This is a genomic window from Leptothoe sp. PORK10 BA2 (genome assembly GCF_034932105.1).
Taxonomy (GTDB): Bacteria; Cyanobacteriota; Cyanobacteriia; order Phormidesmidales; family Phormidesmidaceae; genus Leptothoe.
This window is the reverse complement of record NZ_JAYGIG010000134.1, coordinates 1-40,977: the sequence shown is the minus strand read 5'-3', so window position 1 is coordinate 40,977 and position 40,977 is coordinate 1. Positions and strand designations below refer to the sequence as shown.

The window sequence follows — 40,977 nt, the reverse complement described above, 5'->3', positions numbered from 1 at the left end:
CCGAATCGACGCTTAAACTTTGAATTGCTAAGGGTTTGGGTGGCTTCGTAGTTCATCTGCCTAGGTGTAAAGCAATGAACCAAAACCTAAAAATCTACCATAGAAACTATTATGCAAGAGGTCTAATGCTTTCAAAAACTGGATTTCTCAGTTCTGGGGCATTTGGGAACAACTAGAGCATGCACGAGGATACGGACCAATCAACGATCTTCTAACTTCTCTGTTTGGTGAATATCCTACTAAAGAGGTTATTCGTGAAGATGAGCGACGCCTGAATGAGGCACGGCAAGCAGGTCAACTAGGAGTTGTTTCAAGTTCTGGTCTTTTGACAACCCAGTCGCCTGAGATTATCGTTCCGAGGAATACGTTCTATGGCCAATAGCCATTTTCGTGAACAGCCGATTTCATTAGCCGAGCAGATTGTCGTGATGAAGCGATATTTTCCAAAATTTATCGTTCACTGGCGTCGAAATATTGTTTGCTGGATCGGAGAGATTCAACCCGGAGCGATTAGCCAGCGATATCGGATAAAGATAGTTCATCAGCTTCACAAAGTCCCACAAATTTTTGTATTGAAGCCACAGCTTGTAGCTACAAGAGATGAAAGGGTTCCGCATACCTATCCGGGGAATCGCCTTTGTCTGTACCATCCTAAAAAGCGAGAGTGGGATCAGCAGATGCATATAGCAACAACCATTGTTCCTTGGACATCGCTATGGTTGACTTACTATGAGTTTTGGCAAGCAACGGGTGAATGGCTAGGCGGCGGCGAACATCCGGAGCTAAGCCGGTCTAGCAAAAAAACAATGCAGATCGTTGCTAGCCTTCGTTAGACAATCAGTTCTTGACTGAGATACCTTTAATGACAAGGATTTACCGAATACTTTCGATTGATGGTGGCGGCATAAAGGGCGTTTTCCCAGCCGCTTTTCTAGCTACGTTAGAGGATGCTATTGGTGATCACGTAGCTAACTACTTTGATCTAATCGTAGGTACCTCTACAGGCGGAATTGTGGCTCTGGGACTAGGATTAGGGCTCTCAGCCACAGAAATTCTAGGATTCTATGAACGGTATGGACCACAAATTTTCCAACAGCGGACGATCTTGAGTGGATTACGTCATTGGTTATTTGCTAAGTACAGTGATGCTACGTTGCGTCAAGCCTTAGAGGAGACGTTTGGAGACCGCAGGCTTGGGGAAAGTAATCAGAGGTTAGTTATTCCCTCACTCAATCTAGATACGGGAGAGGCTTATCTCTATAAAACTGCTCATCACCGTCGGTTCGAGAGAGATTATAAAGAATTAGTCGTAACGGTGGCTCTAGCGACGTCGGCTGCACCAACATTTTTCCCCACTCATTTGTCAGAAGGTGGAACGGCTTTTATCGATGGCGGAGTGTGGGCCAATAACCCTGCAGCAATTGCTATGATTGAAGCGGTGAAGACGCTGCAGTGGAATCCTGAGACAGTAAGGCTTTTAAGTTTAGGTTGCTCAACACCTCCGGTATCCGTGGGTTGGGAAAGATGGTTGCCTTTAGGAAAGGTCGGTTGGGCGAATAGAGTAGTCGAGATGGTTATGGCGGGGCAGTCTTCGTTCTCGCTAGGTGCCGCTCAGCTTTTTGCCGGGGAGGAAAACGTACTTAGAGTTGATCCTATTGTTCAGCGAAATCGCTTTGCAATGGATGGGGCTGAGAATATAGCGATATTAAAAGGGTTAGGACAAAGTGAGGCAAGAAAAGAATTGCCAAAGCTGCGTCAGTTATTTCTTACTGAACCAGCTCCTCATTTTGTCCCTGAGTGGCAGCTGGACCCCTAGCATGAATATAGATCCTCAGCTACCAAAGCTTAAGTTCAATTAGCAAAGAGTATCTTGGGTTATGGCTTTGACTATCTTAAGTTGGCTAGCGTGGCGACATCAATATGAAAATCTCTACGGCGGAATCCAAAACTACCTGTACTATTCAGCGGCAGGCATATCATCGCCATGGTCCATGCCACCGTGGTCCATGCCACCGTGGTCCATCATTAGCTCCATGCTGGTCGGTCCCGCCGCCTTAATACCCATAGACACCAGACCCGACGTTAATAGACCCATGGAGACTAGCCCCGTAGAAAGCACTCCCATAGAAATCACGCCGATAGAAACGATGCCATGGGCGACGATGCCGATAGCCACGACCCCATGGGCAGATATCCCAACAGCGACAACCCCACTTGAACAGATCCCCATGGAGAAGAACCGTTTCTTTTGAGGTGCACTTAGCGGTTGTGTACTGGGGGAGTGATCTATCACAAGTCGATGTCTGAAATAACCTAGTTATCCTAGTTCCCTAGGTTAACCCCTGTCAAAAGACGGGCTGTCATAGCCGCTTAATTAGCAGCTCAACCCTTGATTCATCAACCTTTGACGCCGCTGTTGATTTCGCTGGGAACGATGTAGCGCTGCATGACGACGAAAAATAGCAAAATGGGGGCGGTGGCGATGACGGAACCAGCGGCAATTAACCGCCAGTCGAGGGAGAAGCTGCCTGCTAGGCGAGCCACCCCCAAGGGGAGGGTGTAGTATTCAGGCCGGTTGAGCACCAGCAGCGGCCAGAGAAAGTCACTCCAGGAGCCGATGAAGACGAAGATGGCGAGGGTGATGAGGGACGGACGGACGGACGGAATCATAATGTGCCACCAAATGCCGAGTTCGGAGCAACCGTCGATGCGGGAAGCTTCTTCCAGTTCCTTGGGGACATTCTGAAAAGCTTGGCGCATGAGAAAAATGCCAAAGGCGGAGGCGATGGCGGGGAAGATCACCCCTAGGTAGCTGTTGGTGAGGCCCAGCTGGACGGTGAGGATATATAGGGGAATCATCACAATCTGGAAGGGAATGAGGATGGTGGCCACCACTAGGGAAAAGATGATCTCTCGACCCCGAAAGTTCAGGCGGGCCAGGGGATAGGCCGCTAGGGAACAGAATAGAAGATTTAAGGTGACGGTGATAATGGCGATCAGGGTGCTGTTGAAAAAGTAGCGGCCAAAGGGCTCGGCTTGCCACACTTTGACAAAGTTGCTAAAGGTGGGTTCCTGGGGCAAAAATCGGGGGGGAAACTCAAAGATGTTTTCGGTCCCAGATTTAAAAGCGGTGCTGACGAGCCAGAGGAGGGGGAGGAGCATTGCGATCGCAATTCCCCCCAACAGCGCATACATCAACCCAATTTCCCACCAGCGCTTCTGATTTAACATCGATGTCACCGCTCACTATACCTAGCTGTATCGAATCCACTACCCTTACCCAAACGTGCGCTTTTGCATCAGCCAGAAGCCAGCAAAAGATTCTGAGTCTGGGTTATCCTGCACCGCCACAAAATGCACCTGGTTAGCCTGCTCTTTGGCCGCCATAAACCGTTCGGCCTCCTGCTTCAGTTCGGGCCGATTCAGACTGGCCATAATCCACGTGTCATTGCTGCCCGTTTCCAGCAACAGCTGGGAGATTTGGCCTAATTGCACATCCAGATAGGCCAGCTCCAGGCCCGACATCCAGGCCGCCAGAGGCAGGGCTCGCTCAGAAAAAATTAGGATGCCAGGGACCAGGGTGTCCGGGGAAATGCTCGCCAGTTCCAAGGGAAAGGCCTCACCAAAGCCAATATCCCATTCGGGCATATCTGCCAGGCCCTTGGCGGGCAGGCTGACCATGGCCCAACGTTGGCCCATCAGGGCATCGGGTAGGGGCCGCGCCATTTCTAGGGGCTGGATCGTAGAGGCTGAGGTGCTTGCCTGGTAGCCCGGTTGCTCTGGGTAGAAATTTTTCTGCCGGTCGTCCAACCAGCTTTGGAGGGTGAGGGTGCGGCGACTGAGCCGAGCCGGTAGGCCCAGCTCATCGCAGGCCCGCTTGATCATGTTCTGCATCTGATAGCGAAAGAACCGAATCCGCAAAGGAGACTCTCCCACTTGGTCAATGGCTTCTTGCAGAGCGTCCCTCAGCTCGATGGAGTTAACCTGTTGATTAGACAGAAACTTGCTATAGCGTAGGTTGGGACCCTCCTCGGCAATGGACTGGGCTCCATTACAAATCAGCACTTCCCACTGTTTTTTCTGGTTGTCATCAAGGATGGGACGCGAGTAAAAATCCAATTCCCATACGCTACCCATTAATCCTCTTGCTCCGCCATTAGCTTGCTGGGGTCCGCCGCCCGCTCAGCGGCTTCGGCCATGAGCTTGTCGGGCTCCTTCATAATCTCGCCAGGATATTTTTCTAACACCTTGGTGGACAGGCTAATGCGGCCCCTCTCTTCATCGATGTTCAGCACCACGGCCTTCACCGCTTGCCCCACTTCGAACACATCCCCAATGGAGGAGACAAAACTCTTACTGATTTGCTTGACGTGGAGTAGCCCCCGGGCTCCGTCAAAATCAATGAATACGCCAAAGGGCTTAATGGCTCCCACCTTGCCATCCACCAGCTGCCCTGGGCGGAGCTGCCCCATGACGGCGGTCCGGGCCGCGTTGCGACCGGACATCACCAGCTTATTGTTCTCTTGGTTCACTTCTAGAAACGCCACGGAAATGGTTTGGCCCACTAGGGCCGACAGATCCTCGGGTGGGTTAACCAGGTGGGAGCGGGGGATAAATCCGCGCAAACCTGCCACATCGGCCGTCACACCGCCCTTATTGGTGCCGGTGACCGTGACATCCACGATGTCCTTATTGACTTCCCGTTGCTCTAGCTGGGCCCAGACTTCCTTGATTTCCAGCTGGCGGATGGACAAAATTACCTGACCGTTAGCATCCTGGCCGCGAATAATCATAAACTCCCGCTCACTGCCCAGGGGGACGGCTGTTTCGAGGGAGACACCGGAGTCTACGGATGCTTCACGAACGGGGAGAAAGGCCGCTGCTTTGCCACCAATATCGATGTAGGCACCATCATCCAGGTGGCTATCCACTTTGCCCTTAACGACTGCTCCTTTGTCAAAGTTGAAGTCGTGTTGGTCTAGGGCTTTGAGAAAATCGTCAGCAGAAAAGGTCAACGGTCTAAGGCCTGCCAGGGCAGGCTCCCATAAAAAGTCAGTTTTTCAAGTGTAAGTCAATTTTTGCTCAGCGAAATCTGAAGTTTTGGTGGAAGGGGGCAATAGTCGACCTATGGTTGATGTTTTGTTGGGCGGGCGGGTCAGGGGTTAGGGGAGAAAGGGGTCAGGGGCATTAGCCCAATTGTTCGGCCAATAGCTGCTGTACTTTTTCCCAGGCATCGGCGGCGGCATCGGCATTGTAGCTGCCGCGTCGGTCGCAGAAGAAGCCATGGCCTGCCCCTTCGTAGGCAAAGATTTGATGATTAATGTTGGCCTGCTGGAGGGCTGAGCGAATCTGGTCTACGGCTGCTGGCGGGATGGAGGCATCCTCGGTGCCAAAGAAGCAGTGGAGGGTGCCGGTGATTTGAGGGGTGCGGTCTAGGGCTACTGGGCCGGGGCCAAAGGCGGTGTCGGGAATGCCTGCGCCGTAGAAGGATGCGATCGCAACCGTATCGGCCAACGTGGCCGCTAAATAGGCCACATGGCCCCCAAAGCAAAAGCCGATGCAGCCGACACCGCCATCTTTCACCTGGGGCAGGGTTTTGGCATAGTCAATGGTGGCCTGGATATCGCTGAGCAGCTCATCTGCCTGGGTTTCCATCTTGTACTGGCGACCCACCTGAACATCCTCAGGGGTGTAGCCTGCTTCAAAGCCGGGGGCCTGTCGGTGGTAAAGCGCTGGGGCGAGGGCGACATAGCCCGCTCGGGCCAGCCGTTCGGTGATGTCACGAATGTGGCCATTCACCCCAAAAATTTCCTGCAGGACCACCACCGCGCCAAAGGGACCCTCACCGTTGGGCATGGCTACATATACCGGTAGGGCTACCGGTAGGGCATGATCGCCGCTTTTGACTTCAATGGTTTTAGTTTCAATCTGGGGTGTCACCATGCTCCGACCGCTCCATGCATCGCTCCTATTTTGCCGTTCCCTGGTGGCTTTTTAGGTAGCCAATTTTGGCGGGTGAACAACTGCGGTTTCTAAAGTTTTGTGTCCTATGCCAGTCAAATGACAATTGTCACATCGCAAAACCCGGTTTCGCGAGTACCCTCTAGGTAATATTGGGTAGTCTGGTTGTGGTTTGCTCTATTCCTAAGAACCCGAACCCATTCCCATTGTCCCGTTAGACGGCAACTGAGCGCGATCCATGGTGCAATTTCATATTCAAACTGATAGCGAGATTCCAGCCTCTACCCAGCTTTATGACCAGATTTGGTTTGCGATCGCATCCCGCCAATATCCCCCTGGCTATCGCTTACCCAGTACCCGTCAGCTCGCCATGCAGACGGGGCTGCACCGCAACACCATCAGTAAGGTGTACCGCCAGCTAGAAGACGCGGGCGTGGTTGAGGCCCAGCCCGGTTCTGGGATCTACGTCCGCACCCAGGGTAGTGTCGAAATCGACAAACCCCGGTCGCCGCTGCTGGCCCAGTTTCCCAAGGCCCAGGAACTGGTAGAAACTAGCCTAGATGAACTACTGCGCCAGGGCTGTTCCCTACACCAGGCCCGCGAGCTATTTCTCGGAGAAATCGACTGGCGCTTACGCTGCAGTGCCCGGGTATTAGTCACCACCCCCCGCCAAGACATTGGGGCCGGAGAACTCATGGTGCGAGAACTGGAACAAGCCCTACGCATTCCAGTCCAGCTAGTGCCCCTAGAGGAACTGGAAGATGTCCTATCCCAAACCCGTTCCGGCACCGTCGTCACCAGCCGTTACTTCATTAACGAAGCCGAAGCCATTGCCGCTCCCAAGTCCGTGCGCGTCATCCCCATCGATATCTATGACTATGCCGAAGAACTGGGCCTGCTAAAAGATTTGCCCAAGGACACCTGTCTTGGGTTAGTCAGTCTCAGCTCCGGTATTCTCCGTGCCGCCGAGGTGCTGTCCTACAGTCTGCGAGGGGATGAGATTTTGGTCATGACCGCCCAAGCCGAAGATGACCAAAAACTCTCCGCCGTGGTGCGCAGTGCCCAAACCATTGCCGCCCTAGATAAGGCCAGTTTCCCAGCGATTAAGGAAGCCCTACAAGCGGCCAGAGAGGACATTATCCGTCCACCCAAAGTGTTCTATTGCGAGAATTACATTGGCGAGAAATCCATCGAGGTGCTCAAACGAGAACTCGGTCTGGACTAGGGAGCATCCCCATCGAAAAAGACGCTAGATAGACAAAAGATAGACAAAAATTTAAGCCGGTGTGCGTTCCAACCAACCCCGCATCTTGCCAGGATTCAATAACCCATGGGGATCGACCTGGGCCTTGAAGGCGACTTGGGCTTCGTTAACTTCCTTACGACCGCCGTCTTCCAAAATGTACGTATGGGGATTAGCAATAAATGCCCCCTGGGTTTCGTGGTAGCGAATAATCTCATTCAGACGCTGTTCAGTGGTGTAGCGCACCAGCTGTAGCGCTGCTGGACAGACCTGACCATTCACCCGAAAGAATTCTAGATGCATCATGACTTCATCCCCAAAGTGTTGGTACATGTGCTCCACCAGCTTCAGTTCCGGGTCGTAGGGGAACAGGGTTTGTAAGTAGGTGAGGCTAGGGTCCACATTGCGCGCATGGAGCGTCGTGTGGTTCCAGGTAAACTCAGTCAAGGCCGCTCCTTTCTTGGCGGCTGCCGCTGTTTTTTCATAGGTAATCGTGCCGCCATGGGCTTTAACCAGTTCGCTAAAGGGTTCCAAGGAGGCCTCGGCAATCAGCAGCAGGGCGGCGGTTTTACCCTCTGGCAGGGCATCCTGCAGGGCCACAAAGTAGCTGGGAATGGGCCATGGATGGATGCTGATCAGCTTTTTAATGATGCCGTCGGCTTCGCCTAGGGCATAGCCAAAGTGAGCGGCGGTCATAAAGTCATTAAAGGTGACAATCACCTCGGCCCAAGGGTAGGCGGGGGCCAGCGGAATTTCAAGGGCGGTGATGATCCCGTTGGTGCCATAGGCGTGGTTGACCTTTTGCACGTCGTCACCTCTGAGTTCCAAGATGCGGGGGGTGTCTTCCATGGTGACTAAGCGGACCGCCTGGAGGTTACCCCGATCGGCCAGCTGACCGTAGGTGATCGACCCAATACCGCCGCTACCACCGCTAATAAATCCGCCGATGGTGGCCGTGCGATAGGTGGAGGGGGCCATGCGAATTTCCCAGCCCTGCTCGCGGGTGATTTTATCAATGGCGGCCAGTTTGGCCCCGGCTTCCACATAGGCGAGCCCCGGTTTGACCCATTTCACCTGGTTGAGCTTGCTCAGATCCAGGATTACTCCCCCTGCCAATGGAATGCACTGGCCGTAGTTACCGGTGCCCGCTCCTCTGACGGTGAGGGGGGTGTGGGTGGTGACGCAGGCTTGGGCCACCTGTAACACTTCAGCTTCGGTGGTGGGTCTCACCACCAGATCGGCGACCTTATCGTCCAGCTGGGCGGTGAGGACTGGGCTGAAGTGATAGTAGTCCTTGGAGAGCTTGGCAACCTGGGTAGGGTCTTGAATCACCTCCAGGTTGGCGAGGAGAGACAGCAGTGGGGGGGTGGTCATGGTGGAAAAACAGGTATAGAAAAAGGGGCAGTGGGGTAGGTTGGGGGCAATGGGGCAAACTCACCACAATTGAAATCAAGACTTGAAATCAAGCTACTGGGACCGTCAAGGAAAAATAAACTTCCAGCCGTCCTGGGAACCTTGCCATCGTAGGAGTAGTGTGACAAGAATTCTCATCTGGAGCAAGGTGAAGTCTGGTAGAGGCTTGGCAAACTGGCCTAAAGCAAAACAGCGACGAAAATCGCCGCTGTTACAAACGCTGTATGTAGTTTTGGAATTCTGGTGACCTTGAATTTGGCCGATGGCCTAGCTTAGGGTCGTTAGGGCGAAGCAGGAAAGTAAACCGGCGACAATATAAAACACAGTTACTACCTGAATCTCTGACCAGCCCGATAGCTCAAAGTGATGGTGTAGAGGCGCCATCTTGAATAGACGCTTGCCTTTGCCGTCAGGTCCTTTGGTGGCTTTGTAGTAGCCCACCTGCAGAATCACCGACAGGGTTTCTGCGACAAACAGGAGGGTAATAATCAGCAGGGCAAACAGATGACCACTGAGGATGCCTACGGCGGCTAACGCCCCGCCCAAGGCCAAGGAACCCGTATCACCCATGAAGACCCGAGCGGGGTTGCGATTGTGGGTCAGAAAGCCGACACAGGCACCCCCCATGGCCGCGCAGAAAACCATCAGCTCTGGGTAGTCGGGGGCAATTAATGCGCCTAAACCCAGCAGTGCGATCGCACCTGTCCCTGCCATCAATCCATCCACACCATCGGTGAGGTTGGTGGCATTACTCTCCGCCACCATGGTAAATCCGGCGATGGGCCAGAAGAGGATACCGAGGGGCAGAATCAGGCCAAAAGGTAGGGAAACACGGGTGATCTCAGCTGGCTGGCTAGCCAGCGCCCAGGCACAGAAGGCAATGGCAAATCCGATCTGTAGGGACAGCTTCATTTTTGGGGAAATGCCCTTATTAGACCGATGCTGCAGCACTTGCCAGTCATCAATCCAACCAATAAAGCCATAGGCTAGGGTCAAGGCACATACCGCTAGGGTATTGGTGTCACCTCTCGAAGCTACGATGGCCACTAGCAAGGCAACCGGTACAAAAAAGATGCCTCCCATGGTGGGAGTACCTGCTTTTTTTAGGTGAGCCTTAGGGCCTTCTTCACGAATAAACTGCCCTGCCTTCAGTCGCTTCAGCACTGGCACCACGACGTGACCCATGAGGGATGCGCCAATGGCTGACAGTAAAAATGGCATTAATAGGGTGGACTGACTTAACCAGTCACGTCCTGCCCAGGTATCTAGACCAGCCGCCAAACAAGATAGGACTCCCATCAATAGGAGCGAGAGACCCGTACCTGTTAAGACCGTTGTCCTAGAGGTAAAGAATTTAGCATCCACAAATTGCGTCCTTCACACCACACACACTTCAAGCGTTTAGCCCCTGCATCCGTACAGAATTGTCTGTAGACACGAAGTACTAAAAAAAATTAAAAAACCTCACGTTTAGATTCTCTAGCCAAATCTGCTGAAAGTCTAGGAATCTAGGCTACAAAATCTCTAAGTATAAAAACTTATGTTCTAAGGCAGCCCCATTGAACTGAAAATCTAATCATCGTCTTCAGGATCGATGTCAGGCCCGTCGTCGTCAGTATCATCCGAATCATCGAAGCTAGCATCCTCGCTACCCATCAGATCGGATATTTCTTCGCCATCTGCTTCCTCCCGTATCTTTTCCGTTGCCTCTCGAGCAATCAAACGACCGCTGCTGTCTAACCAACGAAGAATAGATGAGTCGCCACGCTCAGGAATCGCCTCCGCATGTTGCTGGCGAGGGATTTGACGGACGGAGGGATTATATTTAGTCATACGCGTTTGGGGTTGAGACTTGGATTTAGATGAATGCCCCGAGCACTGACATTAGCAAGAAGTAAGGTCAGGACAGGTTCACTCTAGGCAAGGACTACCCTAGGTTTTCCTGTGCCCAGAGAGTGTAACTCCGCATCAAGAATATACAGTAGTTCAGACAGGAGTTCGGATCCAATCACCCGTAGTTAGGTGGTTTGCCGCTGAATATTACGTATTTTGTGCCGTGCCCTGCCAATAAAGTATGAAAGCCTGCTGTTGTCAAGTATTTGATCATAAAAATTTGCTAGTTCTTGATATGGGCCACCCTAGGGTTGGGTTTCTGTTGGCTTAAACCCTATGGGTGAAACCACTTTCCAGTTTCAGCTGATAACTTGCTCTGTGGCAAAACCTAGGGCTGGCCGTGGCCCCTGTTTATTACCAACACCATGATTCAAAAAACTGACCTTTTAAATGCGATCGCACCCACCAATCGTGGGTTACTCACATCCCCTGAACAGCAACAAGCCATTCTTACCCAGGTTGCCCGCCTAGAGGCGTGTAACCCCACCCCCAGCCCCCTGACAGCAACCGACCTGCTCAACGGCAACTGGCAACTGCTCTATACCACCAGCTCCGAACTCCTGGGCATTGATCGGTTTCCCCTGCTCACCTTGGGCAACATCTATCAATGGGTCGACATGGCGCAGCAGCGGATTTACAACCTAGCCGAAATCAAGTCGGTCCTAGGCGGGTTAGTCTCAGTCACCGCCACCTTTGAAGCCGTTTCAGAAAAGCGAGTCAACGTCCAATTTGATCGCGCTATTTTTGGCTTACAAGCCACCCTCGGCTACCAGAACCCCAGTCAGTTTATTGCCACCTTGCAGCAAACCACCAAGTTCAACCTGATCAAAGGCATTGACTTTACCATCAACTCAAACCGTGCCCCCGGTTGGCTAGAGATTACCTACCTAGACGACACCATGCGCATTGGCCGAGGCAACCAAGGCAGCACCTTTGTCCTCTGCAAAGTTTAACTCCCCAAAAAACTCTCCTCTCGTCTCCCCTGCCCCCTGTTCTCCTAAGCCCTCCCTTCCTACTTTCTACTTTCCCCATGTCCCTGCCTGTCATCCCCCTATCCCAGGCCCACCTCACCCTCCTAGAAAGCTGTCCCCGCCGATTCCAATACATCTTTAACCAATCCTTGGCCGTGCCCCCCAAACCAGAGGGGCAAGAGGCCGCCCTGTGGGGCAGTCAGTTTCACCTCCTCATGCAGCAGCAAGCCCTGGGGCTGTCCATTGATGTAATGTCCACGGCCAATGGGGATATGACCGCCAAAATAGAGGCGCTGCGGCAGCGGGCTCCCCACCTATTTCAGGCAGCACCTGGGGAAATTTTGCGCCAAAGTGAGCATCAGCGCACCCTGGCGTTTAATGGCTATCTGTTTACGGCGATCTATGACCTGGTGGTGTTGACCCATGACTCCGGCCTGATTGTGGATTGGAAGACCTATCTAAAACCACCGCTCCAGCAGTATCTTGCCCGAGACTGGCAAACCCGCCTCTATCTATATATATTGGCGGAGACCACTCACCTCAGGCCTGATCAGCTCACCATGGTCTATTGGTTTGTGCGCCATCGGGATGAGCAGGGGGAGGATCTACCCCCCAGTGACTATCGTTTTGCCTATGGCCAGCAGCAGCATGATCAAACCAGGGCTGATCTGGTCCGCCTGACTGACGATCTTTCGGACCTCCGTCAGGGAGACGAGTTTCCCCAAACCAATGTGCTCGAGCGCTGTGGCCCCTGCCCCTTCCAGATCCGTTGCCAACGGGGCAATGAACCAGCCTTGCCCCTGGAACTCGAAGGCATTGAGGAAATATCTTTGATGCATCCTTCACCGACTTAGATAAATCTAGCTAAACAATTGCATTAGAAATAACCGATTGAGTTGCTGGCTTTTTGGCAGGTCGCTGTTTACACTTAGGATACGAATAGACTTTAGTAAATCATTTCTGAATTTAGATAGACTCTAGTAAATGATCTTCTGAGTTCAATTCATCGATCTTTGGGCTGATAGTTGGAAGTAGAATGCCTATGGTTACTCTTCTTGGTAATCTATGGTCCCTTCCGGTTCGATGCTTTACCTGTTCCGTTTCGACCCCCTCCCCCCCCGTTTCTACTGTTGTGTTGTGAACGTACTCCATGGCTGAGGTTTATTTACAATCAGGCTGGCTAATTCCGCTATACCCATTGCTGGGTATTTTGTTGACGGTGCCCTGGATGTCGCTGCGACGCACCGGGCCCCGCCCTGCAGGGTATATAAATATATGCACAACGGCCATTGCCTTGGTGCATGCTGTGCTGTGTTTGCAGGCGGTCTGGGGGCAGGTGCCCCTGCGCTGGTCGATCACCTGGATGCAGGTGGCCGATCTGTCGATTGAACTGCCATTTGAGCTGTCGTCGTTGAGTCTGGCAGCGGTGGTGGTGGTGGTAGCGCTCAACCTGCTGGCCCAGATCTATGCCATTGGCTATCTAGAAATGGACTGGAGCTGGGCTCGTTTGTTTAGCCTGTTGGCCCTATTTGAAGCGGGTATGACGGCGTTGTTGCTCAGCGACTCGTTGTTCTTTAGCTACCTGATGTTGGAGATTTTAACCCTGGGAACCTATCTGATTGTGGGATTTTGGTTTAACCAGCCACGGGTGATAACGGGGGCGCGGGATGCGTTTTTGACTAAGCGAGTCGGGGATCTAATCCTTTTGATGGGGGTGATTGCCATATATCCACTGGCGGGCACCTGGAGCTACACGGAGCTAGCCCAGTGGGCGGCAGATAGCCCCATCAAAGGGACCACCATAGCCACCCTGGTTGGTTTGGCCCTATTGGCAGGTCCTATTAGTAAGTGCGCCCAGTTTCCGTTGCATCTGTGGTTAGACTCTGCCATGGAGGGGCCGCTGCCTACTACAATCTTGCGGAACTCCGTGGTGATTCCCGTGGGGGCCTGGGTGCTGATTAAGCTAACGCCTGTGTTTGCCCTTTCTCCGGTGGTGGATGGGGTGGCCGTGGCCATCGGTACCATTAGTGCTATTGGCGGCGCGCTCATATCCATTGCCCAGGTGGATGCAAAGCGGGTGCTGTCTTATTTGACCAGCACCTTTATGGGGTTGGTGTTTATTGCAGTGGGGACATCCCAGGTGGGGGTGGCCTATTTCTTGCTCATGGCATTTGCGGTTGCGATCGCCACACTGATCACCAGTACTGGCTCCGTTATGCTCACCTGTGTCACCCAAGACCTCACCAATCTAGGTGGTCTGTGGTCTCGGCGTCCGGTCACCGCCCTGTCCTTTATCCTCGGGGCCCTAGGCATTTTAGGCCTGCCCCCCTTCGGTGGCTTCTGGGCCATGCGCTTTCTCGAAACAGGCCTCTGGTACGACGGTCAGCTCATACCGTTTGCTATTGTTTTGGCCATCAACGGCCTCTGTGCCTTTAGCCTAGTGCGCATGTTTTGCCTCATGTTTGTTGGCCAGCCCCAGATCATGAGTATTCGTGCCCCAGAGCCCATCTGGTTGGTGGTCATCCCCATGGTGTTCATGGCGGCCCTAACCCTGCACATCCCTATCATGCTACAAACATTGAATCTGTTGCCCCTCATGCAAACTTCCATTGGCATGACTGGACTACTGTTAGTTATTTCCAGTGGTTTAGGCCTGGGTCTGGGGATTTTCTTATACGGCATGGGAGAGAAGAAGCTGCCTACGGATTATCTGTCTCCATGGTTAGTCAACCTGATGGCCGATGACTTTTACACCACTGGTCTCTACCAAAACCTATTTATTTGGCCCGTGGCCACAACGGCCAAAGGGTTTAACTGGGTTGAGCGCTATGTGATTGATGGTGTTGTCAACTTTGTCGGCGTAGCCTCCCTATTTAGTGGCGAAACCTTAAAATATGCCAACCCTGGACGCTCCCAAGTCTATATTTTCACCATTGCCATTTGCGTCGTGCTCCTGGGTCTGTTCATGGGCTGGAGCTATTTGCCAAGTCTCGGTTAAATGCCCCCTACCGTCGCTATTTAGAGCCTGCAGTGACCGCCTATGGTGTGAACTAAGTGGGTCTATCCATATGTTTTTTACCCTAAGCAAACCATGATGCTAACCCTGTTGATGGGGCTGCCATTGTTAGGAGCCCTGGCGTTAAGTCTTTCCCCCCCCGCCAAAGCGAAGCTAGTTGCCCTCTGGGGAGCCGGACTGTCGCTGCTATGGACAATCTGGTTATTTAGCCAGTTTGACTTGGGTAACAGTCAATTTCAAATGGTGGAGACAGCGGCTTGGCTACCCTTCCTCGGGCTAAGCTACGACTTGGGCGTGGACGGCCTTGGTTTACTCATGGTGGGGTTAAATACCCTCTTAACCTGGATCGCAATTTATAGTTCTAGGGCGGATATAGAACGGCCACGGCTGTTTTACAGTTTGATGCTGATGACCAGTACGGTCATTTCAGGAGCGTTTTTGGCTCAAAACTTTCTCCTGTTCTTTCTCTTTTACGAAGCCTGTCTCATACCCTTATATCTGTTGATCAATATCTGGGGCGGTGAAAAGCGGAGCTATGCCGCCACCAAGTTTTTGATCTATACGGCCTTGTCCGGCGCCTTGGTATTAATTAGTGGGTTTGGCCTGTTGTGGCTTGGGGGGGCAGAGAACTTTAGCTATGCCGCCCTAGCCGATACTGACTTGTCCCTCCGGTTGCAGGTGCTCCTCTTGCTGCCCCTAGCCATTGGGTTTGGCATCAAAGTGCCCATGGTGCCGCTCCATACCTGGTTGCCCGATACCTATGTGGCCGCCTCCACTCCGGTGGCTATTTTGCTGGGGGGTGTCTTGGCTAAGCTGGGCACCTATGGGCTGCTGCGCTTTGGCCTCAGTCTGTTGCCCGATGGCTGGGCCATAATCGCTCCCTGGATTGCCTCCTGGGCAGCGGTGACCATTATTTACTGTGCTTTCTTGGCCATTATTCAGCGAGACATTAAACGCATGGTGGCCTATAGCTCCGTCAGCCACATGGGCTATGTGCTGCTGGGTATTGCCGCGGGCAATGACCTCAGTCTGTCGGGCTGTATTGCCCAAATGATCGCTCACGGTCTGGTGCTGGGAGTTTTGTTTCACTTGATCGGCCTGATTGAAACTAAGGTGGGGAGCCGTGACCTGGATCGGTTGAACGGGCTGATGAACCCTGTGCGGGGGTTGCCCTTTGTCAGTGCGGTTCTGTTGCTGGGGGCCATGGCCAGCGCGGGAATTCCTGGCCTGGTTAACTTTGCGGCTGAGTTTGCCGTGTTTATGGGGAGTTATCGGGTCTTTCCAGTGCAAGCCCTAGTGGGAATTGTCGGCACTGGTTTGACGGCTGTGTATTTTGTTATTTTGCTCAACCGCACTTGCTTTGGTCGGTTAGATAACCAACGAGCTTATTACCCTAAAGTCTCTTTTGGCGAGCATGCTCCAGCCTTAGTGCTATTGGTGTTCATTGTGGTGTTGGGAGTCCAGCCCAATTGGTTGATGCGTTGGACCGAACCGACTATGGTGCAAGCGATTGATATTGTGCCTGGAACGGCTCATGTCGCGTTGCAAGACATAGGGGCTGTGCTCAGGGGGGATGCTCCTTCTTGATCGGGATGACCCTGGAGAAAAGACTTTAGGTTTTGTTTTTGGTTTAGGGGTCTGTGTTTGGCCCTGCGTTCTCTTTCTAAAACTATGGCTACTACAACTACAACACCCCTACCTTTGTCTAATCACGTCCATGCCGATATCATTTATCGGTTAGAGGCCGGGGGCTCTATGCTGCCAGATACCCCTGAGAATCTGATGCAGATTATCGGCATTTACAAGGCCTATGCTGTCCCCATGGACTTTTACTGGCGTGACCTGTTGTACATTGGTGAGCGCGTATTTCTGCAGCCGCTGCCGTTCTTCAAATACTTTATTTCCCAGGACTATTTAAAGCGCCAAAATACCTATGCTGGGGACCAATCTCCCCTCCGGATTTGGCGAGGGGTCGGGGAAGCTCATCCCGAACTGCTGGAGTTTATGTCTAAGGGGGAGGTGGGTCGTCAGTTACCTCGGCTGTTACACCATTTGGGCCATGATCGCGTCAACATGGAGTTTGCCGAGGCCTGTATGCGGGCGATGTTTTGGCATGAGGATCTCAATCCAACGTTTAATGCCTATCTCTATAGTGATGAGTATTTAGCGGCGGCCGATGGGGCAATTAAGGCCTATTTCAAGGGTAACTGGGCCATGCTAGGTCTCTATAAACTCTTCCCTGACATGTTTATGGAGCAGGTACGACAGCTTTCGTACTATGCCAACCTGGGGTTGTTTTGGGAAGTTATGGCTCCGGTATTTTTTGAAATGTCGGATATCTATGACCAGGGTGGCTTTGCCGGTGTGCCCGATGCCATGAACTTTTTAGTGAATGGCATTTTTGCGGTGGCGGGTCGCCCGATTTATCACCATGTATATGTGGGGGATGAATGCTTTGAACTCATTCCCAAGTCAGTTGGGTTTACCTGGCTCTATGAGGCGGCCTTACCCTATGTGGAAGCTGTGTTTTATCGCACGGCTCCGTTTCGCGGTACAAAATCCTACGATGCCCAGGCCAAACAGGTGCCGGCTCAACAGACAGACTTTCACTATGGCATTCTCTACGCCGATGTCTTTCCGGTAGGCAGTGCGGGGATTCCGCCCACCCTTCTGATGCAGGATATGCTGCATTTTTTGCCCCCCTACCTACTGGACTATTACCAGCAGCATTGTCGGGGGGAGGATGACCAGCTGATTCAGCTAGGGATTACTTTCCAGCGGTCAATGTACAATGTCACATCGGCGGTGATTCAAGCATTGCGGGCGGCCCTGTACTATCCCCTCGACGATCCGAACCCAGAGCATTTGATGGCCAACCGGCGTTTCTTTGAAGCCCAAATGGACCGATTCACTCGGCCAGAGGCGCGCCTGCGCGATATCCAGCAGGCGGATTATCGGTAGGGTACCGGCTCTACCCATCAGTTCTACCAAAATCCAGCGGCCATGGCTGGAATCTCTTTCCCCCCAACTTTCTTAACCATGCCTAACATTGTCGAAATTGCGGTCAGTGCCCCTGGCTTTGAAACCTTGGTCGCGGCGGTGCAGGCCGCCAACTTAGTGGAAACATTGCAGGGGGAAGGTCCCTTTACGGTGTTTGCTCCTAACGATGCGGCCTTTGCCAAGTTGCCCCCCAACACGGTGAATAATCTGGTGCAGAATCCACCGCAGCTGGGTCGTATTCTTTGCTATCACGTCGTATCGGGACGTTGGGACAGTGCGCGGTTGCAGGAGTCATCCGAGTTGACTTCCGTGGAAGGATCACCCATTCCCATTCGCAGTCATAGTCCTTTGGAAATTAAAAATGCCACGGTGATTGCTGCGGACATCGAAGCCAGCAACGGCATTATTCATGTGATTGATACGGTGATGTTGATGGGGTGATGTGCATGGGACAGGCCTCAGGAGCGCTCTGTTGCTGGGCCTGCGGGGGACCTGCGGGGAATCGTTCGTAAGCTGAGGCTCGACCGAGTTATGCTTGACTTTTCATGTCAAGATGTAGAGTGTGTGGATTACTTCGTCTCCGACATCGGCGCAAAAGCCGACTAAAATCGCGCTTGGTAACTTTGATGGTGTGCACCTTGGCCACCAGCGTGTCATTCAGCCTGTCTTGACCCATAAAGGCGGGCTATCCCCCTCATTAATTCTGGCTGAGGATATGTGCCTGCAGGCGGCGGCGGCCTCTGGCTACAGCCATTTGCCCGGAGCCATTGCATCGGTTGACTTTGAATCCCCCACATCCTTGGGCTTCGATGAATGGGCTTCAGTGGTGACCTTTTTTCCCCATCCCAAGGAATTTTTCTCCGGTCAGGCCCGGCCACTCCTTACACCGTTAGAGGAAAAGAGTCGTCAGCTGGCTTGTTTAGGGGTGAATCAGCTGGTACTTTTACCGTTTACTGCAGAGCTGGCCCATCTGGATGCGATCGCATTTGTCGAACGTATCTTGATCGACGATTTGCAGGCTACCCACATTAGTGTGGGCAGCGATTTTCACTTTGGCAAAGGTCGAGGGGGCAATGCCGAGCTACTCAGGGATGTGGCCTCCCGCCACCGCATTCCCGTCACGATTGTCCCCCTGCAAAACGATGCGGAAGGCCGCATTAGCAGTTCCCGCATTCGCCAAGCCCTGACCGATGGCGAACTGGCTAAAGCCAATCATCTTTTAGGACGGCCCTACAGCCTGACCGGGGTAGTCGTTTTGGGTAAACAACTGGGCCGCACCATCGGCTTTCCCACCGCCAACCTCAATCTGCCAAGGGATAAGTTTATTCCCCGGCAAGGGGTTTACAGCGTCAAAACTTTTGGCATTTTGCCAAACCCAAAGCCTGTCCTGGGGGTGATGAACATTGGTACTCGTCCCACCGTTGACGGTCAAGACTTAAGTGTTGAAGTACACCTGTTTGATTGGCAGGGGGATCTCTATAACAAAACGCTCACCGTAAGTTTGGAGAGTTTTATCCGACCAGAACAGAAATTTGAGTCCTTAGGGGCTTTAAAAGAACAGATCGCTCAGGACTGCGCTATCGCCAGGGAAACCTTGAAACTAGATGCTTCACTGGCTACTTAGCCATAACACAATGGGTAAGGTGCCTAGGCTGAGCAACGTCGATAGGACGATGGTCCTGGCTACCTGCACCGTGTCGCCCCCCAGTTCCGTCACCCAGATCAAAGAATTCACGGCTACGGGCATGGCCGCTTGGAGCACCACCACCTGACGGTCTATGCCCGTGAGGCCAACGATATTGGCAATATTAAAGGCCAGCAGGGGTGACACAATCAGTCGTAGTCCTGCCGCCATTAGTTCATGGCGGCCAAAGACAAAGGGGGTTTCCGATAGCTGAATGCCCAACATGAGTAGGGCTAAGGGAATGGCACCGTCGCTCAGCAGAGTGACGGCTCGTTCCATGGGTAGGGGGAGTATGGTCCCGGTGCCTTGGAGCATGATGCCTGCGATCGCAGCCCACAATACTGGCAGACCGAGGGTATAGCGTAATCCCTTCAGCACTCCTTCCCCCTGGAGCACAATGGGAAAAACGCTGGCGGTCATCAGGCTAGACCCCACCAGGTAGACAATGGCCCGTTCTAGGCCAGCTTCTCCTAGGGAAAAGAGAACGAAAGGCAGGCCCATGTTGCCGACATTGGCAAAGATGGTGGTGGCAATCAGACTCTTTTTCTCATCGGAGGAGAACGTTAGTAGTCTGCCTAGGGTGACCGCTAGCAGATAGAGGAAGGCGGTGTTAAGGATAAATGTGGTGAGGATTGCGATCGCATTTCCTAACTCCAAAGTTGTTTTTGCCAAGCTATGGAGCACCAAAGCGGGTACTAGAGCATAAATGCTCAGGCGGGCTAGGGTTTGTCGCTCTAGGGTAAATATGCGTCCAACCCAAATACCGACTAGGGCCACCAGCGCAATGGGTAGCACAGCTGAAATTAAAATCCCCATGTTGTCAAAATACGAGCCATGGATCCCATGGGAAGAACCTATCTTGCGATTAATCGAGATGTCCCAGTATCTCACTATCCTTTAAAAGTGCATCCGCAAATTGGCTTAAGCCCATAGTGATTGTCAGCATTTTTGAGAAAATTTATCCCCTAAAACAAGAACTCGAAGAAATTAGGGATCTGACTATAAAGATCTCCAGCAAAAGACCACCGTAATATTGCTGTCTAAGGCATGAAAGAGCGCCTTAATACCATTCATTTATATCTCTTTGAAGGTTAGATAAATTGCAGGCTTATATCAACAGCACTTAATTAGGGTAGGGGAGACTATTGACCAGAAAGCATATTAAAAATGTTTTTCTAGGGTGCTTGGTAAACGATCTCGTCGATGTTGTCTAAGCTTTACAACTAAGCAATTCATTCCTATGGAAACTTCTTGGGTTCCTGTTTTTTTCGTACGTCAAAATATTTTGCGGTTCCTATGTCTAGGGCTGTTAGGTATTACTACTCTTGCCATAGGAAATTCTGCAGATTCCTTGATCATAAGCAATAACCGTCAGCAATTTCCTAAACACACTAGTGCTGATCAGCATCGTCAGGATCATCGCAATCAATTTCCTATTCAACGACGCGGCAGCGGAACCCACTTGCAGATTCAAATCCCTACGTTGGATACGTAATCACAATTTGCATAGTGCGTCTGTGTGGTAAGAAGGGGTATCTACTGCTTTAGAAGCTGCCAAATGTCTTGGCTTCAGGCGTTTGGCCCTATTTGATATCGGCTCGCCATCAGCTATCGCCAAAGCCGCATATGGCGTCTTTCAATTTTCTGAAATACAGCATGAAACCTCAAGCTCTAAACCCTCAAGGTTTAAGGGTTTAAGATTTCTGCTGTCTTCATTCGATCGGGAATCACTATATACCGAATTTCACGGAGGACAATAGCTATGGGTATGTGCAATATGAGATAAGTACTAATACATAGATGGCGGTATTTACTATTGCTTAAGCCATGGAAATTCGTTGAATTTAGTGACGGGTTCGGAAAATGCTCGTTAGTAATGATTACAATTGAAATATACATCTAATCATCTAACAAAAATCCAAGGTTTACAGCCCTGTAATCGTCCTCCAACTCTAGCTAAAAGAAAACGGATTGTTCTTATCCGAGTAGGAACAATAAGCTTAAGTGAGCGGCTATGTTGCAAGTGACTGCCCAGTTATATAGACGCTGGAGTAAACGCCTACTGAAGCGAGTACTCAAAGTTCCCTTTGGGTGCCGTTCTATTATAGTTGCAAGTTTAGCCGCTACCCTGTTGGTCACAGGTGTTAAATCCATCGGACTCCTACAACGCTTTGAACTATGGAATTTCGATTCCTTAAGCCGGTTAAGGCCTTCTATCGGCAACGATCCTAGAATTATGATTGTGGGGATTACCGAAGATGACTTACAACGCTATGGATGGCCCCTATCGGATCAAGTCGTTGCGATCGCATTGAAACGGATTCAGCAATATCAACCCCGTGTCATCGGTCTCGATCTCTATCGTAGTAATCCTAATTCTTCGGGCAGAGAGGCCCTAAAAGCTCAATTATCAGCCCAGAACCTGATTACTATCATTAATGTCGGGGACTCTCCCAGCCCCAGAGAGCAGCCCTACCTACCAGATGTCCCGTGGGAACGTATTGGCTTTAACGACATTGCCATTGATCCAGATGGCGTCGTCAGACGTAGCCTACTGTTTGTCGATTTCCCCGACAAAGCGTATTACGCTTTTCCCCTAAGGGTGGCCTTAGCCTACTTGGCTCCCCGGTCGATTCGCTTTAGCTATACGCCGGAATCCATGGCATTGGGGGAGCATGAGCTGCCTCTCCTCGCTCCTCATGACGGAGGGTATCAAAACATTGATAGCTCTGGCTATCAGATCCTGCTGCGATATCGCTCCAGCCCTCAGCCTGTGCAAACCATCAGTCTTCAGCAACTGCTAGAGGGGGATTTTGAGACATCTCAAATCACCGATAATATTGTGTTGCTGGGGGCCGTCGCCCCTAGTCTCAAGGACGATTTTTACACCCCCTACAGTGGTGATCAGCGCAAGCAAGTGATGATGTCTGGCATTACCCTCAATGCTCATATCATTAGCCATTTGCTAGATATTGCCGATGGGAAGCCCAGCTTTTACCGTTTTTTTCCCCGTTGGGGTGAGACTCTATGGATACTCATTTGGGCCTCTATTGCCGGTTTTTTTACCTGGCATACTAAGCGCCCGGTAGTACTATTTATCCTCAATCTCGGCTTAATTCTATTGTTGTGGGGGCTCTCTTCTACCCTGGTAAGTATTCTCATTTGGACTCCCTTGGTTGAGCCCCTAGTGGGGTTTCTGGTGGCGGGGGCCATGGTGATTGGACAAAAAGCTCTCTACCGCGGTACCTATGATGGTCTCACAGATCTGCCAGGGCGAGAAATTCTATTACAGGAGATCCGAAGAGCATTGGGGGATGCTCAGCATGGACAACTTGAGCCAGTGGTGTTGGCCTTTTTAGATATAGATCGCTTTCGATTGATTAATGAGAGTTTAGGGCATTTCATCGGGGATCGGGTTTTGCTCACAATCGCTCATCGGCTGCGGCAACAGGGGCCTCATTACGACTGCTTAGCCCGAGTGGGGGGAGATGAGTTTGCCATTCTGTTTAGCCAACGTCTTCGCGCAGATGTGGAACATACCCTGGAAAACTTACAGGGTATGTTATCTATGCCGGTGACTATCGATGGCAAAAAGCTGTCTATTTCCAGCAGTTTAGGCATAACCACTGCATCGGACCCTCTGCGGCAACAACCAGCAGATCTGTTACGGGATGCCCATACCGCAATGTATCGGGCTAAGGCTCTCGGGGAGAGGCGGTTTGAGACATTCTCCCAAGATATGCATGAAGCAGCAAACCATCGCCTAAATTTAGAGAGTGATTTACTCAATGCGCTAGAAAAAAACGAATTTGAACTTTATTATCAGCCCATTATTAGTCTTGAAAGTGGTTATGTCTCCGGATTTGAAGCCCTGATTAAATGGCGCCGCCAAGACGGAAAAATTGTTCCCACTGGGGAGTTTATCAAAATTAGTGAAGAGATAGGGTTGATTATTCCGATTGGGCAATGGGTAATGCAACAGGCCTGTCGTCAACTATCTCAATGGCAACAGACTTTTCCCCATAGTCCCTTGACTATGAGTATTAATCTCTCTCGCCAACAGTTTACCCAGCCGGATCTAGTACAACAAGTTGCTGCTATTCTACGGGATACTCATGTTTCAGGGCATCACATTCAACTAGAAATTACTGAAAGCATGCTGATGCGCAATATTGCATTGGCCCGCAGTCAAATGCTGGCCCTCAAAGAGTTAAACATTCAACTGGCCATTGATGATTTTGGCACGGGCTATTCATCCCTCAGCTATCTCCATCGTTTTCCTACAGATACCTTGAAAATAGATCAATCCTTTGTGGCCTCTATTCCAGGTAGCCTGGAGGATTGCAACATCATCCAGACCATCATTGTGCTGGGACAAAAGCTGAATATGACTGTGGTTGCAGAGGGGATTGAAACGGAGGAGCAGCTGCGATATCTAGAAACCTATGGTTGTCAAAAGGGTCAGGGCTATTTCTTTGCTCGACCGCTCTCCAGTCAACAGGCAACCCAGCTGTTGAAGCGCGCTCCCAATTGGCTGAGAGGACCAGCGGAGGCACGTGAGTTCCGGAGTCGGTAGGTGGACTGCGCCTCTGTATACTGCACTACCGCTGCGTCTATAGATCCCCGGCAGCAAGGGTTTCCTCCCCTGGGTTACCGGTCGATCTGTTCTCCTATTGCAGTATGCTCACAGCGTGACTTGTTTCCGAAATCCACAACACTGAGGCAAAATCACCATAGAGTTGTTATTTAAATAACCAGCAATACCCAAGTGAAGCTGGGATCGAGTAGTCCTATAAAAAGGTTTTGCAAAGTTACGGTAAAGCCCCGTTTTAACCGATAAAGAAAAGCTAATATGAACTCGTTTCCCTGTCAGCATAACTATCAGGCCTCTAGCGAGCAAAATTAGACTATATTAGCTTGCTATTTTCCAGCAACAGTTAAGTAAAGCCAAAATAAAGTTGTTTCTGACAACCGTCCGGAAAGTTCTTTAAAGTCAACGGAGAAATGAGGTGTTTATCCCATTTCGTGGTGATTGATCCAACCAGAGATCAAGGGTTTTCGCGTGTGCCTAGAAAATTGTCCGGACTATTATTTGAAAAAATCTGCAGAATCGAGTCGGGTCAAATTGAGTAACAGAAAAATTAATTAAGTTGATTAGGAGAATAAACTAATGGATAGGCGTGTTTTTCTGAGGAACTCACTGCTAGGCTGTGCTGCGGGTCTCTGGAGTAATAATTTCCTGCAGTCTAGAGCTATAGCCTCAACAGGCAGTATAATTCCAGTAAATCAGAGGCCTCGTGTCGTTGTTATTTCCGACATCCAAGCGGGCGCAGGCGATCCCGACGACCGTCAGTCTATGGCCCATTTGATGATGTATGCCAACGAGGTAGAAATAAGTGGCATTTGGCCCGATGATTTGAATACCGGTGGGCTGGCAACACGAATTGTTCTAGACCGTTACCAAGAGGACTATAACAATCCGGCCTATAAGTTTCGGTCATTAGGCTACCCCACGCCTGACGCCCTACGGACAAAGTTATTTACTAGCCATAATCAAGCGATTTCCGCTATCAAAGCAGAAGCCAGTCGTAACGATCCCCGACCTATTTATGTCTTGGTATGGGGGGGAACCCACCGCGTGCCCCAGTTCCTTGAACAACTAACCTCCTCAGAGCGAGGCAAAATACGACTGATTTCAATTGGCACATATCTGCTGGATAATGCCCTCGCCAATGGAGACGGTCGCAGATATAACTGGAATGCCTGGGGAGAGGCCCGCAATGATATCTGGCGGAGATTTCCAGATGTTTGGTGGCTGGAAATGGACTGGACATGGATGGGCATGGCTTTTAATACGGATTATCGTATAGCCAACGAATGCGTAGTGCTCAATAATCAACTTGCCCAGTATGCCGGTAAACTCGGCGCTCACATCAAGGAAGTCTTGCCTCAATATTTTCGAGCCTTGGATACCAATTCCCTCCTCTATGTGCTCGATCCTGCTAACAACTTAAATGATCCCACCCGAGGCTCCTGGGCTGGCAAGTATCATAGACCGTTTGCAGACAGACCTAATTACTACATTGGCATTGATGGCGGAAATACCTGGAACTATGCCAATCCTGCCAGTACCTGGAATAACGCTACTAAAGTGTTCATCGCGCGCATCAACACGGCTATCTCACAACGGCCTGCCTGGCATCGGGCATTTACCCAAAAGTTCATGCAGTTATATGGTCATACACCTTTAACAGTAGTTCCTCCTCCCTCGGGCGGGGGAACAGGCACTGGGGGAACAGGCACTGGGCAGACACAACAAGGACCTACCGCCAATGCCGGTGCTGATCAAACAGTTACCGACACCAATGGAGATGGCTTCGAGAGAGTAGTTCTTGATGGGACAGGCTCTCGCAATGGTAATGGACCGATTGTCTCCTATGTTTGGCAAGAAGGCAGTAAAATATTGGCCACAACAAATGGAGGGTCCATCTCGGTTAACCTTGCGGTTGGGGTCCATTCAATCACTTTAGTTGTCAAAGATAGCAATGGTGCTATCGCCAGCGATAGCGTCACCATAACGGTTAGAGCCGGTGCATCAACCCCCCAGCCTACGACTGGAACCTTGTATCGTGCCATTAATCTCAATGGTGGAGCCGTCTCCGTTGATGGGGTTGCCTTTGAGGGAAAAAATGCTGCCAATTATTCAACCGTTGGGAGAAGCCATGTGACTAGCACGGTACCTAATCCCCCAGTGGCTGCTGCTAAAAAAGCGATGCTGCAGAGCTTTATTTGGGGCCGCTCCGTCAGTGTCACGATGAACAGCATTCCCACCGGAAACTATCGAGTTTACCTATGGGTGATGGAAGATAACAGTACTGTTACCTTCTCTGTAAAAGTAAATGGGCGATCGGTCATTAGCAATGGCCGGTCTGGGTCCGCTGGCACTTGGCAGCGGCTTGACCTAGGGGCAGTCACCATTAGCAATGGGCAATTGGTCGTTCAAGGTGACCTGTCGGTGGATGCCCTAAACATGTGTGCCATCGAAGTACGCAGGAACTAACCTACTAAGGCAGGGTACACCGCTTGAGGTTTACCCTGCCTTAGGTTTTGTGTTTACCGCAAAGCGATTAGGTGGAGCCGCTGTTATGGCTATTGGTTTTTTAACTGAAGGATCTTCCACAGCTCTGCAAGAGCTGTGGAAGATCGTCATAAATTCTGGAAACTCTTCTCCCTAAAGTTCTGGATGCTGACGAAGAGTTCTATTTTTCTGAGCACCTTCGATAGATGTGACAACATCTATCGAAGGCGTTACCGCCAAGATTCTCTAGCAATCCTGTTGGTAAAGGGTAGGTTACCCTGGACTGCGCCGATTTACATCGTGCTGGCAGTTCCTGGTCGGCATAATGCATCGGCGGCCGTGATCAAACACTGGTCCGGGCACTGGTCCGGGCACTGGTCCGGGCAAAGTATGGGGTAGGTCATTCCACAATCCTGAACTCTGTGGGTAAGCTGTAGTCAGTTAACCCAAGGAAGGGCCGCTATGCGCGATCGCATCGATCAAATCGTCCAGAACCTCAATAAAACCATCGTTGGCAAGGAAGGCCCCATCCGCTTAGTCCTAGTGGCACTCCTTTCCGGTGGTCATGTTCTGCTCGAAGATGTGCCTGGTGTTGGCAAAACCCTCCTAGCCAAGTCCCTAGCCCGCTGCATTGACGGCAAATTTCAGCGGGTGCAGTGTACCCCCGACCTGCTGCCCAGCGATGTCACCGGTACCAATATCTGGAACCCCAGCAGCGGTGCGTTTCAATTTATGCCGGGGCCAGTCTTTGCCAATATCCTCCTCACCGACGAAATCAACCGGGCCACACCCCGCACCCAGTCAGCGCTGCTAGAGGTGATGGAAGAACAACAGGTGACCCTTGACGGTGTGTCCCGTCCCGTCCCCGATCCATTTTTTGTCATCGCCACCCAAAATCCCGTGGAGTATCAAGGCACATTCCCCCTGCCAGAAGCTCAGATGGACCGCTTTGCCCTGTCCCTGAGCCTGGGCTACCCCAGCGCTGACGAAGAACTGAAGATGCTGCATAACTTAACCCAGCCCGTAAAACCTGCCGATCTCCAGCCCTGCATTACCCTTGATGAAATGCATAGCCTGCGGCAGCAATGTCAGCAGATCAAGGTGGAGGAATCAGTCCAGCAATATATCATCAGCCTGGTAAGAGCCACCCGCGACCATGACGATGTGGCCCTTGGCGTTAGCCCCCGAGGCACGGTTTCCCTATACCGGGCAGCCCAAGCCTTTGCCTTTTTAGACGATCGAGACTATGTTTTACCCGACGATGTCAAGTTCTTAGCCACAGCCGTCTTAGCCCATCGAGTCATTGCCAGTGGTGGCCACAAAAGCGAACCCATTATTGCCCAGTTGTTAGACACGGTTGCCGTTCCCTAGGCCCAGGTCAAATCCAGGGATTAAACCTGGACCTGGGGTGGGGCCTACCGGCACAACCCTATTTTCTCAGGTGGACTTTAGAAAAATTCGTTACCCTTAAAGCGCCGTTATCAAACTTTCCAACAATGCGTAAATTGTTGGGGCTTGCCCTGGTTACAGCTTGCCTGGTCATTAGCTGTGCCATCGTTAATACCCCCTTTTCCTCTAGTCAATCCCCCGACGGTAGTCCAGCCAATGCCATGGCAGAACTCCATAAGGGCGATGCCCCCGTAGCCTCCCCAGCGGTTCAAGATGTTGCTGCCGATGCCGTCATAACGGAAGATGTCACCTACGGTACCCTTGATGGCACTCCCTTCACGGGCTATCTGGCTAAACCGACCGATGCCTCTTCCCCCTTGCCAGGGCTGATTGTCATTCAGGAATGGTGGGGCCTCAACGACAACATTCGCACCATGACCCGCCGCCTCGCCGCCGAGGGGTATACAGCTTTAGCCGTGGATCTCTACGATGGCGAAATCGCCGAAGATCCGGATCAAGCCAGAACCCTGGTCCAAGCCGCCATTAAAAATTCCGATCGACTAACGCAGAATGTCATAGCGGCTTATGACTATCTAACGGACGAGCAACAGGTGCCCAAAGTCGCCAGTATTGGCTGGTGCTTTGGCGGGTCCTGGTCCCTCAATACGGCCCTCGCCCTCCCGACCGATTTAGATGCGGCCGTGATTTACTATGGTGGCCAAATTGCCACCGATCCAGCCGTGCTTGAACCGTTACAAATGCCCATTCAAGGACACTTTGGCTCCCTCGATACCAACCCTTCCCCCGAAACGGTTGCAGCCTTTGAGACCGCATTGAATGATCTAGGTAAAGATACTGAGATCTATCTCTATGAAGGAGCCAATCATGCCTTTGCCAATCCCTCTGGCACCCGCTATAACGCTGAGGCTGCAGATCTTGCCTGGGAAAGGACTGTGGCGTTTTTAAGCCAGCATTTACAGAGCCATAGTTGAGTCATCCTTAAGGTGTGGGCATGATCCACGGTGCTTAAGGGCTGTGATGTATCTATTGACACCACAGCCCTTAAGCTATTGCTAGAATCTATCCCTAGAGTCTTTGCCCGCCTGCTCTGTTGATATTTTTTATGCCTACTATTCAAGACCTCTTACCTGAACTGGAGGCTGCCTGTGACCAGCTACTATGGCGCAGTGAAGCAGACTATCCCTTTGAAGTAGCTATCTTGCCCTCTGATCAACAGCCCCCCAGCGTTGATGGACTGCTCGGCAGCTACCCGGACAATACCCCAGTGGCGATCGTCAGCCTGGATGACTTTTTTGGCCAGTCCACCGTGGAACGGTCCTGGTTCGATTCTCGCGAATTAACCCTGGTGGAACGTTATCGTAACCTCCGGGATTTACTCGAAACGACCTTGGAAAACCTTCAGGTTTACCGGATTGGCACCGTGGAAGTGGATGTGTATTTGTTAGGGCAAACAGAAGATGACCAAGTCATTGGCGTAAAAACCAAAATCGTTGAGACCTAGTCGATGGAGATTGCCTTATGCTGCCATCATGGTCAGGGCTTAATAACGACTCCGCCTAGCTTCTAGTTCAGCCTGCACTGCTTCAGGTACCTCCGATAACAGGTCGTATCCCGTGGCCAATTCAATTCGGTCTATTGAGGTTTGATAGGTCTGCCACTGTTCATCGAGACGATTGCCGTTGGGCATATCAACGGCAATCGTCTCGGTGTTGTCGGTGACATTGTCCACTGTCGGTTCCCCCTCAAAAATGACCACCACCTTCCAGGTCCGACTGGGGGGAATCACCCGTTCCTTAGCGATGGGCTGCTGTTGGCCATAGATGCCACCGATGATATAAAGCGTTTTTCCCTGTTGGTAGATCAGGTCCCGACAATAGCTTTCTAACTCTCTCCAAGGTCCACGATTATTGTCAGCGGTTTGGGGAAAAATGTTGGTCATCAAAAACGTGGAGGAGTTATCTTGTGCGGTTGCACTGCGATCGGCGGAAGGAACCATATGCCCACGGTCGTAGCCACTATTGGTGTAGTCCCCTGGGGTGACTTGGTAGGTGCCCTTAGGGAGAATGCCGTCGGGGCGAAAGTTGTCTTGCCGATCGGTACTGCCGACCCAATCCCGGCTAAGGACCCAGCTAGCCCATCGCAACACACCATGGCTTTGGCTGTAGGCTAGGGCATATTGCTCTCGATCGATTAAATAGTTATCGATGTTCTCTTGTCCCGCATGGCTAGGGTTGCCGAGGGCTAGGTGGGGACTGTTGGAAAAATAGGCTTCCCAATCTAATTCGGGGGTGGTTTGGGGCAGGTTCTCACAGGCACGACCATTGCCGTCTCCATCCAGGTTATAGGTATCACCGTCAGAGTCATCGAAGACTAATTGGGCCAAGTCCTGGCTGATAAAATCGCCACAGTCACAGTTTTGATCAACACAGGGGGGTAAATGGGCATTGGGATCAGCCAGCCCAGTGGCTAAATGGTTACAGCTTGTTAATGTCAACAGTAGGACTGTTGCTCCGGTCCCATGGCCTATCCAAGGGGGGCGGAGCCAACGTTGACGGCTCCAATGTTTGTGCTCTTGTAAATTCCTATGGTGCAATGTCCTGACCCAAGTAGTTGATTGCCATCGAATAAGTCTATCTTGGTATTAGTACAAGAATATTATAAGTATTACAAAATGCATCCTTATGCTTCCTTTGGTATCCCCCATGGAGGGACAGGAAAACGGCAGTATACTGTTAACTGCGCCGGATGGTTTCGCTGGATGATTTTGCAGAATGATGTTTTCCGGCGAAACTTCTAGCCGAAACCCATCAACTATTTAACCGATTGGTGACTATGCTCAACAACGCAATTGCCTTACTAAACGCCTGGTTCCCCCCGACGGAGGTCCATGCCCACTGTGATGGCCCCTGTGGCGTCTACGATCCTTCTTCTGCTCGCATTACAGCTGAGGCTGTTTTGTCGATGACGAAGAAAATTATGGCCCTCGAGGAGCCATCTGATGCAGCAGGTAAAGTGGCCTATGCCAATACCTTGTCTCGCTACATTGCGATTAAGGAAGAGCAGGCTCAAAAGACCAAAGAGGATTTGTTAATCCTTTGGACTGATTATTTCAAGCCGGTACATTTAGAGTCCTATCCCGATCTGCACGATACATTTTGGAAAGCGGCCAAGCTTTGCTCTGCTTGTAAGGTCGAAGTTAGCCAGCAGCATGCGGAAGAACTGATGGCTGCGGTGGAGAAAATCCATGGCATCTTCTGGGCCACTAAGGGGCGTGAGGTGACTTGGGTTACCGCTAGCTAGTGCTTGGTATAGCCCATGGCTTTGAGAAATTCCGCAGGGTTTAGGCTTTGCGGGATTTTTTTATTGATTTCTATTTGATTGGTATTGGTGCGTGGCAGGGGACGGGGGAATGGGGCAGTGCCTACCGAGAAAACTAGCGATCCCCGAGGCTGGATGGGGGGAGTATCTCCAATGGTTTGTGGGTCGACGGCGACGGTTTGTGGTGCGGGAAACCTCTATGGTGCCGACGCTGAGGCCGGGGGATACGGTTTTAGCGGCAATGGGAGCTGAGGTGCAGTTGGGGGATATTGCGATCGCAACCCACCCGTTACAACCCAATATGCTCCTCATTAAGCGTGTCCAGGAAATCTTCTATGACGGCAGTGTCTACTTAATCAGCGATAATACAACTGGGCCTAGCGTCCTTGACAGCCGACACTTCGGTGTGTTCACCGCCAGCACTATTATCGGTCGTGTCACAAGCCGTTTGGCGACGGCTCCATCATGACATCACCTACTTTTTTAATCACGCCCCATGGCCGCCCCCATTATCATTAGCCCCGCCACCCGAGATGATGCACCTCTACTGTTTGAGCTAGTCATGGCCCTGGCTGAATATGAAAATTTGGCCCATGACGTCATTGGCTCGCCTGAAGATTTAGAAAAGCACCTCTTTGGTGACAGCCCTAAGGCCCATGCTATTGTCGCTCGGATTGATGGAGCCCCTGCCGGTTTTGCCATCTATTTCTTCAATTTCTCCACATTCCTGATGAAACCAGGCATTTACCTGGAAGATCTGTTCGTTTTACCGGGCTATCGCCGCCGAGGCATCGGCACGGCTATTTTCCAGCACCTGGCCCAAGTGGCCTTGGCCAAAGGCTGTGGCCGCTTTGAATGGAGTGTTTTGGACTGGAACCAGCCCGCCATTGATTTCTACATGTCTAAAGGGGCGGTGATGCTCAACGATTGGCGGACCTGCCGTGTGACGGGCCAATCCCTGGAGGATTTAGCCATCAATGAAACCTGAAATGGGTAGCTTAAATGGTTGATTCGTCCGCAAAATATTGCTGCAGCGAGTCAAACATGGTCTGCAGTTCGGCTGGCAAACGCCGAGCGATTTTACGTTTGGCCATGTCAATGGGCACTAGTACCACCGTGCACGTAATGCATAGCTGTGGCGGCTCTTGGGTGATGTTGTAAATCTCATACAGCCACTTAAGTTTGACCCCTCGGTCCACATCTAGCCGGGTTTTGACTAAGCCTTCGGTTCCCAAGGTGAGGGGGTGGTGGTAGCGTAGCTGTAGATCTACCACTGGCAGGTCGTAGCCTGCGGCAACGAAGTCTTCGAAGGCAAATTCAACCGCCCGGAGACACTCCACCCGGGCCGCTTCCATCCATTGAATATAGGTGCCATGCCAGACCACACCACTGTAGTCTGTGTGGTGGGGTTGGACTCGAAAACTATAGTTAAACCATCGGTTGGGCATAGATAACTTAACGACCAAACTACGAATTGTGAACCCTGCTGTAGTTTACGAAAACAGCCTGTTTATCATAGATATTTATACATCCTTGAATGTTCATCCAATAGGGTTTAGTCAATGTTCGAGAAGATTTTGCTAGCCAGTTCCGGTCCTGGCAACACAGAGACCATGTTCAAAGCCCTGCTGGAAATCCCGGTGATTCAGCGATCGCAAGTCACCGTGTTAAAGGTAGTATCGCCCCAAATAGGGGCAGGGAACATGGGTGATCAGCAATCTGATGGCCAGCAAGAATTAACTGACGCCATTACTCGCCTTGGCGTCGAAGCCTCTAAGGTGACGCCAATGATATTGGAAGGCGACCCTAAAACCGTGGTCTGTAAGGTGGCAGATGAGATCGATGCCGAGTTGATCATCATGGGCTCGCGGGGATTGAGTGGTCTGAAGGCAATTTTCAATAACTCCGTCAGTCAGTATGTATTTCAGCTGTCATCCCGGCCCATGCTGCTGGTTAAGGACGATCTTTATAGCATCCGCCCAATTAAACGTATCTTGGTTGCCTTGGATAAATCCGACATGGCCAAGGAGTCCCTTCGGGTAGCGATCTCCCTCGCCCGTGATATCAAAGACAGTGAGTTGGTATTTGTCCATACCTTGTCTAACCTACGCAACTCGATTGACGAAGCCATTAACGCCAAACCAGAGACCGATCCAGTCTTAGCCCCTGCCATTGCCGAAGCCAAGCGATATCGCATTAACTATCGCTGTGTGGCCCCCGAGGGCAAACCTGGGCAACGAATTTGTCAACTAGCGGAGCAGCTGAGCGTTAATTTACTCATCCTAGGGTCCCCAGATCGTCGCCCTTCCATTGCCAAGGGACTGCCCGATATCGACCGTTTACTAGGGGGGTCATTGTCGGACTACGTGCGGATCAATGCCCCCTGTCCGGTCTTACTCACCCGCATTTCCACCAACTAGATATTCCACCAACAAACTGATTGCTTGCTTTAGGGGTGCTTCTTGTAGGCACCCTACGCTATCCTTGACCAACGTTTGCAAACGTTGGTACCCATGGCGTCCTTATCCCACAAAATTGAAGCAATCTTATACCTCAAGGCAAAACCCCTCACCGTTGGCCAGATTGCGGAATATGCTGGCTGTGATAAGGCTGCGGCCGAGGAAGGTCTGATTCAGTTGATGGGGGAATATGCCCACCGAGAGGGGGCCTTAGAAATTTCTGAAACGGAAAGCGGCTATAGCCTGCAGCTACGTCAGCCCTTTAGGCCCCTGTTGGATGAACTCATTCCATTAGATATTGGCTTAGGCGCTTTACGGACCTTGGCCGCCATCGCCATGCGCGGTCCCGTGAGCCAGACAGACTTAGTTGATTTGCGTGGTTCCGGGGCTTATGGTCATGTCCATGATTTAGTCGATCAGGGCTTTGTGCGCCGCCGTCGCCAGGCAGATGGCCGCTCCTTTTGGCTACAGGTAACCGAAAAGTTTTATCAGCGTTTTGAAATTGATAAACTTCCACAAATTAATTTACCTGAACCCTCTGACGAGACTGAAGCAGCAATGGAAGAAATGGCAGAATCCCCAGATTCCACGGCGGAATCGATGGTAGGGTCCGAGCCTCAGCTCGTTCTGGAACCCTCCCCTGAAGTCGATATGGCCACTGCTCCAGTGTTAATCCTAGAACCGTGAAAAGGTTTCAAAGTTATTAAGTGGAGATTAAGCTACCGTTAATTTCTGGGAGCAGCCGGGGCACTTTACGGACAGACCATTCATATTGAACTTCGTGTAAGGGCTGGCTGAAAATGGCTCCATCACGCTAAGGTAATTAAAAGCAATACATAGCTGTTTATGTTTAATCCCGATAGCGCTCAATTCATCGGCATGGGGTCAGATGATGCGCAGGTTAATCAGTTGCTGAAGTACCTGCAACACCAGCCCCCTGAAGTGCTGACCCGCGTTGCCCAGTCGGTGAGTGGTGAGATTAAGCAGATTATCTCCCAGAATGTCCAAGGGCTGATTGGGGTGTTGCCATCGGAGGGGTTTAGCGTACAGGTCACAACTGATCGGGAAAATTTGGCAGGCTTGTTAGCATCGGCCATGATGACTGGCTATTTCCTGCGGCAAATGGAGCAGCGGATGGAACTAGAAGCCAGCATATCTGGGGTGTCAGCCCTAGACGGTGAGACCGATGACGATTTCTCAGATCTAGCTGGCTAGGTAAAAGTCTAAAAACTATCGCTCTGAGGAGCTATTTTGGGGTATCAACTTCAGCCGGAAAATCCTGGCTAGGTGGGGAATCAAGGGCCAAAAGCCAGAAGCCAGTGAGGCCCTGATTCCTGACTCCTGAATACTATTCTTGGGAAAACGTCCTGCTTTGACTTGGTACCCCTATTTTTTTAGAGACGTTCTACTTTTTCGATTGCCATACTTTGTCTTAGGACGCCGCACCTATGACCGTCCATTGGTGCGGTAGGTTCACTCGCCGCCCTAAGCTTGTTAGATTACTGCAGCCCATGGGGCATCTTAGTTGGCTTGACCTCTAGGATTTGTGTTTCACCCTTGCGATTCACCTCTACCTTGAGGGCTTTGCCAATGCTGCTTGCTTCCACCTGGGCTTGTACATCGTTCGCTGTGACGACTTCAACTTCGTTGACTTTGCTAATCACATCCCCGCGCTGGATACCAGATTCTTCAGCTGGCGTACCTTCCATGACGCGGATGACCATTACACCTGAGTCCACCTCGATCGTAAAGTCAATTTCGTCGTCGGCGTTAATGCGCTGCCGCATTTCTGGATTGAGATTGACCATCTGAATGCCTAGATAGGGATGCTGCACCTCACCATCTTTAACCAGCTGATCGCCAATCCGCTTAGCGGTTTCAATGGGGATTGCAAAGCCCAGACCCTGGGCCCCATGCCGAATGGCCGTATTCATGCCAATCACTTCTCCCTGGGCATTGAGCAAGGGCCCACCGGAGTTACCTGGATTGATCGCGGCATCAGTTTGAATAAACTGCACCCGTTTGTCAGAAATGCCCACTTGGGAACTGGTGCGGCCAAGGGCGCTAATAATGCCAGCGGTGACCGTATTGTCCAGACCTAGAGGATTGCCAATGGCAATTGCCCATTGACCAGGGGAAAGATTATCCGTTGACCCCAAGGGGGCGGTGGGCAGGTTATCCCCATTGATTTGGACGATGGCAACATCGGTGATGGGGTCAGTGCCGATCACTTTGCCTTCAAATGTGCGGCCATCATTTAGGGTGACGGTTACCATGCTGGCCCCTTCTACCACATGGGCATTGGTCATGACTTGACCATCTGGACTCAAGATGAAGCCGGATCCGGTGCCCTGTTCGAGCCGCTCGGGCAGTTCAGGATCGATCGGCAACTCTTCTGTGAAAAAGCGCTTGAAGAAGGGGTGCTCCAAGGTTTCGGACACACCTGAGACGGAACGAGATGCATCAATGCGCACCACAGCCGGTCCCACCTGTTCGGCAGCGGCTGCAATAAAATTAGGATTATCGATGGGTGGAGGGGTGGCTGCTTGGTTTTGGGGCACTGTTTCCACCGGCTCAGCCGCTGTTTGTAGAACCGAAGTAGCGATCGGTAGTTGGCTATCCTGGTTGTCAGTGGCAGGATTGAAAAAATAGCTGTGGGTAGCCCAGCCGGCTGCGCTGCCCACTAGAAGTAGGCCCGCATATACACCAAGTTGTTTGGGAGCAATGCCCATCGCCGCTGCCTCATTAATGTGTTATTGGCACCATGTTGACCTTACCTTAGCGAAGATCCTCTCGAAAATGTCTTGGGCTAGATATTTACGGTTGCCTTAACCTTTTCTATGGTACTGAATATCGTTGATATCCGGGGCTATGTTCGCCATTTCTCTACCAAAATCCAGATTTTCCATGATTCACAATACTAGGGTGTTCCTAGAATGCGCATAATCCAAAAATTTTATAAACATCTACTCCTGCTGGTGGGGATAATTCCCCTGGGTTACTATCCCATGGCGGCCCAAGCGTCACTTTGCCCAGAGGCCGCACTGGCCCAGGTGGTTGACCATCGCATTGGGGCTGGAGAAACCCTGAGCACCGTGGCTGCTCAGTATGGTTTGTTGCCTGCCACCCTGACGGCGATGAATCCTAACCTATCGTCCCAGGGTGTATTGCCTGTGGGTCAGGTGATTGAAATCCCACCGTTTAATGGCAGGGTGGTGCAGGTGGGGGCGGGGCAAACCTGGCAGTCTTTGGCTGAATCCCATGGCACTAGGGCCGATCTGCTCTTTGAGGTGAATGGGTGTCCCAAGGACTTACCGAATCGCGTATTTATTCCTGGTAGTAACCGGACGATCATTGCGACGGCAGCTGCATCGACCGACCTGGTTTATCCATTACCAAACTTCACCAGACTTGTCTTGAACTATGGTTGGCAACCCCATCCCCAGCGGGATGAACTGGTTTTTAACAGTGGCATTGCTTTAGCTGCAACCCCAGGAACTGTGGTGATGGCTGCTGCTGAGGGCATTGTGGCGTTTGTCGGGGAAACCAACGGCGCTTTAATGGTGGTGGTTAACCATCGTAATGGTTTGCAAACCCGCTATGGGAATCTTCTCCAGACTGATTTTGCGGTGGGGGATGCAGTGTCTGAAGGCACTAATTTGGGTACTGTAGCTGGCAGTGCTTCGGAGTCGTTTCTGTACTTTGAGGTGCGTACTAACTCTGCTGAAGGCTGGGTGGCTCGAGATCCGGGGCAATACTTGGCTGAATTAGATGTACAGCGCTAGCGGTCTGCGTATATGGGATCTTCAGGTTTGCGATATTATGGCAAATATCTGAAGAATTACACCTTAACGCTAGTCATTGTGGTGGAGAGGCCCTACAATGCCGATATTCTGGATATTACGGGTGAGTGTGCTGCTTGTATAGAGAACGTATTGTGCTATGGCTAAGCCTTCTGTCTTGACTGAGCAACTATATACGCGGGTTAAGGGGCTGTTTCAGCCTACTTCGAGGCGCACGCGTAAGCACAGAGTGAAGGCCAAGCCCACGGACAAGCTCGCGGATAAGCCCGCCCATACGCCCACCGATAATCTGGCAGGTAGGCCTGCTGTAAAAAATAAGCATGCTGTCAGGTTGCAGACAGCTAATGTACAGCCGTCTGGACAGAAGCCTCCCGAGATGGCCCGTAATGTCCGTCATACTGCCTCACAAAGGTCTTCCCGAGATGCTGCCCCACCAAAAGCTTCAAAAAAGGGGCCACAAAACAAGCCACAAAAGAAGGCAGTGGCTAAGGCCGGTACATCATCATTTTGGTCAGATTTATTCTTAGTTAGACCCTGGCTGCTGGTGGGTGGTCTCTGGCTGACGTTTATTGTCTTGATTTCCATTGCTTGGGCCGGTCTCTCTAGCCCTGGTCGTGAGATGGTCTTGGCTCCGGTGACTAGCAGTATTGATGGACAGCCATTAAGTGCCCCCGATGCCGCTGCTGCTGCTCGTCTGGTGCTACCGGATGAAGATGAAATGGTGCTGACCCAGCGAGATCCAGCCGCCACCCTGCCCGGTGCGTCGGAGCAGTCCATGCCCGTCTGGCCCCTGCTAGTGATGGTGGCCGCCTGCGCTGGCGGCTGCATGCTGATGTCTAAACAGGGATTATTAACGGCGGAGCCTCGTCGGGCTCGACGCCGGGCTCTGGAGGCTCCAGTTGCCCATCGCTCGGTGCGACCTGCTGGCGGCATTAGGGCTAATGGTAACAGGCCCACTCCCAGCCGGCCTACGGGGCGTCGAAATCGTCGCTCTAAAAATCGTCGGCTTGGTTCCCAGCGCCCTGTATCCCAGGTGATGGCCTTTCGCCCAGGGCAGAGGGAAATTCAGCACACGCCTCTCCAAACGGCATCTAGATCGGCTAATCCGGTTTCATTTGCGGTGGGGCATGGGGCTACCACTCCGGTAACCGTGGTGCCGGAAAATGAGACCTCTGCCTTGGACTGGAAAGAAGGCAGTCTGGCCCATCGGTTAGATGTGCGTCAGACTCGTTCAATTAACTCATTCTTGTAAGCCGCCGGGTTGTCGGTGATTCAGTCCTTTGTCTGGCCTGCCAGTTATTTATCATCCTGATTATGTGACGCCTTTGCCCCCTGGGCATCGGTTTCCCATGCCAAAATTTAAGCTGTTGCGGGATCTGCTGGTCAGGGATGGGGTGATTGGGGAGGATCAGCTTTATCAGCCGGGTCGACCGCCCCAAGCTTGGCTAGAGTTAGTGCATGAAATGGCCTATGTGAGGGCCTACTGCGGGGGCACGTTGGATGCTATGGCGCAGCGGCGGATTGGTTTGCCCTGGAGTGAGGGACTGGTGCGCCGTACCTGTACGGCAGTGGGGGGAACGATTTTGACGGCTAAGCTGGCGCTGAACCATGGCTTGGCCTGTAATACGGCAGGGGGTACCCACCATGCATTTCCTGGGCATGGGTCGGGGTTTTGCATTTTTAATGATATTGCGATCGCAACCCGCCTACTCCAGGCCCAAAACCTCCTCAAAACAGTTCTAGTAGTGGACCTAGACGTCCACCAGGGGGACGGCACCGCCTGGATTTTTCGCGACGATCCGACGGTATTCACCTTTTCCATGCACTGCGCCGTCAATTTTCCCGGTCGCAAACAAATCAGCGATCTGGATATTCCCCTGGATGAAGGCACTGAAGATGACGAGTACCTAGCAAAGCTGGCGGCCCATTTGCCGGGGTTAATTATCCAGGTCAAGCCTGATTTAGTCTTTTACGATGCCGGTGTGGATCCCCACCGAGATGATCGACTGGGCAAGCTGGCCTTAACCGATGAAGGACTCTATCGCCGTGATCACTATGTGCTAAAAACCTGTGCCCAGGCAGGCTATCCGGTGGCCTGTGTGATCGGCGGCGGCTATGGCAAGGACATGAACGCGCTGATTTATCGACACTCGTACTTACATCGGGCCGCTAGGGAGGTTTATCGACAATATTGCTAAGGTGGTTGTCATCACCCATGGCCCAGGGTTATTTACCTATCCACCCCCAAGTCTCTAAGATAGATTCGGATTCAGGTCAGGCCTCCATGCCCCCATCAGCCTCAAAAAAATCTCCCATGCCTTGGACTGTCATCACCTTTTATAAGTTTGTGCAGCTCGATGACTTTGCCGCGATGCGTCAGCCCTTAATGGAGCTGTGCCAGGCCCAAGACATTAAAGGCACGATTTTGCTGGCGTTAGAAGGCATTAACGCCACTGTGGCGGGCACCGATGCAGCCTTGGCCATCCTCCTAGCCCAGCTGAAGCAAGATGCCCGCCTGGGGGACATCACCCACAAAACCTCCCAAGCAGAAACCCAGCCCTTTGAGCGCATGAAGGTGAAGCTGAAAAAAGAGATTGTCACCCTGGGGCGGCCAGGGATCAGCCCAACCCAAAAGGTGGGAACCTATGTGGCTCCCCAAGACTGGAACCAGGTGATTTCTGACCCAGATGTATTGGTGATCGACACCCGCAATAACTATGAAGTCGATATTGGCACGTTTCAAGGGGCTAAAAATCCAGAAACTGAGTCATTTCGAGAGTTTCCTGACTATGCCGCTCAGCGGCTAGATCCTGCCAAACATCGGAAAGTAGCCATGTTTTGTACCGGTGGTATTCGCTGTGAAAAGGCCTCATCTTACTTGCTAGAGCAGGGGTTTGAGCAGGTTTATCACCTCCAAGGTGGCATTCTTAAATACCTAGAAGAGGTTCCCGCTGAAGAGAGTCTTTGGCAGGGGGAATGCTTTGTCTTTGATGAACGGGTGACGGTGCAGCACGGTTTGGTGCCCGGTAGGTATGTCATGTGTCGCGGCTGTGGCCATCCGATTTCGGAGCAGGATACCCAATCCTCCCACTATGAGCCGGGAATTACTTGTCCCCACTGCTATGACAAACTGACGGAAGAACAGCGGGCCCGATTTGCTGAGCGGGTAAAACAACGACAGTTAGAGCGGCAACGTCAGTCACCAGCAGCTGATCTTTTCTAACAAACATAGCTAAAAGTCGGTATCTTAGGGGCGTACCGTTGAGCATTTGCCTATGACCTCTGGTAGTCCGCCCCCTAGCCCAGAAAGCTGGGCTAGGGCACCGGTTCTGTCCATAGGGGTTGCTGCCCAGGGCTGGTTTTCTTGGTTTTACCTTTTGGGGATGCCTTTTGGTAAGGCCATGGTGTACTTATCGGTCGGAGAGTGATCTAAAGTTTCGAGCCCTCATCCCCCAACCCCTTCTCCCAAGCTTGGGAGAAGGGGAGTCAACCAAGGTATTCTCTATAGAATAAAATCTCTTTTTTTGAAATTTGTCTCCAGTCTCAAAGTCCTCTCCAAAGATTGGGAGAGGACTTTAGGGAGAGGGCTAATGTAGAATCTAGGTAACTACTCAGGCTGGGGTAGGAGAGTTATAGGGTTTCCAGAGAACAATCCCATGAGGGCATCCAGAACGTTATGCCCCTGTTTGCGTAGAGTGGATAGGTAACCGCGAATACGGCAGAACATC

The 40,977-nt window shown here is 51.6% G+C and carries 38 protein-coding genes; 26 read left to right on the top strand and 12 right to left on the bottom strand.

Going from position 1 to position 40,977, the window contains the following annotated elements:
* The first annotated feature begins 371 nt into the window (after positions 1-371).
* Together VB741_RS21735 and VB741_RS21730 are read left to right on the top strand one after the other, a co-directional pair.
* Positions 372-833 carry a hypothetical protein gene (locus tag VB741_RS21735; protein WP_323367309.1) on the top strand — a complete coding sequence of 154 codons (462 nt, stop codon included), beginning with the start codon at positions 372-374 and terminating at the stop codon, positions 831-833.
* Between the two features lie 29 nt (positions 834-862).
* A complete protein-coding gene (locus VB741_RS21730; RefSeq protein WP_323367308.1) occupies positions 863-1,816 on the top strand; it encodes a CBASS cGAMP-activated phospholipase in 954 nt (317 codons plus the stop codon).
* A gap of 141 nt (positions 1,817-1,957) precedes the next feature.
* On the opposite strand, the gene VB741_RS21725 is transcribed toward VB741_RS21730, so the two are convergent.
* From VB741_RS21725 to VB741_RS21705, 5 genes are all read right to left on the bottom strand, one after another.
* The gene (locus tag VB741_RS21725; protein WP_323367307.1) at positions 1,958-2,230 is read right to left on the bottom strand and encodes a copper resistance protein; all 273 of its coding nucleotides are present in this window, start codon (positions 2,228-2,230) and stop codon (positions 1,958-1,960) included.
* Positions 2,231-2,397: 167 nt separating this feature from the next.
* On the bottom strand, positions 2,398-3,231 hold the full coding sequence (locus tag VB741_RS21720) for a carbohydrate ABC transporter permease (RefSeq protein WP_323367306.1): 834 nt from the start codon (positions 3,229-3,231) through the stop codon (positions 2,398-2,400).
* A 45-nt stretch (positions 3,232-3,276) separates the two neighbouring features.
* Entirely contained in the window at positions 3,277-4,137 is an 861-nt protein-coding gene (locus VB741_RS21715) for a Tab2/Atab2 family RNA-binding protein (protein WP_323367305.1), read from the bottom strand.
* A complete protein-coding gene (locus VB741_RS21710) occupies positions 4,137-5,015 on the bottom strand; it encodes a S1 RNA-binding domain-containing protein (protein WP_323367304.1) in 879 nt (292 codons plus the stop codon). The genes VB741_RS21715 and VB741_RS21710 overlap by 1 nt, the downstream gene beginning before the upstream one ends.
* Positions 5,016-5,187: 172 nt before the next feature.
* Complete coding sequence (locus VB741_RS21705; RefSeq protein ID WP_323367303.1) at positions 5,188-5,943, bottom strand: dienelactone hydrolase family protein; 756 nt, start codon at positions 5,941-5,943, stop codon at positions 5,188-5,190.
* A gap of 256 nt (positions 5,944-6,199) precedes the next feature.
* Between VB741_RS21705 and VB741_RS21700 the strand changes: the two genes are divergently transcribed.
* Positions 6,200-7,186, top strand: coding sequence for a GntR family transcriptional regulator (locus tag VB741_RS21700; protein WP_323367302.1), 987 nt, complete (start codon positions 6,200-6,202; stop codon positions 7,184-7,186).
* Between the two features lie 51 nt (positions 7,187-7,237).
* Here the strand turns inward: VB741_RS21700 and VB741_RS21695 are convergent, their stop codons facing one another.
* From VB741_RS21695 to VB741_RS21685, 3 genes are all read right to left on the bottom strand, one after another.
* Positions 7,238-8,578 carry an FAD-binding oxidoreductase gene (locus tag VB741_RS21695; protein ID WP_323367301.1) on the bottom strand — a complete coding sequence of 447 codons (1,341 nt, stop codon included), beginning with the start codon at positions 8,576-8,578 and terminating at the stop codon, positions 7,238-7,240.
* Between the two features lie 306 nt (positions 8,579-8,884).
* Positions 8,885-9,982: a phospho-N-acetylmuramoyl-pentapeptide-transferase gene (gene mraY, locus VB741_RS21690; protein ID WP_323367300.1), complete on the bottom strand. Its 1,098-nt coding sequence runs from the start codon at positions 9,980-9,982 to the stop codon at positions 8,885-8,887.
* Positions 9,983-10,189: 207 nt separating this feature from the next.
* A complete protein-coding gene (locus VB741_RS21685; protein WP_323367299.1) occupies positions 10,190-10,450 on the bottom strand; it encodes a DUF3134 domain-containing protein in 261 nt (86 codons plus the stop codon).
* A 425-nt stretch (positions 10,451-10,875) separates the two neighbouring features.
* Between VB741_RS21685 and VB741_RS21680 the strand changes: the two genes are divergently transcribed.
* From VB741_RS21680 to VB741_RS21650, 7 genes are all read left to right on the top strand, one after another.
* Positions 10,876-11,463, top strand: coding sequence for a PAP/fibrillin family protein (locus VB741_RS21680; RefSeq protein WP_323367298.1), 588 nt, complete (start codon positions 10,876-10,878; stop codon positions 11,461-11,463).
* Positions 11,464-11,540: 77 nt separating this feature from the next.
* Complete coding sequence (locus VB741_RS21675) at positions 11,541-12,335, top strand: PD-(D/E)XK nuclease family protein (protein ID WP_323367297.1); 795 nt, start codon at positions 11,541-11,543, stop codon at positions 12,333-12,335.
* Positions 12,336-12,631: 296 nt separating this feature from the next.
* Entirely contained in the window at positions 12,632-14,479 is a 1,848-nt protein-coding gene (locus VB741_RS21670; protein ID WP_323367296.1) for an NAD(P)H-quinone oxidoreductase subunit F, read from the top strand.
* A gap of 96 nt (positions 14,480-14,575) precedes the next feature.
* Positions 14,576-16,084, top strand: coding sequence for an NADH-quinone oxidoreductase subunit M (locus tag VB741_RS21665; RefSeq protein WP_442786423.1), 1,509 nt, complete (start codon positions 14,576-14,578; stop codon positions 16,082-16,084).
* 84 nt (positions 16,085-16,168) lie between these two features.
* Positions 16,169-17,458 (top strand): CO2 hydration protein, encoded by a 1,290-nt coding sequence (locus VB741_RS21660; protein WP_323367294.1) that lies wholly within the window; start codon positions 16,169-16,171, stop codon positions 17,456-17,458.
* Between the two features lie 78 nt (positions 17,459-17,536).
* Positions 17,537-17,938: a fasciclin domain-containing protein gene (locus tag VB741_RS21655; RefSeq protein ID WP_323367293.1), complete on the top strand. Its 402-nt coding sequence runs from the start codon at positions 17,537-17,539 to the stop codon at positions 17,936-17,938.
* A 121-nt stretch (positions 17,939-18,059) separates the two neighbouring features.
* Positions 18,060-19,121 carry a bifunctional riboflavin kinase/FAD synthetase gene (locus VB741_RS21650; RefSeq protein WP_323367292.1) on the top strand — a complete coding sequence of 354 codons (1,062 nt, stop codon included), beginning with the start codon at positions 18,060-18,062 and terminating at the stop codon, positions 19,119-19,121.
* On the opposite strand, the gene VB741_RS21645 is transcribed toward VB741_RS21650, so the two are convergent.
* Positions 19,107-19,997 carry an AEC family transporter gene (locus tag VB741_RS21645; protein ID WP_323367291.1) on the bottom strand — a complete coding sequence of 297 codons (891 nt, stop codon included), beginning with the start codon at positions 19,995-19,997 and terminating at the stop codon, positions 19,107-19,109. The two genes, VB741_RS21650 and VB741_RS21645, sit on opposite strands and share 15 nt — an antisense overlap.
* A 1,198-nt stretch (positions 19,998-21,195) precedes the next feature.
* On the opposite strand from VB741_RS21645, the gene VB741_RS21640 reads away from it, so the two are divergent.
* The 5 genes from VB741_RS21640 (at position 21,196) to VB741_RS21620 (ending at position 29,170) form a co-directional block, all read left to right on the top strand.
* Positions 21,196-23,757, top strand: coding sequence for a putative bifunctional diguanylate cyclase/phosphodiesterase (locus VB741_RS21640; RefSeq protein ID WP_323367290.1), 2,562 nt, complete (start codon positions 21,196-21,198; stop codon positions 23,755-23,757).
* Between the two features lie 594 nt (positions 23,758-24,351).
* Positions 24,352-26,241, top strand: a complete 1,890-nt coding sequence (locus tag VB741_RS21635) for a nucleoside hydrolase-like domain-containing protein (protein ID WP_323367289.1) — start codon at positions 24,352-24,354, stop codon at positions 26,239-26,241.
* 480 nt (positions 26,242-26,721) lie between these two features.
* Positions 26,722-27,630 carry an AAA family ATPase gene (locus VB741_RS21630; protein WP_323367288.1) on the top strand — a complete coding sequence of 303 codons (909 nt, stop codon included), beginning with the start codon at positions 26,722-26,724 and terminating at the stop codon, positions 27,628-27,630.
* Positions 27,631-27,755: 125 nt separating this feature from the next.
* Positions 27,756-28,640, top strand: a complete 885-nt coding sequence (locus tag VB741_RS21625; RefSeq protein WP_323367287.1) for a dienelactone hydrolase family protein — start codon at positions 27,756-27,758, stop codon at positions 28,638-28,640.
* Positions 28,641-28,771: 131 nt separating this feature from the next.
* Positions 28,772-29,170, top strand: coding sequence for a nuclease A inhibitor family protein (locus tag VB741_RS21620; RefSeq protein WP_323367286.1), 399 nt, complete (start codon positions 28,772-28,774; stop codon positions 29,168-29,170).
* Positions 29,171-29,209: 39 nt separating this feature from the next.
* Here VB741_RS21620 and VB741_RS21615 read toward each other — a convergent pair whose 3' ends face one another.
* Positions 29,210-30,163, bottom strand: coding sequence for a DNA/RNA non-specific endonuclease (locus VB741_RS21615; protein ID WP_323367285.1), 954 nt, complete (start codon positions 30,161-30,163; stop codon positions 29,210-29,212).
* Between the two features lie 338 nt (positions 30,164-30,501).
* On the opposite strand from VB741_RS21615, the gene sodN reads away from it, so the two are divergent.
* The 3 genes from sodN to VB741_RS21600 all read left to right on the top strand — a co-directional run bounded on the left by sodN (position 30,502) and on the right by VB741_RS21600 (position 31,975).
* Entirely contained in the window at positions 30,502-30,969 is a 468-nt protein-coding gene (sodN, locus tag VB741_RS21610; RefSeq protein WP_323367284.1) for a superoxide dismutase, Ni, read from the top strand.
* Positions 30,970-31,078: 109 nt separating this feature from the next.
* Positions 31,079-31,456 (top strand): S26 family signal peptidase, encoded by a 378-nt coding sequence (locus tag VB741_RS21605; protein WP_323367283.1) that lies wholly within the window; start codon positions 31,079-31,081, stop codon positions 31,454-31,456.
* Between the two features lie 27 nt (positions 31,457-31,483).
* On the top strand, positions 31,484-31,975 hold the full coding sequence (locus tag VB741_RS21600; protein WP_323367282.1) for a GNAT family N-acetyltransferase: 492 nt from the start codon (positions 31,484-31,486) through the stop codon (positions 31,973-31,975).
* A 10-nt stretch (positions 31,976-31,985) separates the two neighbouring features.
* On the opposite strand, the gene VB741_RS21595 is transcribed toward VB741_RS21600, so the two are convergent.
* Positions 31,986-32,435, bottom strand: coding sequence for an acyl-CoA thioesterase (locus tag VB741_RS21595; RefSeq protein WP_323367281.1), 450 nt, complete (start codon positions 32,433-32,435; stop codon positions 31,986-31,988).
* A 114-nt stretch (positions 32,436-32,549) separates the two neighbouring features.
* On the opposite strand from VB741_RS21595, the gene VB741_RS21590 reads away from it, so the two are divergent.
* The 3 genes from VB741_RS21590 (at position 32,550) to VB741_RS21580 (ending at position 34,661) form a co-directional block, all read left to right on the top strand.
* Positions 32,550-33,407, top strand: a complete 858-nt coding sequence (locus VB741_RS21590; protein ID WP_323367280.1) for a universal stress protein — start codon at positions 32,550-32,552, stop codon at positions 33,405-33,407.
* 93 nt (positions 33,408-33,500) lie between these two features.
* Complete coding sequence (gene scpB / locus VB741_RS21585) at positions 33,501-34,133, top strand: SMC-Scp complex subunit ScpB (RefSeq protein ID WP_323367279.1); 633 nt, start codon at positions 33,501-33,503, stop codon at positions 34,131-34,133.
* A gap of 159 nt (positions 34,134-34,292) precedes the next feature.
* Positions 34,293-34,661: a DUF760 domain-containing protein gene (locus VB741_RS21580; protein WP_323367278.1), complete on the top strand. Its 369-nt coding sequence runs from the start codon at positions 34,293-34,295 to the stop codon at positions 34,659-34,661.
* Between the two features lie 284 nt (positions 34,662-34,945).
* Here the strand turns inward: VB741_RS21580 and VB741_RS21575 are convergent, their stop codons facing one another.
* A complete protein-coding gene (locus VB741_RS21575; RefSeq protein WP_323367277.1) occupies positions 34,946-36,178 on the bottom strand; it encodes an HhoA/HhoB/HtrA family serine endopeptidase in 1,233 nt (410 codons plus the stop codon).
* Positions 36,179-36,382: 204 nt separating this feature from the next.
* Here VB741_RS21575 and VB741_RS21570 point away from each other — a divergent pair, with 204 nt between their 5' ends.
* From VB741_RS21570 to trhO, 5 genes are all read left to right on the top strand, one after another.
* Positions 36,383-37,231 (top strand): LysM peptidoglycan-binding domain-containing M23 family metallopeptidase, encoded by an 849-nt coding sequence (locus VB741_RS21570; RefSeq protein ID WP_323367276.1) that lies wholly within the window; start codon positions 36,383-36,385, stop codon positions 37,229-37,231.
* A gap of 12 nt (positions 37,232-37,243) precedes the next feature.
* Positions 37,244-37,396 carry a hypothetical protein gene (locus VB741_RS21565; RefSeq protein ID WP_323367275.1) on the top strand — a complete coding sequence of 51 codons (153 nt, stop codon included), beginning with the start codon at positions 37,244-37,246 and terminating at the stop codon, positions 37,394-37,396.
* Positions 37,389-38,501: a hypothetical protein gene (locus VB741_RS21560; RefSeq protein ID WP_323367274.1), complete on the top strand. Its 1,113-nt coding sequence runs from the start codon at positions 37,389-37,391 to the stop codon at positions 38,499-38,501. Before VB741_RS21565 ends, VB741_RS21560 begins: the two co-directional genes overlap by 8 nt.
* A 97-nt stretch (positions 38,502-38,598) precedes the next feature.
* Positions 38,599-39,447: a histone deacetylase family protein gene (locus VB741_RS21555; protein ID WP_323367273.1), complete on the top strand. Its 849-nt coding sequence runs from the start codon at positions 38,599-38,601 to the stop codon at positions 39,445-39,447.
* A 116-nt stretch (positions 39,448-39,563) separates the two neighbouring features.
* A complete protein-coding gene (gene trhO / locus VB741_RS21550; protein ID WP_323367272.1) occupies positions 39,564-40,472 on the top strand; it encodes an oxygen-dependent tRNA uridine(34) hydroxylase TrhO in 909 nt (302 codons plus the stop codon).
* Positions 40,473-40,977 lie beyond the last annotated feature (505 nt).

Bases quoted from the DNA above. Each gene is read 5' to 3' on its own strand.
- VB741_RS21735 (WP_323367309.1), top strand. From the start codon at position 372: ATGGCCAATAGCCATTTTCGTGAACAGCCGATTTCATTAGCCGAGCAG.
- VB741_RS21730 (WP_323367308.1), top strand. From the start codon at position 863: ATGACAAGGATTTACCGAATACTTTCGATTGATGGTGGCGGCATAAAG.
- VB741_RS21725 (WP_323367307.1), bottom strand. From the start codon at position 2,230: ATGGGGATCTGTTCAAGTGGGGTTGTCGCTGTTGGGATATCTGCCCAT.
- VB741_RS21720 (WP_323367306.1), bottom strand. From the start codon at position 3,231: ATGTTAAATCAGAAGCGCTGGTGGGAAATTGGGTTGATGTATGCGCTG.
- VB741_RS21715 (WP_323367305.1), bottom strand. From the start codon at position 4,137: ATGGGTAGCGTATGGGAATTGGATTTTTACTCGCGTCCCATCCTTGAT.
- VB741_RS21705 (WP_323367303.1), bottom strand. From the start codon at position 5,943: ATGGTGACACCCCAGATTGAAACTAAAACCATTGAAGTCAAAAGCGGC.
- VB741_RS21700 (WP_323367302.1), top strand. From the start codon at position 6,200: ATGGTGCAATTTCATATTCAAACTGATAGCGAGATTCCAGCCTCTACC.
- VB741_RS21695 (WP_323367301.1), bottom strand. From the start codon at position 8,578: ATGACCACCCCCCCACTGCTGTCTCTCCTCGCCAACCTGGAGGTGATT.
- VB741_RS21685 (WP_323367299.1), bottom strand. From the start codon at position 10,450: ATGACTAAATATAATCCCTCCGTCCGTCAAATCCCTCGCCAGCAACAT.
- VB741_RS21680 (WP_323367298.1), top strand. From the start codon at position 10,876: ATGATTCAAAAAACTGACCTTTTAAATGCGATCGCACCCACCAATCGT.
- VB741_RS21675 (WP_323367297.1), top strand. From the start codon at position 11,541: ATGTCCCTGCCTGTCATCCCCCTATCCCAGGCCCACCTCACCCTCCTA.
- VB741_RS21670 (WP_323367296.1), top strand. From the start codon at position 12,632: ATGGCTGAGGTTTATTTACAATCAGGCTGGCTAATTCCGCTATACCCA.
- VB741_RS21665 (WP_442786423.1), top strand. From the start codon at position 14,576: ATGCTAACCCTGTTGATGGGGCTGCCATTGTTAGGAGCCCTGGCGTTA.
- VB741_RS21660 (WP_323367294.1), top strand. From the start codon at position 16,169: ATGGCTACTACAACTACAACACCCCTACCTTTGTCTAATCACGTCCAT.
- VB741_RS21655 (WP_323367293.1), top strand. From the start codon at position 17,537: ATGCCTAACATTGTCGAAATTGCGGTCAGTGCCCCTGGCTTTGAAACC.
- VB741_RS21645 (WP_323367291.1), bottom strand. From the start codon at position 19,997: ATGGGGATTTTAATTTCAGCTGTGCTACCCATTGCGCTGGTGGCCCTA.
- VB741_RS21640 (WP_323367290.1), top strand. From the start codon at position 21,196: ATGTTGCAAGTGACTGCCCAGTTATATAGACGCTGGAGTAAACGCCTA.
- VB741_RS21635 (WP_323367289.1), top strand. From the start codon at position 24,352: ATGGATAGGCGTGTTTTTCTGAGGAACTCACTGCTAGGCTGTGCTGCG.
- VB741_RS21630 (WP_323367288.1), top strand. From the start codon at position 26,722: ATGCGCGATCGCATCGATCAAATCGTCCAGAACCTCAATAAAACCATC.
- VB741_RS21625 (WP_323367287.1), top strand. From the start codon at position 27,756: ATGCGTAAATTGTTGGGGCTTGCCCTGGTTACAGCTTGCCTGGTCATT.
- VB741_RS21620 (WP_323367286.1), top strand. From the start codon at position 28,772: ATGCCTACTATTCAAGACCTCTTACCTGAACTGGAGGCTGCCTGTGAC.
- sodN (WP_323367284.1), top strand. From the start codon at position 30,502: ATGCTCAACAACGCAATTGCCTTACTAAACGCCTGGTTCCCCCCGACG.
- VB741_RS21605 (WP_323367283.1), top strand. From the start codon at position 31,079: ATGGGGCAGTGCCTACCGAGAAAACTAGCGATCCCCGAGGCTGGATGG.
- VB741_RS21600 (WP_323367282.1), top strand. From the start codon at position 31,484: ATGGCCGCCCCCATTATCATTAGCCCCGCCACCCGAGATGATGCACCT.
- VB741_RS21595 (WP_323367281.1), bottom strand. From the start codon at position 32,435: ATGCCCAACCGATGGTTTAACTATAGTTTTCGAGTCCAACCCCACCAC.
- VB741_RS21590 (WP_323367280.1), top strand. From the start codon at position 32,550: ATGTTCGAGAAGATTTTGCTAGCCAGTTCCGGTCCTGGCAACACAGAG.
- scpB (WP_323367279.1), top strand. From the start codon at position 33,501: ATGGCGTCCTTATCCCACAAAATTGAAGCAATCTTATACCTCAAGGCA.
- VB741_RS21580 (WP_323367278.1), top strand. From the start codon at position 34,293: ATGTTTAATCCCGATAGCGCTCAATTCATCGGCATGGGGTCAGATGAT.
- VB741_RS21575 (WP_323367277.1), bottom strand. From the start codon at position 36,178: ATGGGCATTGCTCCCAAACAACTTGGTGTATATGCGGGCCTACTTCTA.
- VB741_RS21570 (WP_323367276.1), top strand. From the start codon at position 36,383: ATGCGCATAATCCAAAAATTTTATAAACATCTACTCCTGCTGGTGGGG.
- VB741_RS21565 (WP_323367275.1), top strand. From the start codon at position 37,244: ATGGGATCTTCAGGTTTGCGATATTATGGCAAATATCTGAAGAATTAC.
- VB741_RS21560 (WP_323367274.1), top strand. From the start codon at position 37,389: ATGGCTAAGCCTTCTGTCTTGACTGAGCAACTATATACGCGGGTTAAG.
- VB741_RS21555 (WP_323367273.1), top strand. From the start codon at position 38,599: ATGCCAAAATTTAAGCTGTTGCGGGATCTGCTGGTCAGGGATGGGGTG.
- trhO (WP_323367272.1), top strand. From the start codon at position 39,564: ATGCCTTGGACTGTCATCACCTTTTATAAGTTTGTGCAGCTCGATGAC.